This is a genomic window from Microcoleus sp. A6-C6 (assembly GCF_036705955.1).
Lineage (GTDB): Bacteria > Cyanobacteriota > Cyanobacteriia > Cyanobacteriales > Microcoleaceae > Microcoleus.
Genome location: NZ_JAUBVR010000024.1, coordinates 1 through 57,671 on the forward strand (window position 1 = coordinate 1; position 57,671 = coordinate 57,671).

Sequence of the window (57,671 nt, forward strand, 5' to 3'; positions counted from 1 at the left end):
AATTGTCCGGGGAAGCATTCGATCGCCGGAATATTCCCGTAGTTGGTGACAACTTCAATCGCGGGACGAGTATCATTGGCCTTGAGGCGATGGCGTAAAATCAAGATGGTGCTATCAATCCCTTCGTGGAGGTTGAACTTTTGTTTTTGGTCGCTATCGGCACGGGAGAAAGTGCGGAGACTCTTGCTGATGCTGGTGATGCGATCGCCTCCATCTTTCATTGCTCTGATTAACTTGGGTAAATCAGAGCGTAAATATTCTAGGTCAATTGTCTCTAATTCCTCTTCAATTTCAGTCCCTGGTTGAGGGAATTTATCGTTGTAGAGGTCAATCAGCCCAAATAGGTCGTTGATGGAATCTTGGACAGCACCAACGTTGCCAATAATGCAGCCGACGGGATTGTTGATTTCGTGGGCAACTCCGGCGACCAAGTTACCTAGGGCCGACATTTTTTCACTTTGGACAATTTGAATTTGGGCTTGCTGTAATGAGTTTAAGGCATTTTCTAAGGCAAGGGATTTCTGCTCTAAGGCAAGTTCTGCTTCTTGACGATCGGTAATATCATCTGCCAGCGAAGCAACTCCTATTAACTCGCCATCTGCATTCATAAGTACATTGTTATACCAAACACAAATAATCGTTTTGCCATCCTTTGTAAGATTTTCATTAATACTGTAATTACCACCCTGCTGCGATATAATATCGACGCTGACTCCCTTTAGTTGTGCTTGAATCACTTCAGGAACGATAAATGTGAAGTGACGACCCAAAGCCTCCTGCTTGGTATAGCCAAAGATTCTTTCTGCTGCTGGGTTCCAGTCAGTAGCCAGAAAATTGATATCCCACTCTATGACGGCTACTGGAGTTTGCTTAACCAATAGCTGGAGTCGTTGCTGGGATGCTTGCAACCGAGATTGTTCTGCACTCAACCGATCGAGCGATCGCTCTAGTTGTTGAGCATAATGCTGCGATCGCTCATAAAGTTGGGCATTTTCTAAAGAAATAGCAGCTTGAGCGCATAGCAAATTGAGCAGTTCAACGCGATCGCTCGTGAAAGCACCCTTTGCTAAATTATTTTCTAGATATAAAATGCCCATCAACTTCCCTTGATGCAAAATCGGGCTGCACAAAATACTCTTAGGCTGCTGGCGCATGATATAAGGGTCATTTGCTAAAGTCAGATCGGCACTCGCATCAACTATTACGGCAGTCTGCCTGTTGTGCAAGACTTTGTAAATCAACTTCAGGGGAATATCTTGACTCTCTTCAATGGGAAGGCGCTGCAACACGACAGCCTCTGTCCCCAGGGTAATCAAGCCTTTAATTAACAGGCGATCGTCTCGCAACAGCATTAACACGCATTTATCGGCTCCCGCATTTTCGATGACAATGGAAAGCAACGATGAAAGGAGTTTTTCGAGTTCAATTTCACCTGAGATAGTATGGGAAGCTTTGAGAATCGCAGCTAAATCTAAAGCCACATAAGCACTGCTGCTAGAACTGGCGGAACAGGTGGATGTCACAGTCCCCAAGGTGAAGATAGTGTCGTTAGCGCAAAGAGCAGAACGAGTTTGCTGTAATATGGGAGCAAGTAATTGCGGATAGCGTTTTTCTAAGTCAGCGACTTTGGCTTTCGCACCCCAGCGAGCATAGCCATAGTAAGCTTCAATCGCGTATTCTTGGGCGATGCGCTGTTTATTCCATTGCAAGTAAAACTTGGCTGCCAATTCATTGGCGAGAGCTTCTTCGTTGATAAATTGATGTTCTTGAGCAAGATTTATGGCTCGGTCATAACACTCGCTGGCTGCATTTTTTTCACCCAAAACTCGATAACGCTCAGCCTCCACTAGATACCATTTATGCAAGTGGTTCATCGGGGCATGGTGCGCCCACTGGTGCAGAATCGTTTGATGGGTGGCAGCAACAGCAAGCAGTTCGGCTTGCTCCGGTTCTGGTTGGGTAGGGAAGAGTGCTAGATGAGTTAGCGCGGCATAAAAATGGAAAATAGGAACAAAAATCGAGCCCGATACGGCCATTAAACACAGCTTGGCTTGGGTAATATAGTTGCGTGCATCTGTATAATTACCAAAATAGTAAGCAAGCAGCAGTTTGTAGATATAGGCTTGCGCGATCGCTGTTAAATCGTTATCCTGCTGGTGCTTACTTAGCATCAACGTTTCATTATAAGCATTGCCGAGCAAGCAATATGGTTGACTGACTAATTCAATCAAGTTTTCTGCTGCTTGTTTTCCTAAATTTACATATACTCGAGCAGATTCTTGTTTCACTTGAGCCAAGGCTACACTATAATCAGCCATGTCTTGAATAAAACTATTCAGTTCTTCACCGCTAAAAAACCTGCCATTACTGTGACCACCGAGAGCAAAACCAGCGTGTAAAAAATCTCCAGTTTCTATGCCAGTCTGGTAAGCTGTTTTCAGAGTCGGAATCGTGGCATCTAACCGCTCTCGGTAATGTTGAATAAAGCAACCAAATAGAGACATCACAGCGGATTTAATCTTTTGTATATTAAATTTTTCCAGTAAACTTAGAGCCAATTTACCAAAAGCATAGCCTGCGGAAGGATCTTCCAAGAAAGCACACAATACCATGCCGTGAATACCATACCCAGTTATTGATGCCACGGTATTGCCCGATCGAAGAGATAAATTCACCATCATCGAACTTAGCAATGGCAATAAACCGGGCATTCCTTGAATAATTGGTGAAAACAACATTGCCATCAATTCCATTGCAGCCTGAGCGTTAGGATCGGTCATTAATGGCAGATCGCTCAAGTCTTCAATTTGTCTACCTTCGAGTTGGGTAGCAAGGCTTTGTAGCATTCTGCTAGTCTGGGATTGATCGGGTTCTGTAGGCAGTTCAACCCCCAATTGCTCTAAAGCTTGTCTGCCAATAGCGATCGCCTCCACCACATTACTTTGTAAAACTTGCGCTGCAATTTGAATTTGATAAATTTTTATTTTATCTAAAATCGTTTTAGCCGATCGCAACACGACTGTTGTTATCTGTTCCATGCCCTCAAAATCACTATTCAAATAACTAGCTTCAGCCGCCGCAATATGGAGGTTCAAAGTCAATTCATACTGGCTGTGCCAACAGTTTGTTTGTAGTAGCTCGATTCCTATTTGGAAATATGTCCTTGCTGCTGCGTATGCTGTAGAATTTATCGCCTTACCTCCAGCTTTAAAATTTAGTTGAGCTAATATTTCTTGTTCTCTCGGTTCAGTAATTAACTTAATTCCTTTGTTCAAATGCTCGACAATATCAAACAGTTTTTCCTCTTGTTCTATTTCTGATAAGTTTTGCCTAAGTAACTGTCCAATTTTGAGATGAGTTGCTTGTTTTTGATAGTCGGGAATCAAAGAATAAGCCGCTTGTTGTACTCGGTCATGTAAAAATTTGTAGGTAGCTGTCATTTGTACTCCGTCATTGGTCATTTGTTGTTGTTTGTCTACAGATGACCCTCCTTCGACTTCGTTCAGGGCAAGATGACTATTGACTAATGACTCTTGTTGATAAAATTTATAAACATCACTACTCGGTAAAATCAATCCTTCTTCTAATGCTTTCCACAACTCAGCAGCAGTTTCTATTTCTGAATGTTCCGAAACAATTGCCAAAATAGCTAAATCAAACTGATTACCAATACAAGCAGCTAACTTTAATACATTTTGAGTCGATGGTGGCAATTTTTGTAACTGCAATGCCATAAAAGTTACAACATCATCTGTAAGCAGTTGCTGATTCACTTGAGCAAGGTCGCATTGCCAGCAGCCCGCATCAAAATCAAATTTAATGAAATTTTCTTGATGTAATGCTTTGAGAAGTTGAGTTGCAAAAAACGGATTTCCTTTAGTTTTTTGATATATTAATTGTGAAAGAGTACCTGCAAAAATTCTTGTACATTTCAGCGTTTCACTAACTAATTGATTTACTATTACTTGAGTCAAGGGTGCTAAAACAATCGTATTAATAGTCGATTGTGTTTTTTTGATTTCGCTCAAAGCCAAGATTAATGGATGTACTGGGTTGACTTCATTATCACGGTACGCACCAATTAATAAAAGATGACTTGTATCAGCCATTAAAAGCTGCATTAAGTTCAGTGATGCCAAATCTGCCCATTGCAAATCATCTAAAAATATCACTAAGGGATGTTCTACGCTGGTAAAGACTTGGGTGAATTTTTGAAACAATAAATTAAATCTATTTTTTGCTGCTGTTCCTGCTAATTCTGGAGCAGGTGGCTGTTGACCGATAATTATTTCTACTTCGGGAACGACTTCAATAATGACTTGTCCGCTGTCACCGAGGGCTTCTAAAATCTTAGTTTTCCATTGTTTGATTTGGGCATCGCTTTCACTCAGCAATTGCCCCATTAAATCCCGAAAGGCTTGCACGAAGGCACTAAAGGGAATGTTACGCTGAAATTGGTCATATTTGCCTTTGATAAAATAACCGCGTTGGCGCACGATCGGTTTATGCACTTCGTTGACTACTGCTGTTTTACCAATCCCAGAAAAACCAGCTACCAGCATCATTTCTGTTGCGCCAAGACTGACTCGATCGAATGCTTGCAGCAGTGTTGATACTTCAGCTTCTCGTCCGTAAAGTTTTTCGGGAATTAGGAAGCGATCGCACAGATCCCTTTGTGCAATTTCAAAACTCTGAATTTCCCCAGTTTCTTTAAGCCGATCTAAACATTTTTCTAGATCGGTTTTCAGCCCTAACGCACTCTGATAGCGGTCTTCCGCATTTTTTGCCATCAATTTGCTGACAATTTCTGAGAGTACAGATGGAATTTGTGGGTTAATAGCATTTACTAATGGTGCTGCTTTGGCGATATGGCAATGCACTAACTCCATCGGATCGTTTGATTGAAATGGTAACCCGTTTGTCAGTAATTCGTAGAAGGTAATACCTAAAGAATAAAAGTCAGTCCTGTAGTCAATTCCTCTGTTCATTCTTCCGGTTTGTTCGGGAGAAATGTAAGCAAGTGTTCCTTCTAACACATGGAAATTGAGCAGAGTTTGGGTTTCTTTTGATAATAGTGATGCAATACTAAAGTCGATTAGTTTAACTTGTTTGGTTTCGGGATTGATTAAAATATTGGCTGGTTTAATGTCTTTGTGAATTATCCGGTGGCGTCCGAGTATATCTAAGATGTTGCTGATGTCGATCGCCACTTGCAAAAAATCGCTTAAATCGGGCGGAGTTTCCCCTTGTTCGACCCATTGTTTTAGAGAGATTCCACAGAAGTCTTCCATTACTAGCGCATAGCTGTTTTGGTAGGCTTCCAAGCTGTAGGTTTGGATAATTCCGGGGAAGTTGAGGTGTTTGGCAATGGTATATTGATTGCGAAATTGCACGAGTTCGCTGAAGGTGGGATACTCGTTTTTCAGTAGTTTGATAATAACCGGTAGTTGGTCATCGGTACGGATGGCTTGATAAACTAAGGTGCGAGTCCCGTCATAAATTGTTTGAATAATTTGATAGTTGAAAATTTGACTGTTTGTGCTTTGGTTCTGATTTTGGTGGGAGTTATTCATGGCTATTCTTTCCATAAAATTAGTGAGTGGTTTGTTAATGAGTATGAAAGTCAGGAAAAAAATTAACTGTTTCGCTCTACTTAAGTTGGTAAGCTGATGATAAATTCTGTTCCCGCTCCCGGTGTTGAATTGACGTGAATTGAACCGCCGTGGGTTTCGACTACAATCTGGCGGACGATCGCTAATCCCAACCCAGTACCTTTACCCACAGCTTTTGTAGTAAATAAATGGTCAAAAATCCGCTGTTTCACAGAGTCACTCATCCCCGCACCGTTATCGGCAATTGTAATTTTGATGTGGCGATCGCCCTCCAAACCGATCCGCACCGTGATAAAGTTGGGATTCGCTTCAATTTCCTCGAAACTGCGGCCTTGACTTGACTCATCTAGGGCATCGATCGCATTTGCCAGCAAATTCATAAATACTTGGTTCAGTTGACCGGGAAAGCATTCGATTTTGGGGAGATTCCCGTAGTCTGTGACGACTTCGATCGCAGGACGATGTTCGTTAGCTTTCAGCCGATGTTTCAAAATTAAGATCGTACTCTCAATCCCTTCATGAATATTAAAGGGAACTTTGTAGTCTTTATCGGCTCTGGAGAAGGTGCGGAGGCTGGTGCTAATGCCGCGAATGCGATCGCACCCCACTTTCATCGACGACAGCATCTTGGGCAAATCTTCTAAGGCATACTCCAAATCAATATCCTCAGCATCTCGTTCAATTTCTGCGCCGGGATTGGGAAATTTTTCTTGATATAATTTTAAGTGGCTAATTAAATCGTTAAAGCCAGCATTTGCTTCTGTCAAATTACCCGCAATAAAGCCGACAGGATTGTTGATTTCGTGGGCGACACCCGCGACTAGATTGCCCAAAGCCGACATTTTTTCACTTTGCACTATTTGTAACTGGGCTTGTTGTAAGTCCAAGAGCGATCGCTCTAATTCTTGGGCGTAAGCTTGGGATTGTTGGTACAAGCGGGCATTTTCTAGCGAGATCGCCGCTTGGGCGCACAACAGTTGGATGACTTCAGTGCGATCTTCAGTAAATGCACCAATTGTCAAGTTATTTTCTAGATATAGTAACCCGATGAATTTACCCTGATTCAAAATCGGGGCGCACAGCACACTTTTGGGCTTTTTTTCCATCAAATACGGATCTGCAATAAAATCGTTTTGTGCTGCTGCATTATCCAAAACAACAGTTTTCAAAGTGCGCTTAACATAATTAACCACAGCAGTAGGAACCTCTGCGCTGGCTGACAGCGGTACAGACATTAAGATGACATTTTCCTTGAGGGAGGCTACAGCTTCAATTGCGAGATTCCCATCCTTAAGCAACAGCAGAGCTGCTTTTGTTGCCCCAGCATTTTCGATCGCCACAGACATCAGTGCCGCCAACAATTTTTTTAATTCTATTTCACTTGATAAAGCTTGGGAGGCTTTGAGAATAGTCTCGAAATCGAGGGCTTCGGAAATACTGCTACTGCTAGATTGAGTTGTTTGGATGGTTTGATATAAGACTGAGGATTTATTGATAGTTTGGAGGCGGGTTTCGCTGAGTGCATAACGATTTTGTTGGGTCTGCAATATGGGGCGCAGCAAGTCGGGATAGCGGGTTTCTAGGTCTGCAACTTTGGCTTTTGCCCCCCATCGGGCATAGCAGTAATAGGCATCCTGCATATAAACCTGAGCTATTTTTTCTTTGCCCCAAGTTCGGTAGAATTTAGCTGCTAGTTCGTTAGCCAGAGCTTCTTCTTGGATGTATTCGTTGGCTTTGGCTCCGGAAATAGCCTTGTCGTATAACTCAATTGCTTCTGCTTTCTGTCCTAAAACCCGGCATTTTTCAGCTTCTACTAAATCAACCTTATGCTGGTGATTCATGGGAGCATGGTGCGCCCAATTATCTCGTAACTGGGTTTGGTTTTGTGCCACCCGCTCTAATACTGGTGCAACCTCACCTGAAGGTTGAATTAACTGTGCCAGAGTAATCAAAGAATCATAGAAATAAAAGGCTGGTTCGCTGACTGCTGACCCAGCACCCATTAAATAATTTCGGCACTCAAGAGCATTATTGTTTGCTAGTTCAATTTCTCCAAACAAAAAGCCAAGAGTCAGCTTATACAAATAGAAGTGATACAACCCATATAGGTCATTGGCAGACTCCAGCAGGGGCAGAAATTCCGTCTCTTGGAGGGCTGACCCAGACAAAATGGTGGGATGCGACCCAACTCCCAGTAAATTTAAAACAGATTGCCAATAGATCCGGCAATAATTGGCTGTTCTCAATTCATTAACTTGCACCAAACCATCGTAGTAGGTGTGCGTATCCTGCTCAACATTAGCAAGGGGCTGACCGCACCAAAAAGCATTCAGACAGAAACTATTTCCACTATTTCCGACGTGTTCCAAGATTCCGACTTCTAGTCCAGTTGTGTAGCCTTCTCTCAAGAGTGGTAATGTTTCTTTGATATGAGACTTGCGGTGGAGGATAAACGATCCCAGCAACATTAATACTAAAGGTCTAGTCGTTTTATAACTATGTTTTGAGACAACATTCAAGGCCAACTGACCAAATTTCACTGCTGAATCTACATCTTGTAAGAGATTACAGAGAACCATGCTATAGGAACCATAGTTATGAGCTGAAACAGATATGTTTCCATACTGCAAGGATAATTTGACTGAGAAACAATTCAATAATGGGAACAAGAGAGAGCCAGAGATGTAAGCTGGAGTCAGAAGGCTGGTGGCAATCTCGATAATTGCAAGTTTGTTTGGATCGCTCATCACTGGTAGATTCACAAAATCTGCAATTTCTCTGTCGCCAATCAAATCACTAATCTCTTGCATTGACTGTTGAATATCGCTTAGTGTGGGTGATTCGGTTATTTTTACGCCCAACTGTTGCAGGATTTGGAGTCCGAAGACAATAGCTTCACTCAGTTTAATTTGGGTCACATTTGCTTGAATTTTAATGCGGTAAACATTAATTTTTTCTAGTAAAGAGTGAGTCTGAGCAATAACTGTCTCAATCAACTTTTCCATTGCCTCAAAATCACCGCAGAGCATTGCCAGTTCCGCTGCATCATTATGGAATGATAGAGTCATTTCATATTGTTGCTGCCAAGCATTTTTGCCAAGCAGTGATAATCCAATGCTGGCATATTCACGCCCTGCTTGATAGGCGGTGGCACTTTTGGCTTTGCGACAGGTGATTAGGTTGAGTTGAGCTAATTCTTCTCGTTCTGTTTGTTGAGTAATTAAAGCAGTGCCATAGTTTAATTGATTGACGATTTCAAAAATGCGTTCTTCTCTGGCTTCTAAGGAAACCTGTTGCAGCAGCAGTTGACCGATTTGGTAATGAGCCGTCTGTTTTTCGTCATGGGGAATTAAAGAATAAGCAGCTTGTTGAACACGATCGTGCAGGAATTTATAATTCAATAGTTCATGGTTTACAGCCTCATCTAGCTCCATTTTTTCTAAATAGAACTTGTAAATTTCACTTTGGGGCAGAATTAATCCTTCTTGCAACGCTTTCCAGAGAGCAGTTGCCACTTCAGTTTGGGACTGCTCCGAGACGATCGCCAACGTTTGTAAATCAAACTGTGCCCCAATACAAGCTGCTAATTTCAAGATGGTTTGCGTGGTGTCCGGCAGTTTTTGCAACTGCAACGCCATAAATTCGACCACATCATCCGTCAAAGCCGCAGCTTGAACTCGGACAATATCGCACTGCCAATACCCCGCATCAGCATCAAAGGCAATCAGCTTTTCTTGATGCAAGGCTTTGAGAAACTGGGTGGCAAAGAACGGATTGCCCTGAGTTTTCTGCATCAGCAGGTCAGTCAAAGGCTGTGCCAACCGCTCCGTACAGTGGAGGGTATCGGCGAGCAACTGATTCAAACTAATCTGGCTTAGGGGTTGCAGGGCGATCGTATTCACCGTTGCCCCCGCTTTGCTGACCGTACCTAGGGTCAACATCAACGGATGCGCCGCAAACACTTCATTATCTCGATAGGCTCCCATCAACAGCAGATAACCCATAGTCGATTCTGCCATCAAGACTTGGATCAATTTCAGCGAAGCCGAATCCGCCCACTGCAAATCATCCAGAAACATCACCAAGGGATGCTCTGGGGTGGTGAAGACTTGAATAAACTTTTGGAATAGGAGATTAAATCGATTCTGGGCGGCGGCTCCCGACAATTCAGTAGCCGGAGGTTGCGAACCAATCACCCGTTCGAGTTCTGGAATCACCTCAATGATGACTTGACCACTATCCCCCACGGCTGCAAGAATCTGACTTTTCCAGAGTTGCAAGTGTGCATCGCTTTCACTCAACAATTGCGCCATTAAACCGCGAAATGCTTGGACAAAGGCACTAAAGGGAATATTGCGATTGAATTGGTCAAACTTGCCTTTGATAAAGTAGCCATTTTGCCGCACAATTGGTTTATGAACTTCATTCACAATTGCAGTTTTTCCAATGCCGGAAAAACCAGCTACTAGCATCATTTCAGTTGTGCCGCTACTGACGCGCTCAAAGGCTTCGAGTAGGGTTTCTACTTCGGTTTCGCGACCGTAGAGTTTTTCGGGTATGATAAACCGATCGCACAAATCTCTCTGACCTATTTCAAAACTCTCTATTTTCCCATTTTCTTCTAGTTGACGCAAACACAATTCTAAGTCAAATTTTAGCCCCAAAGCGCTCTGATAGCGGTCTTCAGCATTTTTCGCCATCAATTTGCTGACAATCTCCGAGAGTACCGGCGGGATTTGCGGATTGATTTCATGCAGTGATGGCGGTTGCTTGGCAATATGAGAGTGTACCAATTCCATCGGATCGTGGGATTGAAACGGCAATTGTCCCGCCAGCAATTCGTAAAAAGTCACGCCCAAAGAATAAAAATCAGTTCGGTAGTCAATGCCGCGATTCATCCGGCCAGTTTGTTCGGGAGACAAATAGCCTAATGTGCCTTCGAGTACGTTAGGATTCATCAGGGTTTGAGTTTCCCTCGGCAGCAAAGATGCGATGCTAAAGTCAATCAGTTTGACTTGTTTTGTTTCGGGATTAATTAAAATATTGGCGGGTTTAATGTCTTTGTGAATGATCCGGTGGCGGGAGAGTATATCTAATGTATTGCTGATGTCGATCGCCACTTGCAAAAAATCGCTTAAATCGGGCGGAGTTTCCCCTTGTTCCGTCCAGGCATGGAGAGAGATTCCACCGAAGTCTTCCATTACCAGCGCATAGCTGTTTTGGTAGGCTTCCAAGCTGTAGGTTTCGATGATTCCGGGTAAATTGAGGTTTTTGGCGATCGTGTACTGATTGCGAAATTGCACGAGCTCGCTGAAGTTGGGATACTCAGTCCGCAAGACTTTGATGGCAACGGGCTGTTTGTCGCATTGGCGAGTTCCGCGATAAACTAGGGTGCGAGTTCCTGAGTAAATGCGATCGAGCGTTTGATAACCTATCAATGTAAAATTTTGAGTTTTCATATTTTTATTATCTGCCTCATGGGGGGGGGCTGTTTGTAGCTTAACAGAAGGGAAGATAGTTTCCAACTCCTGTGATAGTTAAGTATAATGAATATGACTGAAATCGCTAAGATTTGTGATTTATATCACTAGAAACTGCATTTTTTAAAATAAACCAATCCAATTTTATTTAAAAATTAAATAGCCTCATCCATATTGGAAGAGTGAATAATAAACTAAGGCAGCCCATGCCGATCGCAGTTACTGCTAATTCGCGATCGAGATTAAAAACTTCTGCCAGCAAAGTAGTACCAAAAGCCGGAGGCATGGCCATCTGTAGCACCAGCGAAAGTCGCGGCGCGCCCACGATACCAACAAACGTTAAACCCGCGCCAAATACCAAAGGAATCAACAGCATTTTAATCACCAGACAACTCAAAACTTGTTGGAGATTATGCAAAGAATTCAAATTGCTCAACTGCATCCCGATCGTAATTAAAGATAAAGTAATTACAGTCCAAGCACCTGTTGTTAACAATTCTTCGATTTTTGCCGACAGTGGCAAGCTGCGGGAGACAAATCCCAAACAGAGAGCCCACAGTGCCGGATTCTGAAAAATTGCCCGCAGGGGAGTTAACCAATCCTGATGCTGCCGACTTTTACCGCAGTGAGAAGCGATCGCAATTCCGAGTAAATTGATTGCCGTACCAGTACCTAGCAAGTCGTAAAACAACGCCCAGGCAAAGTGTTCTGGCCCCAATAAGGACAAGCTGACGGGAATGCCTAAAAAACCTGTATTGCCAAACATCGCCGCTAATAAGAAACTGCCTTGAGTGGGCAAACTCCAAGCAGTTTTGTGTTTTGGGGTATTTTGGGCGAGTCGATTAAGAGTCTTAAAATGTTCCACGCTGACAAACTTTATCAAAATCCAAGCCAGTCCCCCACCTACTATAATTGCCACCCAAGCTGTCAGCGGCGCAATCAAAATAGCGCCAGACAAATTGGCGCGGCGGATGAAAGCAACAATGCTCAACGGCGTGCCAAAAAAGAACAGAAACTTGGCTAAATATGTAGAATAGCGTCTCGGTAGCAGGCGACCGAGAATGAATCCCAACGCCACCCATCCGACTAGATTTAGATAAAGTTTGAGCAGCGGATTTTCTAAATAAAGCATGATTAATTAAATACTTCAGGACTGGCGCGGGCGGTCAGAAACCAGGTTTTTACCAAAATATTTCGTTGTTACCCGCAGATTCGGTAAAAAATCCGGTTTCTGTGGCCTAGATGCACACTACTTTTGGCAACCGTTGCTAAGTATTAATGCTTATTTAGCCTAGCAGATAATTTTCGATTCAGGCCTTGACACCGACAAAAGCGCGTGTCAAAATTGTGTTGAGGAATAAATCAACACAGGTGAAAACGATGGCACGGCAAGCAAAACAATCATCTCAGGTCAAAAGTTCCAGCAGCCAAGCAGCCTCCAATACTCGCACCAAATTTACCCTCTACAATTTTGCCGGAAACGAAAAGGCATTCTATTTAGTCGATCGCACAAATCTCGAAAGAACACCAGGCGATATCCCAGAAAAATCAGTCGCCCACAGCATCATCATTATCGATCGCTCCGGCTCAATGTATTATGACTTAAAACCGCTGAAAGAAACCCTGATCAAGCTTTTAACCTTAGACGAATACAACAATTACCAGCTAATAGTCAGCCTGATTTCCTACGCTGACAATGGAGACGTAATTTGTCACTTCCAGCGAATTCCGATTCAAGAAGTGATGAAAATGGACTCTCAATACATCAAAGCAATTCAAAAGATTCACACCGCTGGCTGTACCTGCATCTCGCAGTCGATGCAGCTTGCAAAATCTCTGGTGAAAGCCGGAGAAGTGACAGCAATTAATTTGCATACAGACGGCTATGCTAATGACCCCAGTGCTAATTCAGAATCTGCCAAATTAGCGGAACTTTGCGACGAACTCAAAGACATGGATGTGTTTGCCAACACCATATCCTATGGCTGTGCTGACTTCAAACTGCTCTCCAAAATCGCCAACACCTTATCGGGAAATTGCATCCGCGCTGGCGAAGTCAAAATGGTTTATGATGCTCTTTACGACAGCACTAAACTGTTAGGCGGTTCCGTGGCACCGCCGCTGGAAGAACCGTTAATTAAGGAATACGATTATCAAGTTTTTGTTTCCAAAACTGGCAAGAAAATAAACGGTTCATCGAGCACTCTGAAAATCTGCGGGCTGAAAGCAGACGATCAGGGACTGTTTTACAAATATCAGCAAGTCACCAAAGAAGAGTATGACAAACTAGAGGTGCCGGTTGCTCAAACTGATGAGTCGGTGTTTGCTTTTGCGAAAGCTAATCTCGCTGACGGCAATTTGAATACGGCGAAGTATGCGCTGGCGAGCACCTTCGATGCTACTTTGACTGAAAAACACGCTAAAGCTTTGACAAATGCCCAAATAGCGGGGTTTACGGAGGATTTGGAAGGGGCTGTGTTTGCGCCTGATGTGTTGCAAAATCATGAAATTGGCGATCGGGTAAAAGTCAGCGATAAAATTTCCCTGCTGGAGTTAATCGAGATATTGGAAGAAAACAACAACAGCATCATCATCAACTTGAAACACTTGCAAGAAAACTATCAGCGCAAAGGTTTGAAGCGAATTGAAGGAAAGCGAGACGAAAACGGCAACCTTGTCAAGCCTTGGCTGAAGACAGAATTTTTAGATGGCGGCGGATATGTGCAAATGGGTTCATTTGCGATCAATCAAAATACCGCTACCATCAATATGCTGATTGCCAGAAAAGTTAAGCTGGTAAAAGTTGAGGATGCAAGTTCAATAACTGAAGTGGCGGGAATTCTGGTAACAGATCTCAATACGTTCAACAATTATACCATTGTCAGCGACGGCGAAGTTAATATCAAGTCACTGCGAACCAAAATCAGCAGCAAAGTAGTGTTTGATTTGCTCAACAAAAGCGGTGTACTGGAAAAAGACGGCTCACCTGTGGCAGAATTTGACTTCCATGCAGAGTACGATATTAAATTAGATAGTTTGCCGCTAGTGCCTTTTGACGGGCGTTACGGTAGCCTTGACGGAGTTTTTGAGGAGCTCGCCAACATTAAAATCATCTCCAGCATCCTCTCGGCTTATTTGAAGGAAGAATCCGAGGCTTATACAGCCCAACAATTGGAAGAATTGAAACAGCACTATTTGTCGAAAAGCTTGTACATCAACTTTCCGACGACTACGGAATATACGGAATTGAAAAGTGCGATCGCCAACGGCGCAGTAGATTCGCGAGTCAGCTACAAAATCGACATCGGCAGCAAAAACATCCTCAACTTCGGCAAATTCCACTCTGCCAACAAATTTCTCGATCGCCTTTATGAAGTTTACCACAAAAACACGGGCGAAAAGCTAGCAAAACCAACCTTCGAGATCACCTTAAACGAGCCAGTCGTCTTCGCCCACAAAACGCTGTCAGCCCGCACCAAAATCACCAAAGTTGACGATTTAATGAAACTGATTTTCGATGAGTTTCTGGGGTTAGAGAATAACGGAATTGTTGCTGCTACTTTAGCAAAAGTTGGTGCAGACAGCTTGCTGCGGCTTCTGCAAGCGAAATGGCAGGAAGAAGATGTCAATCGAGACGAGTTTGTCGCTGCTTTAGCTAGTGCAAACGAGCAACTCGAAACCTACGCTGAAAAAGTGTACAGCGAGAAAGTTTCACCGCTGGTTTTCTACATCGGTTCTACCGGACTTATCCCGGATGAAATGGAGGCAAAAGCGGCGACTGCTGAGGAAATCAATTCTAAATACGGCAACTTGCAATTTTCTAAAGATGAGCAAGAAGGGATGTTTTTTGAAGTCGGCGACTGCATTATTAGCGTGTATGCTAAAAATGAGTATTTCACAGTAGACAGGTAGGAATTAGGGTGGGCAAATGCCCACCTTGATTAAATATGGCTGATTGAAATGAAATGCAAAGGTGCAGCGGTGGCGACTAGGAAATAGGTAGATTAGGGTTAGTCTTAGGTTGCCAAGACGAAAGGAGCGATAGCAAATCTTCTATGATGGGAATCTTTCGAGTTTGTAACTTTCCTTTGGTATTACTTTTGCGAAAGTTTATCCTATCATAGGATAGAGATTAACGCTCTCTAAAAAATCTAGTAGCCAAATTCTCTGCAATTAGGTTATAATGATATAACAACGCGAATTCTCATACGGAGGGCAAGCCAATGACACAAACATTATCAATGTCTGTTCTCTATAAAAAACTCTCGGCGATCGGTTTTCCCAAAAACTTCGTTCGAGAGAAAGGTTTGCCCAGTTGGTGGAATGAAGAACTAGACAACAAACCGGTCGCCGTCCTAGAGGGCGCTGGTCATATTGCCCAACGCCTGCATCTAGACCTCAAGAGTCTCTTAGCCGAGGATAATCAGAAGCCTCAGTTTAAGCCCTTACTCCATACCAAGTTCAAGTACCATCAACAGGATAAAGCAGACGTACCTGATGTTGCCCATCAACTTGCCTCACGGGTTGCGGAAGTCGTAGCTGATACTATAAAGCTCGAATTTCAGCCCATCCCATCCGACCCTCATCAAGTTCGTTCAGAGATAGTTGCCAAACATCCTCAAGTCACTTTATACAGCTTGCTCGATTACTGTTGGGAACATGGTATCGCTGTTGTCTATTTTAAGAATTACCCTAAAAATACCCGCAAAATTAGAGGTATGATCCAATGGCAAGCCGAGCATCCCGTGATTGTCTTGAGTAGTGGTAAGACACAACCCGTATGTCTAGCATTCGATCTTGCCCATGAACTAGGTCATCTCGCCCTTGGTCATATTCAAGAAGGTATTTTGATTGATGATGATATTAAGCGAGACTCTGATGATCGAGAAGAAATAGATAGCAATCGATTTGCAGTTAAACTGCTAGTCAACAGTTTTGACAACTCCGTCGGCAAGAAAAGATTTAACAATGCAAAAGATCTAAAGAATAAAATCATTCAACTTATTCAAAGTGACTCAACTATTGATCCTTCTGCATTAGCTTTAAATTATGGCTGGTATAATAAAGATTATTTTGCATTGTCTATGGGATGTGTAAATTTAATCAATCCTGCTAAAGAAGGACACAAGACTATTAACAAATTTTTAGAGCAGCACCTAAATTGGGATGAATTAAGTGACGACAATGCTGATTACTTAGACCAGATTTTAGGAGAATAGCTTTGTCTGCTTGTATCTATTGCATCGATAATGACATCATCAAAAAGCTTGCTACATTCCAGCTATTCGATAATACTCTTAAATTATTTGATGCTAGTTATGAGCAAGTTAAAATCCTAGAAACTGCAAAATATAAATTTCAAAAAGATTGGGAAAAATTTGAAGGAGGGAAAAGTCGAAAAACAGAAGATCGTGTTATTAAGTATAAACAAGTTCTTTACCTTACTAAAAATTTAGCAAACATATCTGAAGCTGATATTGATCGAGAAATTTTTATCCAGTTATCTAATATTGAAAATATCGATGAAGGTGAGGCGATTATCACAACTCATGCTATCAAACTTATTCAAAACGATAAATCTGCTCAGATTTTTACTGGAGATAAAAGATTCATCAAAGCCTTAGCCAAGGTTAACTTACCTATCATTCAACAATCTCTAAGTAATCGATTATGGTGTTTAGAACAGCTTGTTCTCAAAAATATTGAAGACTACGGATTTGAGACTATTCGAGATTTGATTGTTCCAGTTCGAGAATGTGATACACAAATTAAGGCTGTTTTTGGTTCAGGATCACAATCAACAAGTGACAACTCCTTACCTACTTTAAAAGATTCTATTGAGAAGCTTCGAGAGGAGGCAGGCAATCTACTAAATCCTTACAATTAGATTTAAGATAGGACGGCGGTTGAAACCGCCCTCCACTTAAAACGGAATTTCCTCATCTTCATCTTCCACAGTCTTAGCAGTCATCCGCCAACTGGTAATATACTCAATTTGCACGTCAATTTTGTTAATTGCATCCCCTAACTGCCTTTGAATGTATTGAGTCAGCGTCACCATAAAATCCAACTCAACTCCCACAGATAGCGCAAGTTTAGCCAAGCTAGCAAAATCTACCTTCAAAATCGAGGAACTTGATAACTTAAAATGAGGAGTATTGCCCTTATTTTGCACCAACATTGCTTTTTTAATCCGCTCTTTCAGATGCTCAACTTCCGAATCCAGCAACTTCCATTCAGGCAAAATTTCTTGATACCTTTTCCCCAACCCTGTTAAATCCTCAGTCTCCGGTTCCGGCACAATTTTCTTAGTAGTTGATTTTCGACCCTGCTTCATCGTAGAATTCAACCGCCAACTAGCAATATCTTCAACTTCCAAAGATGGATGAGCGATGACTTCTCCTAACTGTTTTTGAATTTCTTTTGTCAGCGTCACCGGAAAATTTAACTCAATTCCCTCAGTTTGCGTTAGTTTCGCCAGCGTCATAAAATCAACTTTCATCGTTATCGAACTGGCAAGCTGAAAATAAGCACTGTCTTTGAGCTTTTGCGCCATCATCCCCGCTTTAAATCGTTCTTTAACTTCAGCAATTTCTGAATCTAGGGGCTTCCAATGAGATTCTATTTCCTGATATTTTTCCCCCAATGATATCAAGTTTTCCGTTGCCGGTTCGGGGTAACATTGGGCAAGGATTTCTAGCAGTCGCTGATGCACTTTGGCTAAATAAACTGCGTCCATCTTGGCATATTCTAGCTGCTTCTGAGTCAGAGGACGGTTGGCCCAGTTGCCGCTTTGTTCTGTTTTATCTACATAAGCAATACCGCAAAGTGTTTCTATTAAAGTTTTGAGTTGTCGGTTGGGTAATGGCAGAATGTAAGCTGGAATCTTTCTAGCCATTTGCAATGTGCAAGTGACATTTTGCGCGTCGTCATTTCCCAGAAATCTGATGTCATAGCTGGCGTTGTGCAAGACTTTTTCAATATTTGGATTTACCATGATTTGGCTGATGAAATCTTTTGCCAATTCCGGTTTATCCAAGACATCTAGTAGAAAAGTAGCATCTCCAGTCGAATCTGTGGAGTCAGCTAACACTTGAATTAGAGATAATCTGGGGTTGGATTTATAGTCTGCTATTTCTGTGTCAACCCACAGGATTTTAGCTTGTGAAAATTTAGCGATGAGTGATTTGATGTCGTTTTCTGCTGTTAAATAAGGCATTTTTACAGACTTTTGCTATTAACTTTAGGCTTATATTATGCTATAGCAATTATCGTGTCAATTGTCAATGATTCCAGCGCCGGATACACGCAGACATCAGAAACCCGGTTTCTTGCGTGATTTCTCGTTACTAAACATAAAACTCGTAGAAACCGGGTTTCTCGCCCTTGGCGTCAGCCTGTGCACAGTACACACCCTACAAACTACGAACTTCCTCTAAAAACCAGTTACCTACTTCTGTATTGTCCGTCTGGCGACTGCGGCGCAAAGCTTCCTCTAACAAAGCAACTTTTAACCCCGGCAAAACTTGAGATTCCGTCAAACGTTCGCTTCCCCGGTTAGCAATTATTTTAAAAGCAATAACTTGCGCTTTTTGTACGTCTACTACCCAATATTCAGACACTCCTAATTCTTCATAGATCATTCTTTTTGTACCCAAATCGTCAACCAGAGAACTGTCAGCAATTTCGATCGCCAAATCTGGGGCCACTGCGCTATCCAAATTCACTACAGAACTACCGCGAGGTGCCGTTTGCACCCTCTCTCCGATGTAGTAACAAGCATCAGGTTGAGCACCTCTGACACCCGTTTTGGCGTAGCTACAATTGACCAGCAGTCTCATTTTGATACCTTTAGCAATGCCAAATAAATTGATTAAGATGACGATAATTCCATTATCATCAGCATGATCTGGCCCGACTGCTGCCATTTCAATCCTCAACTGTCCGTTGTAGTAGTAGCATTTTGCGCGATCGTACTCCGGCTGTTTAATGATTTCTATATATTCATCCCAAGTCGCCGTAACCCAGGTATCAGTTAGTAGTTTGGCTTGGAGTTGAGTCATCATTACCTCACCGAGAACAATCTTTGACTTTGGAAGGAAGACTTCTGAGTAGGGGCGATCGCAGTTTTAGCTTTATTCTTTAGTCCGCGGAGGCGGACATCGTTTGTATAGACGCGGTTTCAACCGCCGAGTCCAATTGCTTTGAGCATTCAGCAGCAGTAAGGTGCACCGCAGCGCACCCTACAAACCATTAACCTATGACTATTCTGCCACTTCCTCGGATGCCGCTTCTTCGGCCGATTCCTCACCCGCAGGCGGCACCAAAGCCACAGCTACGATCGAATCATCCTCATCCAAGCGCTGCACCCGCACGCCTGTTGCAGTGCGCGATTGCGTAGAAATTGCACTCACAGCCTGACGGATAATAATCCCTCGGTTGGTAATAATCATCAACTCATCGCTTTCGTTGACAATTCGCAGCGCGGCCACCTGATCCTTGCCTTTTTTAGACTTGAATTTAGTAGCCGTCAATCCCTTACCTGCACGTCTTTGGAGGCGGAATTGAGAAACTGGAACCCGCTTTCCGTAGCCGTTAGTTGTGATTACCAACACCGAAGGAATTTCGCTGCTAACTGTGGGAATTTCTTCGGCATCTTCGCCTTCAATTTCCTCAGCTTGCGTGTCTAATTCTTCGTCTTCCAATTCCACATCTTCTGCTTCCAATTCAGCAATTTCTGCCCCTTCCAATTCCGAATCTTCTGTTTCTAACAGAGCAATATCTGTTCCTTCCAATTCCGAATCTTCAGTATCAGCAATTTCGGCAACAATGGAACTCGGCAGAATGTCCATGCTGATCAACTCATCGCCCGATCGCAATTTCATCGATTTCACACCCCGCGTCGCGCGGCCAACAGGGCGCAACTGTTCATGATTGGTGCGGAAATGAATCGCCATGCCTTGGCGCGTGCCGATGATGATGCTATCACCAACTTTTGCTCTCCGTACCCAGCGCAATTGGTCGCCTTCTTCCAGAGAAATCGCGATTAAGCCATTAGTGCGGATGTTAGCAAAAGCTGAAAGTGCGGTTTTCTTGATGTAGCCGCCGCGAGTCAACATCACCAAGTATTCTTCACTGGTAAATTCTGTCACTGACACCATAGAAGTGATTTTTTCTTCTATCGGAATCGGCAGCAGTTGCACCACGGGAGTACCACGGGCAGTCCGCGAACAAATGGGGATTTGATAAGCTTTGACAGAGTAAACTACGCCCCTGTCACTGAAGAACAAAACGCTGTCATGATCGCAGCAAGAAAGGAAATGTTCGACTCCATCATCTTCCTTCATTTTCGCGCCTGCTTTGCCGCGAGTAGCGCGACTTTGGGCCTCGAAAGTGCTGACAGGCATCCGCTTGATGTAGCCTTGCTCTGTGATCAGAATAATTGCTTGTTCGTTGGCAATTAAATCTCTTTCATCGATTTCTCCTTCGGCGTGTTCGATGACGCTGCGTCTAGGAGTGGCGATTTTGGTTTTGATTTCGAGAGCTTCAAATTCGGCGATTTCTAAAATGCGTTCTCGGCGCGCTAAGATATCTTCCAAATCGGCAATTTTGGTTCGCAGTTCTTCGTGTTCTTGCTGGATCTTTTGTGCTTCTAATGCTGTCAAACGCCGAAGCTGCATTTGCAAAATTGCGTCTGATTGTTGTTCGGAAAGACCGTAATTATCAATCAGTTCCTGTTTCGCTGCTGCGGAGTCGGCAGCGGCACGAATTAGGTGAATAATTGCATCTAAGTTATCTAGCGCAATTAATAAACCTTGCAGGAGATGGTCGCGTTCTTCTGCTTTGCGGAGTTCGTATTGAGTCCGGCGAGTAATTGTCTCAATGCGGAAGTCGAGGAAGACATTGAGGAATTGTGAGAGCGTCAGTAGTTGGGGTTCCCCATTTACTAGCGCTAACATATTGGCTCCAAAATTTGATTGGAGTGGTGTTTGTTTATAGAGGTTGTTGAGGACGACGCGGGGATAGGCATCGCGCTTGAGTTCGATCACGATGCGCATTCCGTCTCTATCGCTTTCGTCGCGAATGTCGGAAATCCCATCTAATCTTTTGTCGTTGACAAGTTCGGCAATTTTCTCAATTAGCGCAGCCTTGTTTGTTTGGTAAGGCAATTCGGTGATAATAATTGCTTCTTTGTCGGGGCGGCCGACGTGTTCGATGGTTTCAATGCCAGCGACTCCGCGCATGGTAATCGAACCGCGCCCGGTGGTGTAAGCATCGCGAATGCCGCCTCTGCCGAGAATTTGCCCTCCGGTGGGAAAGTCTGGGCCGGGAATGTACTCCATCAATTCCAGGTCGGTAATGCCTGGATTGTGGATTAGCGCTAAGAAACCGTCAATTATTTCGCCCAAGTTGTGCGGCGGAATATTGGTGGCCATCCCTACGGCAATCCCGGAGGAACCGTTGAGCAAAATTTGGGGGATGCGTGCAGGGAGTACGAGGGGTTCTTGTTGGGAACCGTCGAAGTTGTCGCCGAAATCTACTGTTTCGGAGTCGATGTCGCGCAGCATGGAGTCGCTAGTCAGGGCTGTGAGGCGACATTCGGTGTACCGCATGGCAGCGGGGGGGTCGTTGTCAACGGAGCCGAAGTTGCCGTGGCCGTTGATTAGGCGTTCCCGCATGGAGAAATCTTGAGCCATCCGCACCAGCGCATCGTAAACCGCTGTATCTCCGTGGGGGTGATACTTACCGAGCACCTCCCCGACGACGCGGGCGCATTTGCGGAATGGTCGATCGGGAGTCAAGCCCAATTCGTTCATGGCGTAAAGAATGCGTCGGTGAACGGGCTTGAGACCGTCCCTCGCATCTGGTAGCGCCCGACCGACAATTACGCTCATGGCGTATTCCAAGTACGATCGGGACATCTCACCACCCAGATCCGTCGGGATTATCCGCGACTCAGAGATACTCATAGGTTGAAAAACTCCGTTAAAACTTTAGATTTGACCGCTATAAATGCCAAAATGCGATAAAATCGATTTGGATTCAGTAGAGTTGCCAAATATTGCAAATTACTCCTAAAATTATATCACAATTTGCCTTGGATTTTATGGGAAAGTTGCCAGAAAAATTAAGGGACGAAACCAGGACAATTGATAATTTGACAGTTGGTGATTTAGTCATCAATTGACAAAAGCTAGAAAGGTTTTTTTAGGCGATCGGCTTTCATGCTTTGGTGAGTTTTTTTGACAGCCATCTAAAAAAAATAAATGGTTGCCCGATCGCAATTAAAATTTCATAAAGTCGAATGCCTTCTTAAAGCAAACTGAAAATCTAAAATCTAAAATCTCCTGATGCTACCCATCATCTACTCCGAAGATTTCTTGCTGCACAAGACTGGAATGCTTCACCCAGAGCGACCAGAACGTTTGACGGCGATCGTCAATGCTCTGAAAGCTGCTCCCTGGGCCGATCGCCTTGAGTGGCAACTGCCCACCCCTGTTGCAGATCGCGAACCAAAACTGTTGTCCGCGATCAAAAAAGTTCACGCGCCAAGATACATCAAAGAAGTCGAACATTTGGCAAAGCGGGGAGGCGGCTACCTCGACGGTGACACGCCAATTTCTGCTGAAAGTTACGATGTAGCGCTGCTGGCGGCGAGTGCTTGGCTCGATGGAGTCGATCGAGTTTTAGCAAGTAACGAACCGGCTTTCGTACTGGCCAGGCCGCCGGGACACCACGCTGAGAGTGCGCGCGCGATGGGATTTTGCTTGTTTTCCAATGCTGCGATCGCCGCTCATTACGCCCTGGAACAGCCGGGAATCAACCGCGTCGCCGTCCTTGACTGGGACGTACACCACGGTAACGGCACTCAATCGTTGGTGGAAAACTGCCGCCAAATTGCCTACTGTTCCCTGCACCAATCTCCGTGCTATCCGGGAACGGGAGACTCAGACGAGCGCGGCGCCTACAACAACGTGCTGAACATTCCGCTGTATCCGGGCGGCGGGATAGCTGAATACCGCAGTGCCTTTGAATCTCTTGTCGTACCGTTTTTGTCAAATTTCAAACCTGATTTGTTGATTGTCAGCGCCGGTTACGACGCTATTGCGTCCGATCCGCTGGCGAGTATGAATCTGGCGCCGTCAGATTTCGGTACTTTCACCGGATATTGTCTACAAATCACTCGCCGCATCGCCTTTGGTTTGGAGGGCGGTTACGCGCTGAAAGAGTTGGCCGAGTCGGTGGTGACGACTATTGATCGATGCCTCAATTAGCTGGAAATTTGGCAGACGTTGAGAAGGGGTTAGGGCGGGATTGAGAGCTTTTGAGGCCGATCGCGAAAGTTGAGATTTGCCGATCGGGCGATCGGTCTTCTTCCCTTCTTCCCTCTCACCTCTTCCCTCTCACCTCTTCCTTCTTCCTTCGATCAACTGTCAACTGTCAACTGTCAACTGTCAACTGTCAACTGTGACCAGCATCACAAATTCCCAAGATCTGAATCACTTAGCATCAAAGTCTCGGTCACAAATTTGTAGCGTAAAAATCACAGCGTGTCAATGTTTTCGATCGCATAAATCGGCGATCGCACAGAGCATAATAGATCTATAACAAGCCTGTGTAAATTTTATCTGTCTCAATCAACTAGGAGGTTTATCATGTCAGTTTCCCAAATGACACTCGAAGAATTATTTGGTCAAGTCATGTTTTCCAGTATCGTGACTCGCCACGACCGGAGACAGCTCAGATCCGCACTCCTAGAAAGAACCCTGAATGAAGATGAGTATGCCATCATCAACCGACTGCTGTACAATGTGCGTCGCGGTTGGGTAAAAATTGTCGATTAAAGACGTGGCAGCCAACTCCATTTGTGGAAGTCAAAAGTAGAAATTGCCACCTCCGAAAGTTTTTAGTATTTAATACTGGGATAGACAATTTGATATCTTTGAAAGCGGTGTTAATGATGAAAATCGCGATCGACATCAGCCTAGACGTAGAGATAATTATAAAACAACAGGTTTCGGGTGCATCTCTACTGGTTAAAAAATTATGAGTTTTGAGTTGCTAACTTCCAAGTTTGAATTAACTCAAGACTTATATTTTTTTTGTAGGCAAAAATTTATATTTGAGATGAGGAAAGACTGATGGCGATCGGGTTGGGAACCGCTATCTGTGTTGAGATTTTTTCAACGGATATCAAAACTTAAAACTATCAGCAGTTTCCGGTTCAGGAGGAATGTGCGATCGCCACAAGCACAGGAAGTCGGAATGGTCGATCGTCCATTCCGGCAAATTCAGCCCAGAAGTGTCAAAATATTAACAACCAGTTCATGCTTAAAATATATGGCTCCCGCCGTTTTAATTGAAAATCTTCAGAAACGCTACGGCACTGTAGAAGCCGTTAAAGATGTTTCCTTCAAGGTAGAACCGGGGGAAATATTTGGTTTGCTCGGCCCCAACGGTGCTGGCAAAACTACCACCCTGCGGGTACTTTGTACATTGAGCGCGCCCGATAGCGGACGGATTGAAGTTTCAGGCATTTCAGCAGTCAGCCAGCCGAGAATGGCCAGACAGAAACTCGGCTATGTCGCCCAAGAAGTCGCTCTCGATAAGGTGTTGACTGGGCGCGAACTCCTGCAATTGCAAGCAGCGCTTTACCATTTGCCGCGCCACACGATTAAAGGGCGGATTGACAAAATGGTGCAACTCCTCGGTTTGGAGGAATGGGAAAATAAAAAGACGGGCACTTATTCCGGCGGGATTCGCAAGCGTCTCGACTTGGCTGCTGGGTTGCTTCACCAGCCGGATGTTTTGGTGTTAGACGAACCGACTGTGGGGCTCGATATTGAAAGTCGGTTGGTGGTGTGGAATTTCCTGCGGCGCTTGCGGGAGGAAGGTACGACGGTTTTGATTACCAGCCATTATCTCGAAGAAGTGGATGCTTTAGCCGATCGCGTGGCGATTATTGACAAGGGTACAGTAATTGCAGAGGGAACGCCGCAGGAGTTGAAAAATCGGGTTGGGGGCGATCGGGTAACTCTGCGAATTCGAGAGTTTTCGCCACTGGAAGAAGCCCAAAAAGCCCAAGCTTTAATGCAATCTCTGCCTTTTGTACAAGAAGTAATTATCAACAGCGCCCAAGGAAATTCTCTCAATTTGGTAGTGGGTGCCCAAAGTGACGCGCTTGTGAGCATTCAGCAAGCATTGAAAGATGCGGGACTTCCTACTTTTGGAATTGCTCAATCTCGGCCTAGTTTGGATGATGTTTATTTGGCTGCTACTGGCAAAACTTTGTTGGATGCGGAGTTGGCGGCTGCTAGCAACCGCGATTTGAAGGCGGAACAAAAACAGGCGATGCGGTCTTAAATTATACCAATTGGTGAGCCGAAAAACCGCCAGGGGTTTTAACCCCTGGCTAATAGCGAAAGTCCTCTAAAGAGGACTGTTAAACTCATCAGTCCTCTTTAGAGGACTTCTGCTATGAGGCGGGGGTTTTAACCCCTGCCGGACTGAACCGCGCGCGGGGATAGAAACCCGGTTTCTTCACAGATTTCTTGTCGCCCAACCAGATTTTCCTGAGAAACCGGGTTGCTTTTTTTACACATCTAAAACTTGTTCTGCTGTCAGCGCCAATTCTGGGAAAGTTCGGGAAACTATTCGCTCATTTCCTCGAAAAGCCGTCATTTGATAAACGCCATTTTCATCAAGCAGGTAAACAAAAACTGTAGGAACTTTGGGATTACCTAAATAATCGCGACTTCCCAAAGCCAAATAATCGACAATCCAGTATTCCGAAATTCCCAGCCGCTGATATTCATCCAGCTTGTCGATATAATCATCTTCCCAATTTGTCGAAACAACTTCTACAACTAATTGCAGCGGTTCAGTTATGGCTGAGTGGGCGAAAGGCTTCGATTCCCAGAGAGTTTTATCTATTACACTAACATCAGGATGACGGCCTTGTTCTCTACCACTTGAGGTTAAAGTCCTCACCATAAATCTGCCAGACACCCTATAGTTGAGGGGGACGCGATCGATTTCTTTGTCAAACTGTTTGACAAGGAAATCGGCAAGATCCTCGTGCAATCTTATCGGTAATATTTTCACAATCTCTCCATTAACAAGTTCATAGCGGCCTTCTTCGTCGGGAAGTTGCTTGACAAATTGCTCAAAAGTGAGGTTCTGCTTAAGTTTGGTAGGAGTTATGGTCATGGTTGATTCTCATTTATCTATATTTTTAAGACTATCCTGCAACTATTTTAACAGATTGTATAGATCGCTCGTTAGCGAAGCCCTCGAAGAGGATCGCACTTTCCACCCTCCAGCCACCATAAAGTACGCGCGAGCGCAGCTATCCCCTAATTTTCTGGAAAATAGCGATCGAGAAAATCCCTCGCTGTAACAATAACAATCCCTTCATATTCCTGCAATACTAACAAATCCAAATCCCCCGTAACGATCGCATCAGCATCAGCAGCAATTGCCGTAGCTAAAATCATATTGTCATTACGATCGCGTAAACTAGGTACATTGATCTCCGAAATTGGATAAACTTGCACTAATGCTCGTGTTCCAATCATCAAACTATCAACAGTAAAACCCAACGATTGTAACTTTGCCTGTAATTTTTGTTTACTCAAAGTGTTTTGTAATTCTGCCAATATCGGTTCAGAAGCACAAATTATGAGTTGAGAATTTCTAGCCAACCTAAATAAACGAGCCGGGATACCTCCCCACAACCAACCTGATACAAAGACATTGGTATCTATGACAACTCTCATGCTTAAATATCCATTTTAGAGCGTTGTTCGCGACGCACTTCCCGGACGAGTTCACAAATCTCCTCTGTCGTTAATTCATTAGGATCTGGGTTTGCTGCTTCTACGCGCCGTTCCCATTCTTCCCAGTCAAAACCTGCTTTCAGCTTGTCAAAAACAATGCTATCTGCTGTAACTGTAACTGTATATTTATCGCCCGATTTCAGTTGACTTTCAATCTCTGCCGGAATTTCCAGCTTACCGTCGGGACTCACAGCAACAGTAATATTAAATTTCCGAATGTATTCTTGCAAGTGTTCAACAACTTTATCTTGCACAGTTGGTGGCAAAGATTCCATGATTTTGACCAAAGTGGCGATCGCACTTGATGACATCAACTTATCCTCCAATTTTGTTAATAGTCGAAAAACTAAATTATTAATATGTAGCGTTGACTAATTTTACCACAAATTTATCCTGTCATCCCAGCTACTCGATGAACACACTACCCCCGCTCTCTCAACTCCCAATAGCCTATAATCAAAGCAGACTACTAAAATCCCATTCATCATATTTCCTGTAAAAATAATCACCACAGTCAAAATCAACAAGTAATTATGAGCGGTACTGTCACATCCCCCAACAAACTCAACCAGCAACGATCGCCCTTAACGGCCGTTACACCCCCCAACAATTCCCTGCTGGCCGACTTTATACAAGAAACACTCGCGTTAACCAAGCGCCTGTTTATTCAACTACAGCGCCGCCCCTCGACACTAGTTGCAGGAATTATTCAGCCCCTGATGTGGTTGGTTTTATTCGGAGCTCTGTTTAAAAATGCACCAGCCGGCTTATTCGGCGAAAGCCAGAATTACGGACAATTTCTCGGCGCAGGCGTGATAGTTTTTACTGCATTTGCAGGCGCGCTGAATGCCGGTTTACCGATTATGTTCGATCGCGAATTCGGATTTCTCAACCGCCTGTTAGTCGCGCCCCTAGCTTCGAGATTTTCCATTGTCCTAGCTTCGGCTATTTTCATCGTCACGCTCAGCTTTATCCAAACAGGCGCAATCGTTACGGCGGGAGCATTTTTGGGATCGGGATTACCTGGACTTGCGGGACTAGGCGCGATCGCCCTGATTGTCCTACTATTAGTTTTGGGAGTCACCGGCTTGAGTCTCGGTTTAGCCTTCGCCCTCCCCGGCCACGTAGAATTAATCGCAGTGATTTTTGTCACCAACTTACCGCTGTTATTCGCGAGTACCGCCCTCGCGCCACTGTCGTTTATGCCACACTGGCTGCAAGTTGTCGTCACTCTCAATCCCCTGAGTTATGCGATCGAACCCATCCGCTATTTGTACCTGCACAGCGATTGGTCGCTAGCTAGCGTCGTCATGAACGCTCCTTGGGGTACAGTTAGTTTTGGAGGAGCGCTGTTAGTCTTGCTAGCCTTTGATTTGGTAGCGCTGCTGAGCATTCAACCACTGCTACGACGACGGTTTGCTTAGATGCAGACGGCGGTTGAAACCGCCAGAAAGTCAAACGATGTCCGCCTCCGGGGTGTAAAGAAAATAACGTAATTTCAAATGCCCGGTTTTCTTCAACCCGCGGAGGCGGGTTTTGTCTGTGTAGACGCGGTTTCAACCGCCCGGTCTTCTTAGCAATTGTTTTTTTGAAAGTTGAACTAATAAATTATGAACACCAAAACTTCTAAATCAAGTAAATTGATGATTCAAATTGCTGCAAGCGCGATCGCCACCTGTGCTCTTTTCACGCCTCAAGCAACCTTCGCTCAAGCCAGCGGTTTAAATAATAATAGCGCCCAACCGCTGCAAGACTTTCAAACTCAAGACAACACCGACCCTTTTTCCGGCCGCAGCAGTGGCAGCGGAATATTTGACTTAATTCACCGATCCCGATTTGGAGGCGGCCGCAGCATGGAAGAATTCAATACTGAACAGCGCCAAAATTTGAACGATGCCGCCGCAGAATTTCGGAACAAACAGCGCGTACTACTGGAAAAACAAGCAGTACCTGCACCGGGGGCGATCGCACCTACAGAAATTACCGCCCCTGTCCCTTAAATTTACAACTGCTGTTTGCTCATTTCTTAGTCCGCGAAGGCGGACTTTGTTTGTCTAGAGGCGATTTCAATCGCTCAATTTTAATCCTTAAATAATTTAACTAACAAATCCCCCAAACACCGCCATACCGTAATACTTCCAAGGAACCGCCACAGTCTCAAATCCCGCATTTGCCAGCATTTCCAACTGTGCCGCAAGTGTCGCTAGGCGATCGGGATTAGAATACCCGTAAGAAACACTCGTCCCCACCTTTGCCCGAATTTCTCCTAAAGTTTCCCCCTGACTTAGCGCCCAATCTTCCCGCGCCGTTTGATAAATATCCTTCATTGCTGCTGATTCCGATAAAACAGGATCGGCATTCCAAAAACAGCCGCCAGCAGTTAAACTTTCGCGAATCCGGTGAAACAATTTCAACTTCATCTCATCCTCAAGATGGTGAATTGCCAGAGATGAAATGCCAGCATTAAACTTATCGCCCAAACCTGAAAAATTTGGATTATTCGCCCATTCTCCAAAATCCAATTCTATGCCAGTCCACCTAGCTGCATATCCTGCCGACTCTATTTTGGCGCGGGCAAAATCCAGCATTCGCGGCGAATAATCCACAGCAACAATTTCCGCAGACGGGTAGCGTTGCAGAACTTTTAAACTCAGTTCCCCCGTACCGCAGCCGAGTTCTAAAATCCGCTGGTTGGTACTAGCAATGCAGGCTGCTAATACATCCAGCATTTCGTCATATTTCGGTAAAAGCCGCCGAATGCCGGTATCAAAATCCGCAGTATTGACGAAAACTTCTCCCGGAAAAATTTCCTTGTTAGTAGGTGAGACAGTAGAGTCAGAATTCACGATCGCCAACCAGAGACTACAATCGCTATCCTAACCCAAATCAAACAAAAAATGCGTGAAGTAAAGACTTAGGCCAAGCCGCGTCCTTACCCGACATCTGTACTTCACTAAACTGAAAACCACTATAAAGTTATGCGTACTTTTACGGACAAGGGAAACACTCGCGGTAAACAATAATTAACCATCCCTTGCACTCTCCAGTCTTGCTTTACCCCAGGCGCCAGCAAAACAGTCTGAAAAAGCAGTGTTATGTTAGTAGTGCATAAAATCAAATCAAGATTCAACCTCACACTTGAGGATACCATGCGCCAGTTGATTTCTAGCAGTCGGGCTGCCATCAGCCAATTAATTTACAAGCGAATTCTCCTTGCAGTGACAATTTTATTTTGTGTAGGTGTAGGAGTAGCGATGGCAAATATGTCTCGTCTTTCCTCCAACCTCATCGAATCGCAAGCCCTCCAAAATGCCACCCTCTACGCCCAAGCAATTAAAGAAGCCCGTACCCTTTACAGTTCCGATGTTATTAGTCCTCTCAACACCGCTAAAGCGATTAACTTTACCCACGACAACAAACCGACCAAAGTAACAGTTCCAGTCCCGGCAACTTTTTTAATAGAACTGGGCAACCATATAACCAACAAAAATCCCGAAGTATCAGTTCGCCTCTACAGCGACTACCCGTTTCCCTGGCGGCGAAAAGAAGGCGGAGCTAGAGACGATTTTGAACGTCAAGCTATTACCTATTTAACCCAAAATTCCAATAAACAATTTTTCAGAACAGAAGAATTTCGCGGCAAGCCAGCATTTCGATATGCCGAGGCAGATATTCTCACTCCTAGCTGCATAAACTGTCACAACACTAGCCCAAACAGTCCTAAAACTGACTGGAAAGTTGGAGATGTTCGGGGGATATTAGAAATTACTCAACCTTTGGAAACCATCACTCAAAAAACTCACAGCGGACTCAAAAATCTTTTTTTACTATTAGCAGGACTTTCAACTTTAGGCATTGCAGGATTAACTTTATCTATCAGCAGGTTGCGCCAAAATGCTAAACAATTAGAACAGCGCGTCAGGGAACGCACGGCACAATTGCAAGAAACTAATGTAGAATTGTTGAAAGAACAGGAAAAGAGCGATCGCCTGCTGCTCAATATTTTACCCGAATCCATTGCTGCTAGGTTAAAAGACGGTCAAAGCAGTATTGCTGACGGCTTCGCAGAGGTCACGATTCTGTTTGCGGATATCGTGGGCTTTACCGTGCTATCAGCACAAATATCTCCAGAAGAATTGCTCGTTTTTCTCAACGAAATTTTTTCATCCTTCGATGCTCTAACTGAAAGGTACGGATTAGAAAAAATCAAAACAATTGGAGATGCTTACATGGTAGTCGGAGGCTTGCCAAATCCCAGTACCAACCACGCCGAAAGCATTGCAGAAATGGCCTTAGATATGCAGGAGGAACTAGCAAAATTTAATGTCAAACATCATGCAGGAATTAACATTCGCATCGGCATCAATACCGGGCCTGCCATTGCGGGAGTTATTGGCACCAAAAAATTCATTTACGACCTCTGGGGCGATGCCGTTAATACAGCAGCCCGCATGGAATCCCACGGAATTCCCGGCGCGATTCAAGTCACACAATCAACTTACAATATCTTGCGAAATAAGTATCTGTTTGAAGACAGAGGAATTATCCACGTCAAAGGCAAGGGTGATATGAATACTTATTTGCTTGCAGGCAGGTTAGTCAGCGCAGTTTTGGTTTAATTTGTTTATTATATGATTAAGAAGACTGGGCGGTTGAAACCGCTTCTACACAGACAAAACCCGGATGGTGCGCGGGTTGAAGATGGGGCGGTTAAAATTACGCTATCTTCTTTCTTCAATCCGCGGAGGCGGACTTCGTTTGTGTAGACGCGGTTTCAACCGCCGTTTTATCTTCGTTGACTGGGTTTATTTTTCCGATGTCCTAAATTAGCCATTTGTGCAATAGTAAATTCTATGTCAGCGCGCCTTCTATCCTTCTTGGATTTTTTTAAATCTCGCTTGTCCAGACAAATAGCTTTGTGGGTATTTGCTAGCATTCTTGTCATAGAGGGAATTATTTTAGTCCCCTCTTATTTTAGGCGCGAAAATGAACTTTTAACTCAACTGGAACAGCTATCTCGGCCGACAGTTGATTCCCTCGAATTTTTGCTCGCCCAAGATGTTTCCGATCGCACTTTCTTGCAAGAAGAAGTAAAAAACATTACTAAGGATTCTCAAGTAGTGTTGGGAGTATCTATTTACCAAGCTAACGGTCAGCTAATATATACACTGGGCGAACCGCCAGAAATCAGTTTAGAGCAACTAAAAATTGCTCGTATAGTTCACAAGCAAAATTTCGATCGCAATCGCTACGATGTTGCTTGGACTGAGCGACATTTGGGAGGAGATTACATCTTAATTGTTCGTCACGATGCGTCCACCGTTCAACCAGAACTTTACGCATTTATCGGGCGAATTGCTGTTTTAGTCATCATTATATCAGCTTTTGTAACTTCTGTGACGATGCTTTTTTTAGGGGTGACAGTAATTGCACCAATTTTGAGATTGCGCGATGACTTAATTGCTGCGGGAGACGCTTTGAGCAAAGATCGAGAAAAACCTGATTTCTACTCTCTATCTGTCAAGCGCGATGACGAGTTGGGAGAAGTCATGGTTGCTTTTAATCAAATGTTTCACCGAGTCTACCAGGAAATCGCACAGCGAAAACAAGCTGAGGAAATATTACGCGCCGAACAAGAAAAGTCGGAACGTTTATTATTAAATATCTTACCGGAAATGATTGCCGATCGCCTAAAACAAGGACAGATCAATATTGCCGACGGATTTGCCGAGGTTACGGTGCTGTTTGCTGACATTGTGGGCTTTACCGAAATATCCTCCCGCACGTCTCCTGCAGAATTAGTCGAATTGCTGAACAAAATATTTTCAGCTTTCGACTGTTTAAGCGAGAAATACGGCTTAGAAAAAATTAAGACCATCGGTGACAATTATATGGTAGCAGGCGGTTTACCGCTTCCCTGTAAAAATCATGCAGAATCTATTGCCGAAATGGCGATCGAAATGCAGCAAGAAATTCTAAAATTTAGCGATGAATTCGGCGAACCTCTCAACATTCGCATTGGCATTAATACTGGGCCTGTTGTAGCAGGTGTAATCGGCACTAAAAAGTTTATTTACGATTTGTGGGGAGATGCGGTGAATACAGCAAGTCGCATGGAATCCCAGGGACTTCCTGGTAAAATTCAAGTTAGCAGCTCAACTTATAAGTTGCTGTGCGATAAGTATTTGTTTGAAAAACGCGGTAAGATTAATGTCAAAGGTAAAGGAGCAATGATCACTTATTTCTTAGTTGGTCAAAAATTGTAACTGGTAACAAGTATAATTTGATATTTTGTAAGGTGTGCACGGCTACTTCTACTCGTTCCCAGGCTCTGCCTGGTAACGCAGATCCGGAGGCTCTGCCTCCTTTTTTGCGAGGCAGAGCCTCGCTTACATAGGTTCCCAGGCAGAGCTTGGGAACCAGTTAACCAGTTATATTACAATGCAATTTGATATTAGTTACAGGCGCAAAAATGACAATAAATTCAGAACATAACTCTTCTAATTCACCAATTTGGCAGCCCTTCACGCAAATGAAAACTGCTCCTGCGCCGCTGAAGGTAATTCGCGGCAAAGGAGTGCTGTTGGAATTAGAAGACGGGCGGCAAATTCTCGACTGTATTTCTAGTTGGTGGGTGACGATTCATGGGCACAGTCATCCGGTTCTGGCTGAGGCTCTTTACGAACAAGCAAAAAAGTTAGAACACGTTATCTTTGCGGGATTTACGCACGAACCCGCCCAGAAAATTGCAGATAAATTAATAAGTCATACGCCTAATTCTTTGACGCGAATTTTCTTTTCTGATAATGGTTCGACTGCTGTTGAAGTTGCTCTGAAAATGGCATTTCAATATTGGCTAAATCTCGGAGAAACTAACCGCACTAGCTTTATTAGTTTTGAGGGAGGTTATCACGGCGATACTGTGGGCGCGATGTCTGCTGGCAGAAGTTCGCTGTGGTGGGAACCTTTTGCACCTTTAATGTTTCCTGGGGATGTTGTGCCTTTTCCTGCGACTTTTGACGGCGATGAGGAGGTGGAAAGCAAGGAGGCGGAGAGTTTGGAGAAACTGGAGTCTTTGTTGAAGCATGGAAAGGGCTATGCGGGAATTTTTATTGAGCCTTTGGTGCAAGGTTCTGCTGGAATGCGAATGTGCCGCCCTGAGTTTTTGCGGGCGATCGCACAAATGGCCCGCCAATATAATGTATTGTTGATTTACGATGAAGTGATGACGGGTTTTGGGCGCACGGGCGAACTGTTTGCTTCGCTTAAATCTGGAACTGCGCCGGATATTCTGTGTTTATCTAAGGGATTGTCTGGTGGCTGCTTGCCACTTTCTGTCACAATGGCATCGGAGGATATTTATCAAGCTTTCTGGCGAGATGAATCGGACAAAGCTTTTTATCACGGTCATTCTTACACCGGAAATCCTTTAGCTTGTGCGGTGAGTGTAGCATCCCTGGAGCTTTTGGAGCAAAACCCAAATATGTATGAAGGGATGGAAAAACTGCACCACAAATACCTGAATCAATGGCTGAGAGATCATCCTAAACTCGAACGGATTCGGACTTGCGGCACCATCGCAGCAATGGATGTGAAAACCGAAAGCAGTTCCGGTTATTTTAATGAGATCGGCCCTGTATTGAAAGCCAGATTTCTCGAAGCGGGGTTTTTGCTCCGTCCCTTGGGAAACACGCTTTATGTTATGCCTCCCTACTGCATTTCTCCTGATGAATTAGAATCGATTTATCGGGTAATTCGTCAGGTTCTGGATACTCTGTAAACCCTTAATTTTTAGTAATGAATTTACCCAATTGGAACGATTTGGCTGAGGTTGCGCTGGCGGGCAAATGTCTTTCTCGCGAGCAATCTTTAGCCGTATTGCGCGCGCCGGATGAGGTTTTGCTGGAACAACTAAACGCAGCTTATCGGGTGCGCCGCCATTACTGGGGAAACCGCGTCAGATTGCACTATTTGCTAAACGCTCAAAGTGGCCTTTGTCCTGAAGATTGCCATTATTGTTCTCAGTCCAAAATCTCGACTGCGGAAATTGAAAAATATCCGCTTTTAGCTAAGGAAAAAATTCTGGAAGCGGCCGGGCGCGCGGCAGATTTAAAAGCTGGTACGTTTTGTTTAGTAATTTCTGGCCGCCAACCCAACGCATCTACTTTCGATCGCGTTTTGGATGCTGTAGAAACCGTCAAGGCAAATTATAACCTGAAAATCTGCGCTTGTTTGGGGTTGTTGAGCGAGGAGCAAACTCACCGTTTGGCGAAAGCTGGAGTCGATCGCGTAAATCACAATCTCAACACCTCCGAATCATACCACACGGAGATTTGCACAACTCACACTTTTGGCGATCGCGTCGAAACCGTCGAACACGTCAAAGCAGCGGGAATCACCACTTGTTCCGGCGGCATTTTGGGGATGGGCGAATCGGATGATGATGCGATCGATTTAGCGCTGTCGTTGCGGAATTTGGGCGTTACCAGCGTACCGATCAACTTTTTCATTCCAATCCCCGGAACGCCATTTGCAGACGTTAATCGCTTAAATCCCCGCCAATGTTTGCGGATTCTCTGCTTGTTCCGATTTTTGCTTCCCAGCCAAGAAATTCGGATTGCTGGGGGACGCGAAGTGCATTTGCGTTCTTTACAACCCCTCGGACTCTACGCAGCTAATTCTATCTTTGTGGGCGATTATCTGACTACTCCCGGACAAAGCGCAAATCAAGATTGGGATATGATTCGAGATGCAGGATTTGCGATCGAATCTCCCGATGGTTCAATAGACCTCTTGCAAAAGTCAAAAACTCACCCCCCTCAGTCCCCCCCTTGCTAAGGGGGGAAGCAAGAAAAATTAGGCTCCCTCCCCTTACTAAGGGGAGGGTTGGGGAGGGGTCTCAGCATTTTTGCAAGAGGTCTAATGTTAGAAGTTGATTCAAAAGATAAGACGGCGGTTTCAACCGCGTCTACACAAACGATGTCCGCCTCCGCGGACTCAAGAAAATAACATAATTTTCACCGCCAATTCTTCAACCCGCGGAGGCGGGTTTTGTCTGTGTAGACGCGAATTCTATTCGCCCGGTCTTCTTGAATTAACCAATATCAAATAATACAATAGGAGAAATTGTGGACAAACGCGAAGAAATTACGATCGCAGAATACCAAGCAACCGCCGAATCTTTCCGAGAAGGAACATGGCACCACGACGTATCCCAAAATCGCGACGCACTCACCGCTGCCATGCCCCGCAATCCCGGTAAAATCCTCGATATAGGATGCGGGCCAGGACGAGACTTAGTAGCGTTTAAAAGCCAAGGACATACAGTTGTAGGATTAGATGCAACTCCGGCTTTTGTAGAAATAGCCAAGAAATTATCCGGCTGCGAAGTTTTGCAGCAATCTTTTCTGAATCTCGACTTACCAAAAGCCGAATTTGACGGTATTTTCGCCAATGCTTCCATGATTCACATTCCCAGCGACAAAATGGTGAAAGTGCTGCAAGATTTGCACAAAACTTTAGTTATTGGCGGTGCAATTGTCATGTCAATGTGCCGGGGAAATTGGGAAGGCTACGACGAACGGCCGACAGGAAAACGCTATACAGCAGGATGGGAATACGAAACTTTAGCACCTTGTTTAGAACAAGCAGGATTTGAAATTGTCAATCACTACTATCGCCCTCCCGGCTTGCCGCGCGAAGCTCAATCTTGGGTAGTAATCGTCGGCAAAAAAATCTAACGTAAATAGGAAATTGCCAATCTTTCCCATCTCTTCCTCCGCGTCCTCTGCGCCCTCTGCGGTAAAAAAAAACTAATTCAAAAAATCACAGAAGATTGTTGTATACTATTCCCAAGTCAAAAAAACCAACTTCTGCACAAACTAAAACAAAATTAATATGACAGATAAATCCCACATCTTTTTAGCAGGTGCTAGTCGAGGCGTCGGCCTAGAAATCGCCAAATGTCTCGTAGCACAAAATATGCAAGTAACAGCACTTTTGCGATCGCCCGCAACGCGCACCGAATTAGAAGCAATGGGCATCAAAGTCTTGACTGGCGACGCTTTGGACGCTGCGGCTGTGGAAGTGGCAATGGCTGGCGGCGAACCAATTCATGCCGTAATCAGCACCGTTGGCGGCTTACCCAAAGATGGAGAAAGAGCCGATTATTTGGGCAACAAAAACTTGATTGATGCTGCCGTCAAAGCAGGCGTGCAAAAGTTTATTTTGGTTTCATCTATCGGTAGCGGTAACACGGCCGCTGCTTTGCCGCCGCAAGCTTTAGAAACTTTGCGCCCGGTGTTAATTGAAAAGGAAAAAGCGGAAAATCATTTGATAGCAAGCGGGATGATTTATACTGTGATTCGTCCGGGCGGATTGAAGTCGGAACCTGCGACGGATAACGGTGTTTTAACGGAAGATTGTCGGGTGGCGGGAACTATTCACCGGGCGGATGTGGCGCAGTTAGTTTGTCAGTGTTTAGTTTCTGATGCTGCTAACAATAAGGTTTTGTCGGCGGTAGATAAGCAAATGGTTTACGGCAATTTAGAATATGAGGTATTAGGTTTGAAATAAAAAGAATACCGGGCGGTTGAAACCGCGCCGACACAGACAAAACCCGGATGGTGCGCGGGTTGAAGAATCAACGGTTTAAATTAGCTTCTTTTCTTCAGTCCGCGGAGGCGGACATTGTTTGTGTAGACGCGGTTTCAACCGCCGTTTGATCTGAGTTAAGAATCAAAAGGTTTAATCTACGATCGCCCGAATGGTTGAATCAACGATCGCCCGTTAGCGAAGCCGTCGAACCCGATCGCCCAATCCAACACCAAACGCGCGATCGCAAACAATAGTACGCTCTCGACCGCACCAACCGCAAACGGCAATAACTCCTGCAAACCCGGTATTTTCCCCGCCTCAAAAGAAAGTCCCGCATCCAACTGTCCAAAAGCCCGCACCAGCCCAAAAGCCAACACCACACCAGATTTAAGGTGCGGGTTAGTATCGCACCGGATAGCGTAGCGGTAGGTAACGCCGAATAAGAAACCGCCCACAAGTGCCATCACTCCTCTGAAGGCAAAATTTAGGTCAACGGTCATTACCTGCAAGCTCGCCAGAGAATCCCACCAACGGGCTAGGATTAAGCTGTTAACCAGGGCGATCGCCCCAAAACCACAAAAACAAGACAAAGCAGCAACAGTCCCTGCTTTCAAAGATTCTACCCGTTCAGCGAAACTAAAATTTGACGAATCCTTCACAGCACCTTCATTCCAAAAATGGCTCAAATTAAATTATCATAAGGGTTGGAGTCACTTTGTACAGTTCGTTCAGTAAATAGCTATGGATATTTTGTCACTCGGTTGGGTTTCGGTGCTAGTTCTGTTCTCCTTCTCAATTTCAATGGTGATTTGGGGCCGCAACGGTTTCTAGATCCCAAATAAGATGTACGGTTGAAACCGCCGAGTCTTCAACCCGCGTCGGCGGGTTTTGTTTGTGTAGACGCGGTTTCAACCGCCGAGTCTTTTAAATCCTATTTAACCAAAACTCAATAACAGGAGTTACAAATATGACAGCAAAAAAAATATTAATGCTAGTCGGCGACTTTGTAGAAGACTACGAAGTAATGGTACCATTCCAAGCACTACAAATGGTAGGTCACACCGTCCACGCAGTCTGCCCCGACAAAGCCGCAGGCCAAACAATTCGCACCGCAATTCACGACTTTGAAGGCGACCAAACCTATAGCGAAAAACCCGGTCACAACTTTACTTTAAACGCAACTTTTGACGACATTAACGCCGCCGATTACGACGCTTTAATTATCCCCGGAGGAAGAGCCCCAGAATACCTCCGCCTCAACCAAAAAGTGCTGCAAATTACCCGCTACTTTGCTAATAACAAAAAGCCGATCGCATCTATTTGTCACGGCTTGCAAGTCCTCACCGCCGCCGGCGTGCTCGAAGGCAAACGCTGCACCGCATACCCAGCTTGCAGCCCCGACATCCTCCGCGCTGGCGGCAAATATACCGAAGTTCCCGTTACCGAAGCCGTAGTCGATGGCAACTTAGTCACAGCCCCCGCGTGGCCGGCTCATCCTAACTGGTTAGCTGAATTTTTGAAGGTTTTGGGAACAAAAATCGAACATTCAGAAACAGTCGCCGTTTCTTGAATAATCAGACTTACTTTATTCAACCCAGTTTCTACGCAATTGGTAAATAGGTAATAGGTAATAGGTAATAGGTAATAGGTAATAGGTAATTCTTCCCTCTTCCTTCTTCCTTCTTCCTTCTTCCTTCTTCCTTCTAAGTATGACGATTTTTACAGTCAAAGTTAAGCCGAATTCCAAACAGCAAAGCATCGAAGAGCAACCAGACGGCAGCCTCAAAGTACATCTCAAATCGCCACCAGTCGATGGAAAAGCTAATCAAGAATTAATCGTGTTGTTGGCGAAAAAGTTTAAAGTGCCGAAATCTGCGATCGCCATTAAATCGGGTTTGTCGTCCAAAAATAAACTTGTCGAAATTGCGATCGAACCTGCAACTCAGAAATAAAGTTAACAGCAAATCTATCTAAAGACGGATTCAAACTCAACTAGAAAATCCTATCTTAGTAGTTGTAGAGTTAAAATAAAAAATAATGAGCATTGAAAATAGAGTCGAAGCAACAGCTAAGAATATTGAAGGCAAAATCCAAGAAGCTGTGAGCGAAGTTACAGGCAATCTGAAAGATAAAGTAGAAGGTCAAGCCAAGCAGGACGAAGCCTCAGCAATTCACATGAAAGAAGACCTCAAAGATAAAGCAAAAGAGATTGTAGACAAAGCTTAGTCAGAGTATTTGCTAAAAGTTTCCTGCCTACTGAATCCAGCAAACATATCGTTTGCTGGCTTTTTTTTTGCTCGCCCAAACTTGTAGGATGCGTCATACCAAATCTGGCTTTAATACCTCTTAATTCTTCAGTCCACGGAGGTGGACTTCGTTTGTATAGTCGTGGTTTCAACCGCCGAGTCTCTTAATTCTTCAGTCCACGGAGGTGGACTTCGTTTGTATAGTCGCGGTTTCAACCGCCGAGTCCCTTCAACAAAAAAGCCAGGGATTCAGATCCCTAGCTTGAAACATCGCACAATTAGTTTTTAGAGTTGGTGCGGGCGATGGTTTTTTCTAAAACCACTCCCACCCGCTGCCACCTAAATTAAATCAGGATAATATCTGATCTACCGAAGTTTGGTCTGTTGTTTAGGATTGCGAGTGTAATGGGTGATTTAGACCCACTAGCACCGTCAGGGTCATATCCTAGTCGTCCGTCTTCAGCTTGGTAAAAGAAGAACGGTGCTGTCTGCGGAAGTTGTGCCTGAGGAATGTTCGTCGTATTAACACCACCAGCGTAAGTCCCGTTGTCAAACACCACGAACGATTGGCCAGGAAGTTGGCTTGGCCCATTCACTGCACCGAAGCCGAAGGCAATACTATTCAAGACTATCTTGTCTTGGCCTTGTTGTTTAAAGTCACCGATTTGGTCTGGACTGGTGCTGAATCCGACGGGGGTGACGCCGCCGGTGAGGGTGTCGAAGCCGCCTTCCTGGGAGTTGCTGTAGTAGAAGCTGTCATCGCCGTTGCCACCAATCAGCGTGTCAGAACCGGGCCCGCCGCCGAGAGAGTCGTTGCCGTCTCCTCCGATCAGATAGTCGTTCCCAAAGCCGCCCAGCATTGTGTCGTTTCCGCCACCGGCATCTAAGGTATCGTCCCCATCAACTCCTGGGGTAATAAGAATTGTGGGGCCGCCGAACAGTATGTCGTCGCCAGCACCGGTAGTGATGACATCAGTGCCGTTGCCGCCAATGATGAAGTTGCTGCCTAAGTTATCAGTAATGATGTTTGTCGATGTGACACCGGCAAAGTTGACAGTGCTAGCGTAGGAGATGATGTCGTTACCACCAAATGAGCCAATCAATTTATCGCGTCTGCTACCAAACACGATCGTATCATTCCCTTCACCACCGTTCATGAAGTTGGTGACGGTGCCGGTGGTAGTAAGATTAGTGCTGATGTTGCCAAGTAACAGATCATCACCCAGACCGCCGTCGAGAGTAACTAGCGCAGTAGTAGTACCGACATTAAAAGTAGTGGCATTGATCGTATCGTTGCCATCTCCACCGAAGGCTTGATTAAAGATACCGCTCAAGGTGTCATTGCCTGCGCCGCCGATCATTGTATCACTCGCAAAAGCTGCAACGATCGTGTCGTTGCCATCGCCGCCGTCGAGCAAGTTGCGACCCGCGAAGCCTGGAAATGAACTCAGCGCACCTACGCTGGAAAGTGTAGACACCGTAGACGACTTGATGAAGTCGTCGCCTGCGCCTCCCTGCGCCGTGTCCTGCGTAGCATAAACCGTGATCGTGTCGTTCCCAGCACCGCCGTCCAGGAAGTTTTTGCCGGTGCCAAAGTCGCCGATACCGCCGACGAGAGAATCGTTGCCCTCACCGCCGAGCAAGGTGGTTTTCTCAATGCCAATGGTGATGACGCTCGAAGAAAACGGACTCGACTGGGTACTGTTCTCAATGACTAATGTATCGTTGTCAAGATCGCCGGAAAGATAGCTGTTGCTGGCTACACCATACAGTGTGTCGTTGCCTTTACCGCCGAACAGAGTATCTTTCTGATTGATACCTACAACATAGTCGTCGCCCAAGTCTCCGCGCAAGAAGTTGCTGCCTTGATTGCCACCGGCACTGCCGATGCGAATATCGAGGTTGTTGCCGCCACCTGCGATGAAGAAGCCGAGGGAGTCATTGTCCTTGCCACCGTAGAGGGTGTCTCTTCCCAGGGCGCCTCCCAGCATCGTATCTGAGCCCTGATTACCAAACATCAGGTTGCCATCGACTGTGCCTTGGAGCAAGTCATCTCCCGCACCGCCCAACAGCGTCGAATTCCGGGCTTGAGCGATTATGGTGTCATTGCCTGCGTCGCCCTGCATGAAAACTCGCTCGCGCTGGCCTACTAATGAATCTTCGTCGTTGCCGCCGTATAGGGTATCGTTGGGGCCGACGGAAATTAGAGTATCGTTATCGCCTTCGCCAAATATTAAGCTGCCGCCGAGGGCAGAAGTTGTAATAAAATCCGCCCCCGCTCCGGCAAAGATTGTATCCGGGCCCAGTCCCGGAGTGTTTAAATTAGCTTGATCAGAATTGTCAGTTAACGTTGTCATACAGCTTCACTCCTCTACTTCTTGTTGATCATCGCTGGTGCGACTACAGACACTGCCTAGAACACCGAATGTTTGGATGCCGCTGTAGTTTAACCTGTTTGCCAGCCGCAAGTCTAGCCTACTGGTGTTAACCCTGTCTAGACTTTCTCCCTCACGGACTTTTTGCTTGTAAGCTTTTATTTTCAATGTCTTCACCCTTTAATAATCCTTGTGCAATGTCTCAGGTGCTCACGCTCAAGAAGACGCGGCTCATATTCTGAATGTTCCATTCTGGGTTGGCGATCAGGGATCGCCTCCGGGGAAGGAAATTCAAGATTAACAAGGGTCGATCGGGGAGTTTGGGAAGACAATGAAAATTGGGAGATTGGTTACTTGGTTGCAAGGCTTTGTGCTAATTTCCGGTTTCCCAGGCAGGGTCGTTTTTAAATCAATACGGTTCCGTTAAGACTTATCTCCCCTAGCCCCCCTTAAAAAGGGGGGGACAAGAGTCTTCTCAAAGTCCCACTTCAGAAGGGGGATGCGAGGGGGATCTCTGGAAACAAACACTGTGAACTGAACCGTATTGGTCTTTAAATAATTCTGGCTCGGATTGAACTCCGCGCCATGCAGGGGTCTAAAAGTCTACACCCCGCTTTAGTTCTACGCCCCGATCGCCATAGTGTTTGTGACAGTATACCTCTGAGTGTACGCTTGCCAAGTCAAAGTAAGCATGGGGTTTGTGGCAGCGCCCGGTGATAATGATTTCTGTATCGCGGGGCTTGCGTAGCAAGGCTTCGACGATCGGCTCTACCGACAGCAGTTCTAAGTCTACTGTGGGATTGAGTTCATCGAGAATGATCGTTTTATACCAGCCGCTGGCGATCGCCATTTTAGCGATTTCCCAGCCGCGTTCTGCCTCGATACAATCTAACTCTTGCTGTTGTCCCCGCCAAACTATAGCATCTCGGCCGCACCGCTGGTGGTCTACTAACTGCGGGTAACTTTGTCGCAATGCTGCGATCGCCGCATCTTCTGTATAACCAGTCCCACCTTTGAGCCATTGTACAATTAACACACGGTGAGATGTGTCTTGGCTGATACCTCTACCGATCGCCTGCAAAGCTTTCCCCAAGGCACTGGTAGACTTACCTTTGCCTGCTCCGGTGTATATTTCGATACCGGAAATATTATGCTCTGCCGCTGCGGGGTGATAGTGCGGCTTCATTTCTGAGTGTAAGTCGGCAATTTCTAGCAAAGCTTCGGGGGCTGCTCGGCCTGTGGCGATTACTTCTAAATATTCTGGTTTGTTTTTGAGGGTTTGGACTACTTCGTCCACTGGCAGCAAACCTAAGTCCAATACGGGGTTTAGTTCGTCTAGAACCACGACGGAATAGAGTTCACTGGCGATCGCTCCTTTGGCGATATCCCAGCCTCGCTGAGCTTCGGCGCGATCGAAGCGGGTGATTGCTTCGGCCCCAAAATATTCGGCTCTGCCGGTGCGTACTTGGTCGATCAAGTGCGGAAATGCCCGTTGCAGCGCTTCTATTGCCCCGTCTTCGTCGTAGGAGCGGCCGGGGCCTTTGAGAAAGCGCAGCAACAAAACTCGCGTGGGAGAGTCAGAATTGATACCCAGCCCGATCGAGCGCAACACTACTCCCAAAGCTGCCTGAGACTTGCCTTTACCAGCGCCGTCGTAGACGTGAATCTGACCCGCGGCGCGTTCTGAGCGGGATGAGGCTGTCCGAATACCAATGCCATTCCTTACCATAATCCGCAGTTATTTGAGTCTGTCTCGGGGTGGGTATTCGATCGCTTGAATGTTTAATATTTCCATTCTGTTGGCCGATCTCAAAAGATTATAGGATATAACCTCAACCACCTGATGTTCATTCGGGCGATCGAAAGCAATTAGCGGCTCAGACCTGCGGCTCTTGATTATTCCCCCTGTGATGTACAATTAAAATTTAACACGGGCTGATATACCTGAATCCTTATGATTGCGAGTGTTTTCCCATTTCGGACTGTTTTGGTGCAAATTTTAATTATGTTTTTGGCGATCGCGATCGAATCGTGGTTTCTACAAAAACTACTGAAACTCGGCCCCAAAACCAGCGTTGAATATACTGCCATCCTCAATCTCGGTTGCACTTGCGTAGGTTGGTTAGTTTTCTTCGGCATTGAAAGCGTTCTTTCCAAAGATTTGCGAGAACAGCTAATCGGTTATATTTTATTAGGCGGAGGGCAGAATGTTTACAATACCATAACTATGATAGCCGTCTCGATATTAGCAGTAACTTTTCTCGTTAAATGGCAAGGATTAGAAATCATAGGAAACGTGGTTTCCGGCAATAAAAAAGCTTCCAAACCTCAGTTTATAGGGCCGCCCACCCTCAGCCGCCGTCCTCCCAAAAAGACTTTTCAAGTAACTACTCAGTTTGGGGCAGTTTTAATCGCCCACACTGTTAGCAATTTCGTTATTTTAACCGTGTTGTTTTTGCAAAGCGTCAATAATAGAAATCTATGATGAAGCAATTTTTGGATGTGACTCAGCAACTAACTAAGCTGACGAACAACCTTTGGGAAACCAATAAAAAAGTCCAAAAGGCAATGATTCCGCCTAAAGTTGTCCACTGGAAGACGCCTTTACTGCTCAGCATCTTTTTAGGTGTGCTGACGGTGGCGGCAGTTACTGACTTGGCGACGAGAACTCTGATGTTTGATATGAGCTGGTTATTTTTTATACTTTCAATGGGTTTGCTGACCAGCCAGCAACCTTTTGTAATTAACAAAGTAAGTCTGAGTCCGTGGGTGACAAGCTTCTTAATTGGCTTGTGGTTGCTGATCAGGTTGCCGTCGGACAAAAAGGAAATAGCCTGGATATGCGGCCCAATTATAGCAGTAGTAGTTCTTGCTATCATCAGGGTTTGGAAGAGCGATTCAAAACGGGAAAGTATCAGGGAGTTGATGCGCCCTCAGTTTTTGATGATTACTCTAATTCATGTGACGTTTTCCTGTTGGTTTGCATTTCACTTTTTAATTCAAAGTTGGATACAACAGTATCCGAGCGTTTTATCGCAGGATTTGAGGAAAAGCGATTATGTGGTGACATTTCAACAGCCAACTATTAATCGCTCCCGAGGAGTTGTCATCCTCAATGCAATGGAGCGATACCTGCAAAATGAAGCCCGCACCAAACCGTGGCCGCAGGTTGAACAAATGTTAATAGATATTGACAACGAGCGATTTTTTCTGAAGAATCAAGCGTTAGGAACAATTGGGATAGTCCCAGAAGATGCTAGCTGGGATGTCAAAACTTCGATCGTTCAAGGACAGTCGCGCTATCAGTTAGAGATGCAAGCAACTTGGATGGGGCTAGTTTTTAGACCGGAAATATATTCGTTTACAAAGTCTTGCGAGGTGTTCGATACAGCCAATCGGGCGACTGTAACCTGCGACGCGATCAAACGCTCTAAACCCGGATTGAAAAAAGATGGAACTACGGGAGATAGTCAAGTTTGAGGCTGTCTTTGGCGGTTAGGAGAGCGGGAGAGTGGGAGAGCTTTTACACGGGAGTGCGAGCGTCCCGCTCGCTATTGTATATTCGGCAAGCGAGCGGGGACGATCGCACTCCTGAAAAACGCTTTTTACTCTCCGCAAAGATGCTTCCGAAAGCCGAAGAGCGGGGAAAATCTTCCCTCTTCCCTCTTCCTTCTTCCTTCTTCCTTCTTCCTTCTTCCCTCTTCCTTCTTCCTTCTTCCTTCTTCCTTCTTCCTTCTTCCTTCTTCCTTAAACTAAAATATAGCTAAAGTTGACTGTGGGTTAATAAATAGATGAATTTGAGAAGAATCTTGACAGTCGCGACTAATGTATATTGGGAAGTAATTCGCGATCGCATCCTTTACTTAATTATTATTTTTGCTCTGTTGATGGGAGCCTCGGTGCGCTTGATACCGGAATTGGCAGCGACAACCGAAAAGAAAATTATCTTAGATATCGGTTTGGCTGCGATCGGTATTCTCGGTCTAATTGCCACAGTCTTTGTGGCTACCGGACTGGTCAACAAAGAAATTGAAAAGCGGACTGTTTACCTGTTAGTTGCCAAACCGATAAGTCGGGCTGAGTTAATTGTGGGCAAGCACTTAGGGCTGTCGGCGGTGCTGGCGGTACTGGTAGCAGCAATGACTGTTATCTATCTGGCTATTCTGAGTTTGAGCCGGATTCCTTACCCTTTGGGCAGCATTTTAATTGCTTCACTATTCATCTGGTTTGAGCTGTGTCTCATGGCCGCTGTCGGGATTTTATTTGGGGTTTTTAGCAGTTCGCTGCTGGCAAGTTTACTGACATTTGGCGTTTATTTTATGGGACACTCGACGCGAGATTTAGTGTCTTTGGGCAAGTTAACTAAAAATCCTGGCATTGAACAATTGATGATGGGACTTTATCTGGTTTTGCCGGATTTAGCCCGGTTTAATTTGAGAAATGATGCTGTTTACGGACAAGTTCCTTACTTGGCGGGTTTGATTACAGATGCTGGCTACGGTTTGCTGTATGTGGTGTTGCTGCTGTCAATTGCGATCGCCATATTTTCCCGCCGAGAATTTTAAAACGCGCGTATTGTTCGATCGTTCGGACTTTAGTCCTTTCTCGGATAAGGACTAAAGTCCGAACGATCGAACCTTTTTTATTATGGAATTAGCGAGCTAAGATATAGACAAGGTTATCGATCGGCAATCTCGACTGTTTGTAGTGTTACAAAAAAATGAAATTATGATATTGGAAAAACTAGAACAATTAAAAGATATTTTCGCGCAGATGGAACGGGCGCTGATTGCCTACTCTGGCGGAATTGATAGCACTTTGGTGGCAAAAATTGCTTTTGACGTGTTGGGCGATCGCGCTTTGGCTGTAACGGCTGTTTCTCCGTCTCTACTGCCAGAAGATTTAGAAGATGCGCGGATTCAAGCCGCAGAAATTGGCATCGCCCACCAGGAAGTAGAAACTCAGGAAATGGCAAATCCTAATTATACTTCTAACCCGGTTAATCGCTGCTATTTCTGCAAAAGCGAACTGCACGATACTTTGAAACCGCTAGCACTGGCAAAGGGTTATCCTTATGTGGTAGATGGGGTTAATGGTGATGATTTAAAGGATTACCGTCCGGGGATTCAGGCTGCTAAGGAACGGGGCGCGCGATCGCCTTTAGCAGAAGTTGGTATGACTAAATTTGAAGTTCGACAGTTGGCAAAAGAATTGGATTTGCCTTGGTGGGATAAACCGGCTCAACCTTGTTTGAGTTCGCGTTTTCCTTATGGTGAAGAAATCACTGTTGCTAAGTTGCAAAGAGTGGGGCGCGCTGAACGGTATTTGCGGCAGTTGGGACTGAAAAATCTGCGCGTGCGATCGGATGGAGACACCGCGCGCATTGAGTTACCAGCCCAGGAGATTCAGCAGTTTGTATTAAATGCTGATTTGCCTGGATTAGTAGCGGTGTTTCAGGAGTTTGGTTTTGTGTACGCGACTTTGGATTTGGAGGGGTTTCGCAGTGGCAAATTAAATCAGGTTTTACAACCTGAATTGTTGGGGGCGAAGGGTTGATTAATTATCTTGAAAAAATGTCACTACAACCGTGTGTTCGTCCCGATCGCATTTAACTTGAAAACGGCGCTGAGGATAAAGCGATTTTAGGCGACTTTCCCACATCTGAGCTAATGCTTGTCCCAAATACAATAAATTGTCGATACTCGTATTTTCCGCACCGGGGAGAATGTCATCAACGTGCTGGTGGTTCATCACCTGCTCAATTGCAGCGACATCATTCCCCAGTTCGATTTTCCACTGTTCGTATATTTGACTGTTAAAGGCTTCGGACAAAAAGATACCGCCTTCATGTTCGACAAAATCTGGCCAGAATAGTTTTGTGAAAGCTATGGCAATTTCAATATTAGCAGATCCAAAAAGATAATCCCAGAGTGAAAAATCATCGCCGTTGGCTTTTTTCCATTGCTGGAAATCGATTAGTTTATCTGCATTCAAGGATATTTGTTTGATGAACATAATTTCTAGGGTATTTCATCTAATCTAGCTGGCCTAACTGTTTTCTCAGCTTGCACGTAAATGTCTCCTGCTGAGTTTTGGTTGTGTTTGTATTCAACGGCGTGAGGTGTCGGCACATTTGCATGAGCCCTTCCTGTCAAGTCTACTCGCTTAATTGCCCGTCCACTGTCATCGTAGACGATATAGCTGGTAATGTTCTTGCCATCCATGCGGTAGAGTAAGTTTTGGACACTTGCTCCATCTAGAGGAAATCTGCCACTTACCTGGGTTCCGACGGCTATAAGGGTGCTAGCGGGGATACCAACTGTCCAATCCACTGGTTTAGACATATATTAGTCCTAAATTATTTTACCACCTCAGTTTGATATATGTAGGGGTACTTGGATTGTGACAGATCGCAATTTCTGGAAATTTGCATAAATCCTGACTGCTCGTTAAAGAAATAGCATAAACTCAAGTAGCAGCAAAAGTAGCAGCAATTTGTATGAAAGTTAAATTTAAATTAATCTCCGCCGTTTTGGCTTTATTGTTGTCGGCGTACATCCCGTTTCGGGGGTTGGCTAACCCGCAACCTTCGGGGGACACTGTTAGTTCTGCACTGTGGTGGCAAGCTTCGGTTTACAATCAGGTGCAGCAAATTAAAGAACAGAAATATGAAGGTTGCGTGTGGGGCGATTCTATTTCTTCGGCCCTGGGCGATTCTTTGGGAGAAAAAAACTTTAATTTTGCGATCGGCGGAATGAGTTCTGTTTCGCTGCTAGAACAGCTTAAACTTGTAGTACCCCAGGGGTTTACCTGCCAAACATCGATTTTGGCGATCGGCACAAATGATGCTATGTACGGGATTAGCGACGAGCAATTTGTCAGCAATTTGAAAGAGGCGATCGCAATTATGCGATCGCTAGGAACAAAAAAAATTATTCTGATTCCTGCTTTTTACTCAACTCTTGCCGCCAGCTACAATCCTAAATCAGCAGGAACAATTGCCAGAGTTGACGAAATCAATGTTCTCATCGATCAAGTAGCCACCGCCGAAAATCTGACCGTTGAATCTAGCGGTATACAAGCATTGTTTAAGGAAAAAGCCCTGAATGGAGATTTAACAAAAGACGGCGTTCACCTCAATGCCAAAGGTTTAGATATATACAGGAAAGTTTTGTTAAATATTTTAAATTCTTCCTCTGTAACGCGCACATCTTTCTGATAAATAATATCAAATCCGGTGGCATCGGAATGAATATTACCCACAGTCAGGACACGGCAATGCCGTGTCCTCATAGCGGTTCTCAAAAAAGTGAGGTATGCCCTATGCCCTATGCCCATGCCGGAAGCGTACCTGATCTTTCTGAGAAAGGCTATATGATGTCTAAGGAGTAGACTGAATTTGCTGTGGCGACTGCTGCTGAAGCTGAAGTTGTTGATTTTGAATCTGAAGTCGCTGATTTTCAACATCAATTTGTCGCTGTCTGTCTTGAAGTTGTAGTTGTCTGTCTTCTGCTTGCACTCTTCTATCTTCTGCTTGCTGCTGTCTGTCTTCTGCTTGCCGCTCTCTTTCAAACTGTCTATCTTCACGTTGCTGTTGTCTATCTTCACGTTGTTGACGAAGCTGATCGAGCTGATTTTTTCGCTCGAAATCTCCTCCCAAAAATAAGTTTTGAAAAGCGTTTATAGTTGTTTGAAACCCAGTGAAAATGTTACTAACACTGCCGATTCCAGTGGCAACTCCTGTTATCGGCTGCAAGAAAGTAGTGATATTGTCTGCTACCCTAGTATAGCCCGATCGCGCTACGAGAATTACATCGTTGTTTCGGAGAGTTGGGTTATTGTCAGGATTCAACCCTTGAGCAAAATCCACATTAATAGTGCGGCGAGTAACAGTACCGTTGGGGTTCAAACGCAGCAGTTCCACCTTGTCTTTTTTCGCCCGCAATTGATTAAAACTGCCCGCAGTGAGCAAAGCTTGGTGCAGGGATGTACTGGGTTTCACCAGCAAAGCTCCCGGTCTGATCACTTCCCCTACAATATTAATGCCGATCGCGTTTGGAGAGAAACTCGTACTTCCAAGTTGGGAAACTTCAGCTAAGTCTACAGTAGATGCCGTCGGAATAATGATGCTATCTCCTTCTTGCAGTAAAACATCTTGAGTTGCGTCACCTTTTTGTAGTAAATCCCACAGATTTACCATGATAGTTTGTTCAGTGCCACCTCTAATACGGCGGCGGATTTGGACGCGACGAATGTCTGCTTCCGTGGTGATACCGCCAGCAATTTTGAGTGCTCTAGTGATTGTTGGTAGCCCGACAACGGCCCCTGCTCCTTGTTGTTGTTCAATAGAGACAAAACTCAGATCTGTTTGTTGGTTAGTCGATCGCAAATCCGAAGCAGATACAGTATAAGGCCCTGGCCTGTTCACTTCTCCGACAATTACCACGCCAATTGGTTTAGTAATATCAGCGGAAAAATTAGCACTAGCTCTTTGACGGACTTCTTGGGTGTTGAGAGAACTTGCTGTCGGTACAAAAATTGTATCTCCATCTCGGATAGTGACATCTTGGCTCAAATTTCCAGTGTCTAAAAAATCCTGCAAATTAACAGTAATAACTTGCTCTGGCCCACCTCTGCGGGGACGGCGAATTTGGACGTTTCGCATATCTCCTGCGGATGTCACCCCTTTGGCAAGTTGCAGCATTTCCATCAAAGTCGGAAATTTTACTCCTCCTCCGGTTCCTTCTCTGCTGGCATTAATTTTGTAGGAACCGGGGCGAGTAACTTCACCGGCAACACCTATATTTAGGGGGCGAGTAACGATCAGAGTCACGGTGACAACGGGAACATTAATGAAGGGTTCGTAGCGCTTGGTAATGACGGTAGCGGCTTGTTGCAGCGTCAATCCTTGAATTGAGACGCTGCGAATGATTGGTAGATTGAGGGTTCCGTCAACTAAGACTTGATATTCTTTGCTGAATTCTGGGACGCCGAAGATATCTAAAGCAATGCGATCGCCCGGGCCTAAAGTATAAGCCGCTTCTTGTGTCAGCGAACCAGAATTGCCGATCGGCAAACTTGAACCCGGAGGCGGCGGCGGTATTCTCGGCAGATTTGGGTTCCGAGTGGGTGCAGGAGTTCTGATGGCAGGCAACTGAGCTATACTGGGCAGCGAACTGCTGAGCACCAGGAGTGCTGACAAACTAAGACTTGTAGCGGTTTGAACGGTATGTTTCATGTTTCTTTCCTGGTTGCAGCCTGCCAATGAACGATCGCAATTTAACTAATTAATTTTAGTTTATTTTCCGTTCTGTCCAGTGTAGCCTCGCTATGCTGCAAAATCCACAGGTGGATTCATCAAATTTGTGCGACAGTCGAGTACCTTATTTATCAAAAAAGTGTAAAGCCAGCCAACTGTTCTCAGAATTATTTATACATAATTCGGGATACAAATCAACCAGCCCAATAAAAGAGATAGAAAAAACTAGCCTTATTTGAGGTAAAATATTAAATAATTATATCTGCGGGACAAAGACAAGTGTCACTAAAATTAGATAAAGTAATTCCCTGGGGACGCTGCTTGGATGAATATATAGGAATGTTTAGCTTGACATCAAGTGACCTCAAGCTAGCAATTCTTGATTGTGCGGGCGGCCCGGCGAGTTTCAATGCCGAAATGACTCGCCAAGGTAAAAAGGTAATTTCTTGCGATCCAGTTTATCAGTTTACGGCGGTAGAAATTGGCGATCGCATCCAAGAAACATATCAAACAGTCATTGACGCTGTTAAGGCAAATGTAGACGGCTACCTGTGGAACAGTTTTGAATCGCCGTATCAGCTAGGCGAAGTGCGGATGAAAGCGATGCAGGAATTTTTAGCAGATTTTCCCTCTGGTTTGGATCAAGGCCGCTACATGAATGCTGAATTGCCGGTTTTGCCTTTCAATAAGGGTCAATTTGATTTAGCTTTGTGCAGCCATTTCTTATTTGCTTATTCTCATTTGCTTTCCGAAGAATTTCATCTGCAAGCAATTACAGAAATGTGTAGGGTTGCGAAGGAAGTTCGGGTGTTTCCGCTGTTACAAAGTTTTAGTGGGGAGGAATCCGAGCATTTAAATCCGATTATTACTGAATTGAAAAATAGAAGTCTTCGTGTGGAAGTTCAAGAGGCTCCTTATGAGTTTCAAAAAGGTGGAAATAAGATGCTGCGAGTTCGGGGGGAAATGTAAGTTACCGGGCGAATCTTAAGTTACCGGGCGAATGGAATTTACCGGGCGAATGGAATTTACCGGGCGAATGGAATTTACCGGGCGAATGGAATTCGCGGCTATACAAACGATGTCCGCCTCCGCGGACTGGAAATTGGGCTGTACTGGAAAAGTCAATGCGATACATCATGCTTCCAAAGAAAGTCCGTATTTCTCGTTTTGTCGATCGACAAATTCTTCCAGACTCGAAAATTGACCTTGATCGAAGTCATCAAGTCCGCGTTGAATCCCTTCCAATGCCTCGAAGAAATCGCTTTCATCAAAGCTAAGTCCGAACGCGAGAACAGCTAAGACAATACTGGTTATATCTTGTCCTGTACTTTCAGCCCGTTGGCGCAGCAGTGCTTCGATTTTTGGGGGTAAGGTGAGTGTAATGGTCATAAAAGTTATGATGAATAGTTGATTTTATTTTGTAAATTTATTTTGGCATAGTTAGCCAAAACGATCGCTTCTTAAACTATCTGCCCACTCCTTAACCCGATCGCCAGAAACACCTATCTTGCTAGTCTGGTAATCTTCCAAGACGGAGAGACTGCTGGCGATGCTTTGTTCTTCGCTAAGGGGGTGAAACTGGTTTGCTGTATCAATTTCTCCCCACTGATATCCCTCATTTTCCTCGGCAATTTCTGCGATTAGGCGTTCCAAGTCGCTGAGATTAGCGTTGGACAGATTCAGCCATGAAAGCACGATCGCCTTAACTACATCGCTAGGCATGACCTGAATTTGGGCGTGGAGTTGCTTTATAAATTGAGCCATTGGATGATAGAGAGTGACTGATTCAATTCTAGCGCAATGTCAAATAGTTGCGATGATTATAACGCACAGTTGCGGTAAAATGAATTAAAGACTTTAATAGAAATCGCCCGCAGCCAACTTAACAAGAACTAATGCCACAAACAGTCTGGATCGCACGCCACGGAAACCGCATCGACTTCGTTAACCCCGACTGGTTTCTCACCGCAGAACACCGCTATGACCCTCACCTTTCCGAAGACGGTCACGTTCAAGCAAAACAACTCGCCAATCGCCTCAAAGGTGAAGGAATTTCTCACATTTTCGCTTCCCCTTTTCTGCGTACTGTCCAAACTGCTAATCACGCGGCAGAAGCTCTTGATTTGTCGATAAAATTAGAGTGGGGACTGTGCGAATGGCTGAATCCTGAATGGATGACGGAAATGCCGGAAACTGAATCTATTGAGGATTTGTGCAGGCGTTTTCCGAGGATTGATGCTGCTTACAAAGGCGGTATTGCTAGTTATCCCGAAACCGGAGAAGCTTGTCTCAAAAGGGCGGGGGAAACTGCTAAACGCCTCGCTGCACAGTTTCCTGATGATATATTATTAGTAGCTCACGCTGGGTCGGTTGTGGGAAGTGCGATCGGGCTATTGGGCGATCCTAAAACAAAAATTAAGGCTTCTCTGTGCTGTTTGGTGAAAGTTGTGCGCGGTGAGGGCGAATGGTCGATCGCACTTAATGGCGATACTTCCCACCTCACGGACACTGAAGCGGTTGTTCGCTTTAATTAAAGATGAGATTCGTGCAAAAAATCGCATTTTATGCTATGTGTGTAAGGTGCACGCTGCACACCCTACGTTTATTTGATCTCGATCGCACATTTTAAATTCAAAATCTTAAATCAGTATGTCTGGACACAGCAAATGGGCGACTATTAAACGCCAAAAAGCGAGAGTTGATTCCGCTAAAGGCAAGGTTTTTGCTAGAATATCTCGCGAAATTATTGTCGCGGCGCGTAGCGGAGTCCCCGATCCCGCCGGCAATTTTCAACTGCGGACTGCTATTGAAAAAGCCAAGGCGGCTGATATTCCTAGTGAAAATATCGAAAGGGCGATCGCCAAAGGTGCCGGCTTGGCGGGGGGAGGTTCGGAATTAGAAGCTATTCGCTACGAAGGTTACGGCGTGGGAGGAGTTGCGATACTGATTGAAGCGCTGACAGACAACCGCAACCGCACGGCGGCTGACTTGCGAGAAGCTTTTAGTAAAAATGGCGGCAATTTGGGCGAAACTGGTTGTGTGGGCTGGATGTTTGACCACAAAGGAGTTTGTACGATCAGCGGCCCGATTGATGAAGAACAATTGTTTGAAGCTTCCCTAGAAGCCGAAGCAGAATCCTATGATTTGATATCAATTGATGAGGATACTGAAGGCGCAGAGGTTTTGACAAGTGTGGCTAATTTGGAAAAGCTTGCTGATGTTTTGAAACAACAAAATTTTACAGTTTTGCAGTCAGAAAATCGCTGGATTCCGAGCAATACAGTGGAAATAGAAACTCCTGAAAAAGCCAAATCGCTCCTTAAGTTAATGGATGCGCTGGAAGATTTGGACGATGTGCAAAGTGTGACAGCTAATTTTGAAATGACCGATGAAATGATGTCGGCGATTATGACTTAAACTCCCTTGGTTCGTAGTGAGGACTTTAGTCCGCATAAAATCAGAGAACTAAAACAAAATTCGTAGGGTGCGTCGCCATCAACAATCATCAAAAAAGAGCGACAATTTAATAGCGACGCACCTGTTATTTTCAAGAACTAAGGAAACAAATCTAATATTTTTTTTGTACCCACCTTTTTTATAAATGGTATAAACCCATGCCAGATAAAAACAAAATCAACCCAGACAGCAGCGACTCAGAAGAACTTCCATCAGCAACCGAAGTAGCAGAAATTAGCGATCGACCAAAATCGGATGTGCTGGCTAAACGAGGGAATCAATCTCATTGGTTCGGTTCCGTTTTGGGAGCCGTCTCTACAAGCGCGAGTGCTGTGGGGAATGCAGCAGGAAGTGCTGGAAGTGCGATCGTTAATACCGCGAGTGCGGTGGGAAATGCAGCAGGAAGCGCTGGAAGTGCGATTTTTGTTAATACGGCTAGTGCGGTAGGGAATGCAGCAGGCAGTGCCGGAAGTGCGATTGTTAATACCGCAAGTGCGATAGGGAATGCAGCAGGCAGTGCCGGAAGTGTGATCGTTAATACCGCAAGTGCTGTGGGGAATGCAGCGGCGAGTGCCGGAAGTGCAGCAATGCAAGTTCCCAACTTTTTGGGTTCATCCATCGGTTTGATTTCCCAAAGTCCTATCCTGAAAAAACTGACTGAAAAGTTCAAAATCGACTGGTTAGTTAATGCTATAGATGCTGTTGATGTCGTGAAGGCCGAGGCGAAAGTTCGAGAGTTACAGCGCCAATATCCTCACGAGAAACCCCAAGAGATTGCACATCACTTGATGGTGCAAAAAGCCTTGCTAGCGGCAGGAACTGGCTTGGCTAGCAGTTTAGTCCCCGGCACGGCTTTGGCGTTGGCTGGCATGGATTTAGCGGCAATGACGGCGTTATCTGCTGAGTTGGTTTATCAAATTGCTGCTGCCTATGGCATGGATTTGCGATCGAGCGATCGCAAAGCAGAAGTTCTCGCCATTTTCGGTTTATCCTTGGGTAGCAATTTAGCGATCGAAGCTGGAGTTACTCTTGTCAGCAATATTCCCTTGGCTGGTGCTGTGATTAATGCTAGCGCCAGTGCAGCAATGATTTACGCGCTGGGATACGGTGCTTGTCGGTTTTATGAGGCGCATCTCGATTCCTCGAAAATCGAAACTAAGCTGGGAGATTTACGAGAGGTATTGCAAGCGGAAAGTGAGCAATATTTAGAAAAAGCGATCGCACAACAAACCGTAATGGATTGGATTTTGGTGTATGTCGTCTATGCCAGCCAAAAATTTACCCGATGGGATCAGTTATTGCCGGAATTACAAGCAACGAATTTAAATCCCAGGACTTTAGCTGAGATTGAAGCTGTGACAAATAAGTCTAAATTGCTTCCTAAGTTGGATATTTTACTCGAACAACTCGAACTTGACTTTGCCGAACCACTTTTAAAGCGATGCACTGAGATTATCGAGGCTGACGGTGAAATTAATGAACAAGAGGGAAAAATTTTGCTGACAATTCAACGGGCTGTTTTGAGCAAAAGAAAGCAAGCGAAAAAACAAGCCCAGCCAACTTTGAGCGAGGATGCGGTATCGCCACCCACTGAAGCATAAACTGAAGTCCAAGCTGCATCACAAATTCCCTCTTGATCTTCTGATTCTGCTTCTACTAATAAATTGAATTCCAATATGCTACAAAACTTCAAGAAAATTTTAAAAATTGCTACGATATTAGACGTGCCAAAGATTGCTGATTTAATCGATACTGAATCACCAACTCCCTCTCGACCTGCTCATTCTCCTTCTGCTAAGTTGAGTGCAATTCTGCTGAAAAAATTCAAGCAGATTTTAGCAGGTTCTACGCGGTTAGAAGTCCCAGAGATTGGGTATTTAATCGATCAGGTCGATCGCATGACGGGAGAAGAGTTTGAGGAATTTTTAGCCTGCTGTTTCCGCAATCTCGGTTATTCGGTCGAAATGACACCCAAAACGGGGGATTTTGGTGCGGACTTGATTCTCTCTAAAGCCCGCAAAAAAACCGTTGTTCAGGCAAAACGCTATCAAGGCAAGGTGGGAAATTCCGCAGTGCAAGAAGTGGTGAGTGCTGTTAAGTATTACGGGGCGCAGGATGCGATCGCAATTACGAACAGCGAGTTTACAGCAAATGCTCATAAACTGGCTCAAGCGAATGGGGTAAAACTCTGGGGACGAGAACAGTTAATTGATTTAGTGATTCGAGCTAAAAAATAAGGGATCTATGAACCAAGAATCCCAGTCTATGAAAGAGCGGGGAGTGTCATTTTAAGCAACAAGATTTTACAGTTTTGCAGTCAAAAAATCGCTGGATTCCGAGCAATACAGTGGAAATAGAAACTCCTGAAAAAGCCAAATCGCTCCTTAAGTTAATGGATGCACTGGAAGATTTGGATGATGTGCAAAGTGTGACGGCGAATTTTGAAATGACAGATGAATTGATGTCTTTGAGTATGGTGTAACGATCTCGCATTACCAGATTTTTGCCATCCGCAAGACAAATCCCGGTAACTCTGGATCTGCGCTCACTGTTTCAGGATTATCCAAGATTTCAGGTTCGCGATCGGGACGGTAGATGTAGACTTTTCTGTTTTTGCGATCGATCAACAAGCCGAGCGATACACCGTTGTCAATATATTCTTGCATCTTTTTTTGCAATCCCTTGAGAGTGTCACTAGAAGACCGCAATTCGATCACAAAGTCTGGACAAATCGGGGCGAATGAGGCTTTTTGTGCTTCAGTTAAGGCATTCCAACGCTCTAGTTTAATCCATGAGGCATCCGGGGAG

47 protein-coding genes and 2 pseudogenes (1 of these 49 running past the window's edge) are annotated in these 57,671 nt (G+C 44.9%); 29 read left to right on the forward strand and 20 right to left on the reverse strand.

Going from position 1 to position 57,671, the window contains the following annotated elements; all coding sequences use genetic code 11:
- The 3 genes from QUB52_RS12145 to QUB52_RS12155 form a co-directional block, all read right to left on the reverse strand.
- On the reverse strand, positions 1-5,573 hold a 5,573-nt coding region (locus QUB52_RS12145), incomplete at its 3' end, for a trifunctional serine/threonine-protein kinase/ATP-binding protein/sensor histidine kinase (RefSeq protein WP_332976185.1).
- 80 nt (positions 5,574-5,653) lie between these two features.
- Entirely contained in the window at positions 5,654-11,071 is a 5,418-nt protein-coding gene (locus QUB52_RS12150) for a trifunctional serine/threonine-protein kinase/ATP-binding protein/sensor histidine kinase (RefSeq protein WP_265236967.1), read from the reverse strand.
- A gap of 169 nt (positions 11,072-11,240) precedes the next feature.
- Entirely contained in the window at positions 11,241-12,224 is a 984-nt protein-coding gene (locus QUB52_RS12155) for an AEC family transporter (protein WP_265236965.1), read from the reverse strand.
- A gap of 248 nt (positions 12,225-12,472) precedes the next feature.
- Here QUB52_RS12155 and QUB52_RS12160 point away from each other — a divergent pair, with 248 nt between their 5' ends.
- From QUB52_RS12160 to QUB52_RS12170, 3 genes are all read left to right on the forward strand, one after another.
- On the forward strand, positions 12,473-15,004 hold the full coding sequence (locus tag QUB52_RS12160; protein ID WP_332972970.1) for a vWA domain-containing protein: 2,532 nt from the start codon (positions 12,473-12,475) through the stop codon (positions 15,002-15,004).
- A 311-nt stretch (positions 15,005-15,315) separates the two neighbouring features.
- Positions 15,316-16,311, forward strand: a complete 996-nt coding sequence (locus QUB52_RS12165; RefSeq protein WP_265236960.1) for an ImmA/IrrE family metallo-endopeptidase — start codon at positions 15,316-15,318, stop codon at positions 16,309-16,311.
- Positions 16,312-16,313: 2 nt separating this feature from the next.
- Positions 16,314-16,979: a hypothetical protein gene (locus QUB52_RS12170; protein WP_265236958.1), complete on the forward strand. Its 666-nt coding sequence runs from the start codon at positions 16,314-16,316 to the stop codon at positions 16,977-16,979.
- Positions 16,980-17,015: 36 nt separating this feature from the next.
- Here QUB52_RS12170 and QUB52_RS12175 read toward each other — a convergent pair whose 3' ends face one another.
- From QUB52_RS12175 to gyrA, 3 genes are all read right to left on the reverse strand, one after another.
- Positions 17,016-18,311, reverse strand: a complete 1,296-nt coding sequence (locus QUB52_RS12175) for a ribonuclease D (RefSeq protein ID WP_332972969.1) — start codon at positions 18,309-18,311, stop codon at positions 17,016-17,018.
- 196 nt (positions 18,312-18,507) lie between these two features.
- Positions 18,508-19,158, reverse strand: coding sequence for a Uma2 family endonuclease (locus QUB52_RS12180; protein WP_332972968.1), 651 nt, complete (start codon positions 19,156-19,158; stop codon positions 18,508-18,510).
- A gap of 198 nt (positions 19,159-19,356) precedes the next feature.
- Entirely contained in the window at positions 19,357-22,062 is a 2,706-nt protein-coding gene (gene gyrA / locus QUB52_RS12185; RefSeq protein WP_332972967.1) for a DNA gyrase subunit A, read from the reverse strand.
- A 381-nt stretch (positions 22,063-22,443) separates the two neighbouring features.
- On the opposite strand from gyrA, the gene QUB52_RS12190 reads away from it, so the two are divergent.
- The 3 genes from QUB52_RS12190 (at position 22,444) to QUB52_RS12200 (ending at position 25,456) form a co-directional block, all read left to right on the forward strand.
- Entirely contained in the window at positions 22,444-23,367 is a 924-nt protein-coding gene (locus QUB52_RS12190) for a histone deacetylase family protein (protein ID WP_332966996.1), read from the forward strand.
- Positions 23,368-23,748: 381 nt separating this feature from the next.
- Complete coding sequence (locus tag QUB52_RS12195; RefSeq protein ID WP_265236950.1) at positions 23,749-23,937, forward strand: hypothetical protein; 189 nt, start codon at positions 23,749-23,751, stop codon at positions 23,935-23,937.
- A gap of 496 nt (positions 23,938-24,433) precedes the next feature.
- Positions 24,434-25,456: an ABC transporter ATP-binding protein gene (locus QUB52_RS12200; protein ID WP_332972977.1), complete on the forward strand. Its 1,023-nt coding sequence runs from the start codon at positions 24,434-24,436 to the stop codon at positions 25,454-25,456.
- Positions 25,457-25,687: 231 nt separating this feature from the next.
- Here QUB52_RS12200 and QUB52_RS12205 read toward each other — a convergent pair whose 3' ends face one another.
- The 3 genes from QUB52_RS12205 to QUB52_RS12215 form a co-directional block, all read right to left on the reverse strand.
- The gene (locus QUB52_RS12205; protein ID WP_265236949.1) at positions 25,688-26,302 is read right to left on the reverse strand and encodes a Uma2 family endonuclease; all 615 of its coding nucleotides are present in this window, start codon (positions 26,300-26,302) and stop codon (positions 25,688-25,690) included.
- A gap of 146 nt (positions 26,303-26,448) precedes the next feature.
- Entirely contained in the window at positions 26,449-26,871 is a 423-nt protein-coding gene (locus tag QUB52_RS12210) for a putative toxin-antitoxin system toxin component, PIN family (protein ID WP_332972966.1), read from the reverse strand.
- A 2-nt stretch (positions 26,872-26,873) separates the two neighbouring features.
- Positions 26,874-27,242 carry a hypothetical protein gene (locus QUB52_RS12215; protein ID WP_332972965.1) on the reverse strand — a complete coding sequence of 123 codons (369 nt, stop codon included), beginning with the start codon at positions 27,240-27,242 and terminating at the stop codon, positions 26,874-26,876.
- Positions 27,243-27,464: 222 nt separating this feature from the next.
- Between QUB52_RS12215 and QUB52_RS12220 the strand changes: the two genes are divergently transcribed.
- Together QUB52_RS12220 and QUB52_RS12225 are read left to right on the forward strand one after the other, a co-directional pair.
- Positions 27,465-28,355, forward strand: coding sequence for an ABC transporter permease (locus QUB52_RS12220; protein WP_332972963.1), 891 nt, complete (start codon positions 27,465-27,467; stop codon positions 28,353-28,355).
- 186 nt (positions 28,356-28,541) lie between these two features.
- Entirely contained in the window at positions 28,542-28,931 is a 390-nt protein-coding gene (locus tag QUB52_RS12225; protein ID WP_332972962.1) for a hypothetical protein, read from the forward strand.
- A 96-nt stretch (positions 28,932-29,027) separates the two neighbouring features.
- Here QUB52_RS12225 and QUB52_RS12230 read toward each other — a convergent pair whose 3' ends face one another.
- Positions 29,028-29,777 (reverse strand): methyltransferase domain-containing protein, encoded by a 750-nt coding sequence (locus QUB52_RS12230; RefSeq protein WP_265234552.1) that lies wholly within the window; start codon positions 29,775-29,777, stop codon positions 29,028-29,030.
- A gap of 453 nt (positions 29,778-30,230) precedes the next feature.
- Between QUB52_RS12230 and QUB52_RS12235 the strand changes: the two are divergent.
- From QUB52_RS12235 to QUB52_RS12260, 6 genes and pseudogenes are all read left to right on the forward strand, one after another.
- A pseudogene (locus tag QUB52_RS12235) lies at positions 30,231-31,550 on the forward strand (adenylate/guanylate cyclase domain-containing protein); the annotation flags it as partial.
- Positions 31,551-31,784: 234 nt separating this feature from the next.
- On the forward strand, positions 31,785-33,197 hold the full coding sequence (locus QUB52_RS12240; protein WP_332972961.1) for an adenylate/guanylate cyclase domain-containing protein: 1,413 nt from the start codon (positions 31,785-31,787) through the stop codon (positions 33,195-33,197).
- Between the two features lie 206 nt (positions 33,198-33,403).
- Positions 33,404-34,711 carry an adenosylmethionine--8-amino-7-oxononanoate transaminase gene (bioA, locus tag QUB52_RS12245; protein WP_332972960.1) on the forward strand — a complete coding sequence of 436 codons (1,308 nt, stop codon included), beginning with the start codon at positions 33,404-33,406 and terminating at the stop codon, positions 34,709-34,711.
- A 17-nt stretch (positions 34,712-34,728) separates the two neighbouring features.
- Positions 34,729-35,769, forward strand: a complete 1,041-nt coding sequence (gene bioB / locus QUB52_RS12250; RefSeq protein WP_332972959.1) for a biotin synthase BioB — start codon at positions 34,729-34,731, stop codon at positions 35,767-35,769.
- A 290-nt stretch (positions 35,770-36,059) separates the two neighbouring features.
- Positions 36,060-36,671: a class I SAM-dependent methyltransferase gene (locus tag QUB52_RS12255; RefSeq protein ID WP_332972958.1), complete on the forward strand. Its 612-nt coding sequence runs from the start codon at positions 36,060-36,062 to the stop codon at positions 36,669-36,671.
- 157 nt (positions 36,672-36,828) lie between these two features.
- Positions 36,829-37,506: an SDR family oxidoreductase gene (locus QUB52_RS12260; protein WP_332972957.1), complete on the forward strand. Its 678-nt coding sequence runs from the start codon at positions 36,829-36,831 to the stop codon at positions 37,504-37,506.
- 176 nt (positions 37,507-37,682) lie between these two features.
- On the opposite strand, the gene QUB52_RS12265 is transcribed toward QUB52_RS12260, so the two are convergent.
- Positions 37,683-38,213 (reverse strand): hypothetical protein, encoded by a 531-nt coding sequence (locus QUB52_RS12265; RefSeq protein WP_332972956.1) that lies wholly within the window; start codon positions 38,211-38,213, stop codon positions 37,683-37,685.
- Positions 38,214-38,268: 55 nt separating this feature from the next.
- Here QUB52_RS12265 and petN point away from each other — a divergent pair, with 55 nt between their 5' ends.
- Together petN and QUB52_RS12275 are read left to right on the forward strand one after the other, a co-directional pair.
- Complete coding sequence (petN, locus tag QUB52_RS12270) at positions 38,269-38,358, forward strand: cytochrome b6-f complex subunit PetN (protein WP_071883976.1); 90 nt, start codon at positions 38,269-38,271, stop codon at positions 38,356-38,358.
- Positions 38,359-38,494: 136 nt separating this feature from the next.
- Positions 38,495-39,097, forward strand: a complete 603-nt coding sequence (locus QUB52_RS12275) for a DJ-1/PfpI family protein (protein WP_332972955.1) — start codon at positions 38,495-38,497, stop codon at positions 39,095-39,097.
- A gap of 15 nt (positions 39,098-39,112) precedes the next feature.
- Here the strand turns inward: QUB52_RS12275 and QUB52_RS12280 are convergent, their stop codons facing one another.
- Complete coding sequence (locus tag QUB52_RS12280; protein WP_332972954.1) at positions 39,113-39,256, reverse strand: hypothetical protein; 144 nt, start codon at positions 39,254-39,256, stop codon at positions 39,113-39,115.
- Here QUB52_RS12280 and QUB52_RS12285 point away from each other — a divergent pair.
- Both QUB52_RS12285 and QUB52_RS12290 read left to right on the forward strand, forming a co-directional pair.
- The gene (locus QUB52_RS12285) at positions 39,237-39,479 is read left to right on the forward strand and encodes a DUF167 domain-containing protein (protein ID WP_265234543.1); all 243 of its coding nucleotides are present in this window, start codon (positions 39,237-39,239) and stop codon (positions 39,477-39,479) included. The two genes, QUB52_RS12280 and QUB52_RS12285, sit on opposite strands and share 20 nt — an antisense overlap.
- An 85-nt stretch (positions 39,480-39,564) precedes the next feature.
- Positions 39,565-39,753, forward strand: coding sequence for a CsbD family protein (locus QUB52_RS12290; RefSeq protein WP_265234542.1), 189 nt, complete (start codon positions 39,565-39,567; stop codon positions 39,751-39,753).
- Positions 39,754-40,117: 364 nt separating this feature from the next.
- Here QUB52_RS12290 and QUB52_RS12295 read toward each other — a convergent pair whose 3' ends face one another.
- Both QUB52_RS12295 and QUB52_RS12300 read right to left on the reverse strand, forming a co-directional pair.
- Positions 40,118-42,130, reverse strand: coding sequence for a calcium-binding protein (locus QUB52_RS12295; protein ID WP_332972953.1), 2,013 nt, complete (start codon positions 42,128-42,130; stop codon positions 40,118-40,120).
- A gap of 613 nt (positions 42,131-42,743) precedes the next feature.
- A complete protein-coding gene (locus tag QUB52_RS12300) occupies positions 42,744-43,877 on the reverse strand; it encodes a cob(I)yrinic acid a,c-diamide adenosyltransferase (protein WP_265234540.1) in 1,134 nt (377 codons plus the stop codon).
- A 225-nt stretch (positions 43,878-44,102) separates the two neighbouring features.
- Between QUB52_RS12300 and fraC the strand changes: the two genes are divergently transcribed.
- The 4 genes from fraC (at position 44,103) to larE (ending at position 47,704) form a co-directional block, all read left to right on the forward strand.
- Positions 44,103-44,633, forward strand: a complete 531-nt coding sequence (fraC, locus tag QUB52_RS12305; RefSeq protein ID WP_265234539.1) for a filament integrity protein FraC — start codon at positions 44,103-44,105, stop codon at positions 44,631-44,633.
- On the forward strand, positions 44,630-45,628 hold the full coding sequence (locus QUB52_RS12310; protein ID WP_265234538.1) for a DUF5357 domain-containing protein: 999 nt from the start codon (positions 44,630-44,632) through the stop codon (positions 45,626-45,628). The genes fraC and QUB52_RS12310 overlap by 4 nt, the downstream gene beginning before the upstream one ends.
- Positions 45,629-45,939: 311 nt before the next feature.
- Positions 45,940-46,713, forward strand: coding sequence for an ABC transporter permease (locus QUB52_RS12315; protein WP_332972952.1), 774 nt, complete (start codon positions 45,940-45,942; stop codon positions 46,711-46,713).
- Positions 46,714-46,876: 163 nt separating this feature from the next.
- Positions 46,877-47,704, forward strand: a complete 828-nt coding sequence (gene larE / locus QUB52_RS12320; RefSeq protein WP_265234536.1) for an ATP-dependent sacrificial sulfur transferase LarE — start codon at positions 46,877-46,879, stop codon at positions 47,702-47,704.
- Here larE and QUB52_RS12325 read toward each other — a convergent pair whose 3' ends face one another.
- Together QUB52_RS12325 and QUB52_RS12330 are read right to left on the reverse strand one after the other, a co-directional pair.
- The gene (locus QUB52_RS12325; RefSeq protein ID WP_265234535.1) at positions 47,705-48,163 is read right to left on the reverse strand and encodes a hypothetical protein; all 459 of its coding nucleotides are present in this window, start codon (positions 48,161-48,163) and stop codon (positions 47,705-47,707) included.
- A gap of 5 nt (positions 48,164-48,168) precedes the next feature.
- Entirely contained in the window at positions 48,169-48,492 is a 324-nt protein-coding gene (locus QUB52_RS12330) for a polymorphic toxin type 24 domain-containing protein (RefSeq protein WP_332966971.1), read from the reverse strand.
- Positions 48,493-48,647: 155 nt separating this feature from the next.
- On the opposite strand from QUB52_RS12330, the gene QUB52_RS12335 reads away from it, so the two are divergent.
- The gene (locus QUB52_RS12335) at positions 48,648-49,367 is read left to right on the forward strand and encodes an SGNH/GDSL hydrolase family protein (RefSeq protein ID WP_332972951.1); all 720 of its coding nucleotides are present in this window, start codon (positions 48,648-48,650) and stop codon (positions 49,365-49,367) included.
- Positions 49,368-49,529: 162 nt separating this feature from the next.
- Here the strand turns inward: QUB52_RS12335 and QUB52_RS12340 are convergent, their stop codons facing one another.
- Positions 49,530-51,386, reverse strand: coding sequence for a polysaccharide biosynthesis/export family protein (locus QUB52_RS12340; protein ID WP_332972950.1), 1,857 nt, complete (start codon positions 51,384-51,386; stop codon positions 49,530-49,532).
- Positions 51,387-51,686: 300 nt separating this feature from the next.
- Here QUB52_RS12340 and QUB52_RS12345 point away from each other — a divergent pair, with 300 nt between their 5' ends.
- The gene (locus tag QUB52_RS12345; protein ID WP_332972949.1) at positions 51,687-52,376 is read left to right on the forward strand and encodes a class I SAM-dependent methyltransferase; all 690 of its coding nucleotides are present in this window, start codon (positions 51,687-51,689) and stop codon (positions 52,374-52,376) included.
- Between the two features lie 165 nt (positions 52,377-52,541).
- Here QUB52_RS12345 and QUB52_RS12350 read toward each other — a convergent pair whose 3' ends face one another.
- Both QUB52_RS12350 and QUB52_RS12355 read right to left on the reverse strand, forming a co-directional pair.
- A complete protein-coding gene (locus QUB52_RS12350; protein WP_265234530.1) occupies positions 52,542-52,796 on the reverse strand; it encodes a hypothetical protein in 255 nt (84 codons plus the stop codon).
- Between the two features lie 51 nt (positions 52,797-52,847).
- Positions 52,848-53,171 (reverse strand): hypothetical protein, encoded by a 324-nt coding sequence (locus QUB52_RS12355; RefSeq protein ID WP_332972948.1) that lies wholly within the window; start codon positions 53,169-53,171, stop codon positions 52,848-52,850.
- Between the two features lie 131 nt (positions 53,172-53,302).
- On the opposite strand from QUB52_RS12355, the gene QUB52_RS12360 reads away from it, so the two are divergent.
- From QUB52_RS12360 to QUB52_RS12380, 5 genes and pseudogenes are all read left to right on the forward strand, one after another.
- Positions 53,303-53,941: a histidine phosphatase family protein gene (locus QUB52_RS12360; RefSeq protein ID WP_332966962.1), complete on the forward strand. Its 639-nt coding sequence runs from the start codon at positions 53,303-53,305 to the stop codon at positions 53,939-53,941.
- A gap of 115 nt (positions 53,942-54,056) precedes the next feature.
- On the forward strand, positions 54,057-54,824 hold the full coding sequence (locus QUB52_RS12365; protein ID WP_332972947.1) for a YebC/PmpR family DNA-binding transcriptional regulator: 768 nt from the start codon (positions 54,057-54,059) through the stop codon (positions 54,822-54,824).
- A gap of 197 nt (positions 54,825-55,021) precedes the next feature.
- On the forward strand, positions 55,022-56,464 hold the full coding sequence (locus QUB52_RS12370) for a hypothetical protein (RefSeq protein ID WP_332972945.1): 1,443 nt from the start codon (positions 55,022-55,024) through the stop codon (positions 56,462-56,464).
- A 75-nt stretch (positions 56,465-56,539) separates the two neighbouring features.
- The gene (locus QUB52_RS12375; RefSeq protein ID WP_332972944.1) at positions 56,540-57,100 is read left to right on the forward strand and encodes a restriction endonuclease; all 561 of its coding nucleotides are present in this window, start codon (positions 56,540-56,542) and stop codon (positions 57,098-57,100) included.
- Between the two features lie 65 nt (positions 57,101-57,165).
- Positions 57,166-57,345 (forward strand): annotated as a pseudogene (locus QUB52_RS12380) (YebC/PmpR family DNA-binding transcriptional regulator); the annotation flags it as partial.
- 10 nt (positions 57,346-57,355) lie between these two features.
- On the opposite strand, the gene QUB52_RS12385 reads toward QUB52_RS12380, so the two are convergent.
- Positions 57,356-57,671: the 3' portion of a Uma2 family endonuclease gene (locus QUB52_RS12385; RefSeq protein ID WP_332972943.1), read on the reverse strand. Its footprint extends 287 nt past the window's final position; the window shows 316 of its 603 coding nt (coding positions 288-603); the start codon falls outside the window, past its right edge — the gene reads right to left on this strand; the stop codon is at positions 57,356-57,358.

Excerpts from the sequence above, each read along its gene's own strand:
- QUB52_RS12150 (WP_265236967.1), bottom strand. The coding sequence starts at position 11,071 with ATGAAAACTCAAAATTTTACATTGATAGGTTATCAAACGCTCGATCGC.
- QUB52_RS12210 (WP_332972966.1), bottom strand. The coding sequence starts at position 26,871 with ATGAGAGTTGTCATAGATACCAATGTCTTTGTATCAGGTTGGTTGTGG.
- QUB52_RS12225 (WP_332972962.1), top strand. The coding sequence starts at position 28,542 with ATGAACACCAAAACTTCTAAATCAAGTAAATTGATGATTCAAATTGCT.
- QUB52_RS12200 (WP_332972977.1), top strand. The coding sequence starts at position 24,434 with ATGGCTCCCGCCGTTTTAATTGAAAATCTTCAGAAACGCTACGGCACT.
- QUB52_RS12260 (WP_332972957.1), top strand. The coding sequence starts at position 36,829 with ATGACAGATAAATCCCACATCTTTTTAGCAGGTGCTAGTCGAGGCGTC.
- gyrA (WP_332972967.1), bottom strand. The coding sequence starts at position 22,062 with ATGAGTATCTCTGAGTCGCGGATAATCCCGACGGATCTGGGTGGTGAG.
- QUB52_RS12370 (WP_332972945.1), top strand. The coding sequence starts at position 55,022 with ATGCCAGATAAAAACAAAATCAACCCAGACAGCAGCGACTCAGAAGAA.
- QUB52_RS12220 (WP_332972963.1), top strand. The coding sequence starts at position 27,465 with ATGAGCGGTACTGTCACATCCCCCAACAAACTCAACCAGCAACGATCG.
- bioB (WP_332972959.1), top strand. The coding sequence starts at position 34,729 with ATGAATTTACCCAATTGGAACGATTTGGCTGAGGTTGCGCTGGCGGGC.
- QUB52_RS12275 (WP_332972955.1), top strand. The coding sequence starts at position 38,495 with ATGACAGCAAAAAAAATATTAATGCTAGTCGGCGACTTTGTAGAAGAC.
- QUB52_RS12300 (WP_265234540.1), bottom strand. The coding sequence starts at position 43,877 with ATGGTAAGGAATGGCATTGGTATTCGGACAGCCTCATCCCGCTCAGAA.
- QUB52_RS12295 (WP_332972953.1), bottom strand. The coding sequence starts at position 42,130 with ATGACAACGTTAACTGACAATTCTGATCAAGCTAATTTAAACACTCCG.
- QUB52_RS12340 (WP_332972950.1), bottom strand. The coding sequence starts at position 51,386 with ATGAAACATACCGTTCAAACCGCTACAAGTCTTAGTTTGTCAGCACTC.
- QUB52_RS12215 (WP_332972965.1), bottom strand. The coding sequence starts at position 27,242 with ATGTCATCAAGTGCGATCGCCACTTTGGTCAAAATCATGGAATCTTTG.
- QUB52_RS12375 (WP_332972944.1), top strand. The coding sequence starts at position 56,540 with ATGCTACAAAACTTCAAGAAAATTTTAAAAATTGCTACGATATTAGAC.
- QUB52_RS12190 (WP_332966996.1), top strand. The coding sequence starts at position 22,444 with ATGCTACCCATCATCTACTCCGAAGATTTCTTGCTGCACAAGACTGGA.
- petN (WP_071883976.1), top strand. The coding sequence starts at position 38,269 with ATGGATATTTTGTCACTCGGTTGGGTTTCGGTGCTAGTTCTGTTCTCC.
- QUB52_RS12160 (WP_332972970.1), top strand. The coding sequence starts at position 12,473 with ATGGCACGGCAAGCAAAACAATCATCTCAGGTCAAAAGTTCCAGCAGC.
- QUB52_RS12285 (WP_265234543.1), top strand. The coding sequence starts at position 39,237 with ATGACGATTTTTACAGTCAAAGTTAAGCCGAATTCCAAACAGCAAAGC.
- QUB52_RS12350 (WP_265234530.1), bottom strand. The coding sequence starts at position 52,796 with ATGACCATTACACTCACCTTACCCCCAAAAATCGAAGCACTGCTGCGC.
- QUB52_RS12315 (WP_332972952.1), top strand. The coding sequence starts at position 45,940 with ATGAATTTGAGAAGAATCTTGACAGTCGCGACTAATGTATATTGGGAA.
- QUB52_RS12330 (WP_332966971.1), bottom strand. The coding sequence starts at position 48,492 with ATGTCTAAACCAGTGGATTGGACAGTTGGTATCCCCGCTAGCACCCTT.
- QUB52_RS12195 (WP_265236950.1), top strand. The coding sequence starts at position 23,749 with ATGTCAGTTTCCCAAATGACACTCGAAGAATTATTTGGTCAAGTCATG.
- QUB52_RS12155 (WP_265236965.1), bottom strand. The coding sequence starts at position 12,224 with ATGCTTTATTTAGAAAATCCGCTGCTCAAACTTTATCTAAATCTAGTC.
- QUB52_RS12175 (WP_332972969.1), bottom strand. The coding sequence starts at position 18,311 with ATGCCTTATTTAACAGCAGAAAACGACATCAAATCACTCATCGCTAAA.
- QUB52_RS12360 (WP_332966962.1), top strand. The coding sequence starts at position 53,303 with ATGCCACAAACAGTCTGGATCGCACGCCACGGAAACCGCATCGACTTC.
- QUB52_RS12355 (WP_332972948.1), bottom strand. The coding sequence starts at position 53,171 with ATGGCTCAATTTATAAAGCAACTCCACGCCCAAATTCAGGTCATGCCT.
- fraC (WP_265234539.1), top strand. The coding sequence starts at position 44,103 with ATGATTGCGAGTGTTTTCCCATTTCGGACTGTTTTGGTGCAAATTTTA.
- QUB52_RS12180 (WP_332972968.1), bottom strand. The coding sequence starts at position 19,158 with ATGATGACTCAACTCCAAGCCAAACTACTAACTGATACCTGGGTTACG.
- bioA (WP_332972960.1), top strand. The coding sequence starts at position 33,404 with ATGACAATAAATTCAGAACATAACTCTTCTAATTCACCAATTTGGCAG.
- QUB52_RS12310 (WP_265234538.1), top strand. The coding sequence starts at position 44,630 with ATGATGAAGCAATTTTTGGATGTGACTCAGCAACTAACTAAGCTGACG.
- QUB52_RS12205 (WP_265236949.1), bottom strand. The coding sequence starts at position 26,302 with ATGACCATAACTCCTACCAAACTTAAGCAGAACCTCACTTTTGAGCAA.
- QUB52_RS12240 (WP_332972961.1), top strand. The coding sequence starts at position 31,785 with ATGTCAGCGCGCCTTCTATCCTTCTTGGATTTTTTTAAATCTCGCTTG.
- QUB52_RS12335 (WP_332972951.1), top strand. The coding sequence starts at position 48,648 with ATGAAAGTTAAATTTAAATTAATCTCCGCCGTTTTGGCTTTATTGTTG.
- QUB52_RS12290 (WP_265234542.1), top strand. The coding sequence starts at position 39,565 with ATGAGCATTGAAAATAGAGTCGAAGCAACAGCTAAGAATATTGAAGGC.
- QUB52_RS12165 (WP_265236960.1), top strand. The coding sequence starts at position 15,316 with ATGACACAAACATTATCAATGTCTGTTCTCTATAAAAAACTCTCGGCG.
- larE (WP_265234536.1), top strand. The coding sequence starts at position 46,877 with ATGATATTGGAAAAACTAGAACAATTAAAAGATATTTTCGCGCAGATG.
- QUB52_RS12325 (WP_265234535.1), bottom strand. The coding sequence starts at position 48,163 with ATGTTCATCAAACAAATATCCTTGAATGCAGATAAACTAATCGATTTC.
- QUB52_RS12365 (WP_332972947.1), top strand. The coding sequence starts at position 54,057 with ATGTCTGGACACAGCAAATGGGCGACTATTAAACGCCAAAAAGCGAGA.